This window comes from Bacillus sp. Root131 (genome assembly GCF_001429475.1).
Classification (GTDB): domain Bacteria; phylum Bacillota; class Bacilli; order Bacillales; family Bacillaceae_G; genus Bacillus_A; species Bacillus_A thuringiensis_S.
Window position 1 is genome coordinate 476,229 of the sequence record NZ_LMJQ01000001.1, and the last position, 57,671, is coordinate 533,899.

The following is a 57,671-nucleotide window of genomic DNA, read 5'->3' on the forward strand; positions in this document are numbered from 1 at the left end:
TTGGATGTGAATGGACATGATAATAGCGACAATGTGCCATTTTTTACTAAATTGGATACATAACATTTGAGTGAAAAGCAGAAAGGTGAACATATATGAATCATCTTGGACAAATAACGATAGAACTTTTTGTTGGTTTTTTTGTTTTATTAATTGCTACTAAAATATTAGGGAAAACACAAATATCGCAGCTAACACCTTTTGATTTTATTTCTGCCATTGTACTCGGAGAATTGGTTGGAAATACGATATATGACCCTGAAGTGAAAGTCTGGTCCATTTTATATGCGGTACTAGTATGGACAGTATTAATTTACGCAATAGAAGTGATAACGCAAAAATATAGGGGGACAAGAAGGTTTTTTGAAGGATATCCTTCTATTATTATTCGTAATGGATATATTGACAGAGATCAATTAAAATCGAATCATTTGGATATAAACCAATTACAACAAATGCTTAGGCAACAAAAAGATATATTTTCAATCCGAGAAGTTGAATATATGATATTGGAACCTAATGGAAACATAAGCGTTCTGAAAAAAAGTAAATACGAATCTCCTACTATAAATGATTTAAGTTTAAAACATAAGCCTGTCTACTTACCAATTTCATTAATTAGTGATGGGAAAGTAGTTAAGGATAATTTGAGGGAAGCAGGATTTGATGAAGGGTGGCTTTATAAACAAATAAAGCAAAAAGGAATTACTAAATTTGAAGACGTATTATATGCGGAATGGAAAACAGATGATGGCTTCTTTTGTCAGGAAATGCAGCGGTAGAGAATAAGTGATGTATGTAATGTTTGTTTCTAAGTTATCTTTTACATATCAAAAAACGTAATCATTGTATACAATAAAACTAGATCAACAATTTGTATGGAGTGATAAAGATGGAAGCGTTTATTAGAAGTGATCAATATAATTTTATAAAATCACAAGCTTATATTTTAGCAAACGGGCATGCAACGGCAAACGATAGAGGTGTAATTCAAGCGTTAAAATCACTTGCGATCGAAAAGATAATACATGTATTTGAGAATTTAACCGATGAACAGAAAGAGTTAATTGATACGGTATTAACAGTTCAAAATAGAGAAGATGCAGAATCATTTTTAATGAAAATAAATCCGTATGTAATTCCGTTTCAAGAAGTTACAGCACAAACATTAAAAAAATTATTTCCTAAAGCAAAAAAGCTAAAACTTCCCGATATGGAAGAACTGGATATGAAAGAATTATCTTATTTAAGCTGGATTGACAAAGGATCAAGCAGGAAATTTATTATAGCGAAAAATGATAAAAATAAGTTTGTTGGTCTGCAAGGAACGTTCCAAAGTTTAAATAAAAAAAGTATTTGTTCATTATGTCATGGGCATGAAGAAGTAGGGATGTTTTTAGTTGAAATTAAAGGTGATGTACCAGGAACTTTCGTTAAAAAGGGAAACTACATTTGCAAAGATGGTGTAGCTTGCAATCAGAATATGAAATCGCTAGATAAATTGAACGATTTTATTGAACGCTTGAAGAAATAACTAGAAAACCTCTAGTATTTAAACTGGAGGTTTTTATTTTTGGAAGAAGTAAAATAAGCTTTCTTTGTAAATGTAGATTTATAATGAAATTTGATAAAAATATCTATTATGATACAGTTGCTTATATGCAAGGAGGTAAAACATGGATTACCTTTTATCGAGAGAAAAAGTGAAGCGATGGCCCAAAGATATGATAGCGGCGGGGCGTTGTCATACAGTTGGCCTGAAATCGGATGGCACGGTAGTAGCGGTGGGCCGGAATAAAGAAGGGGAATGTAATGTAAGTGGCTGGCGAGATATTGAAGCAGTCGCAGTGGGCAATGTTCATATGGCAACGAACACGGGTAATGCTCATACAATCGGTCTTACATGTGACAGTACTGCGGTAGCAGTGGGTTGGAATAAGCATGAACAATGTGATGTAAACGATTGGCATAAAATTGTAGCGGTTGCGGCAGGGTGGCGTCGTACTATTGGCCTGAAATCGGATGGCACGGTAGTAGCGGTGGGCCGAAATAAAGAAGGAGAATGCAATGTAAGCAGTTGGCAAGGTATTGTGGCAGTCACAGCGGGTGACTGGCATACAGTCGGTCTTAAATTGGACGGCACATTGACGACTGTGGGGAATAATCGATATGGTCAATGCAATGTAAGTAGCTGGCGAGGTATTGTAGCGGTCAAGGCTGGGTATCTTCATACTGTTGGTCTTAAACGAGACGGTACGGTGACGGCAGTGGGGAATGATAAACATAACCAGTGTGATGTAAGTGGCTGGATAGATATTGTAGCAATAGCGGCTGGTACGAATCATACAATCGGACTAAAATCAGACGGTACCGTGGTGGCAGTGGGCTGGAATGAGTATGGTCAATGTAACGTAAGCGATTGGCGCGATATTGTAGCGATAGCGGCTGGTTGTGCACATACAGTCGGACTAAAATCAGACGGCACGGTGGTAGCGGTAGGTAATAATGAATTTGGCCAATGCGATGTAGGTAGCTGGCGCGACATTCGGTCGCCTGGCAAATAGTCAATTTACAATAAATGATTAGTAATATTATTCTATTTTAGGAGTAATTATGGAATAGGATATGTAGAAAATAATTAAACTTAAATCTACTGAATAAGAATCTCTTTTGAAAAGGGATTCTTATTATTTATCATAAAATGAGGGTCTAAATGGAATTTTTGAACAAACTATATTTCAAAATTACAGTAGAAGATATAAATAAAGTATAGAGGAGATAAAGGAATGCTTAAAAGGTTTTTACTTTCTTTACCGGATGTTTTACTTATATGTATCGTTCTCTACATAACGTACACAAATTCTTTTAGTTTTGGACAGATGTTAGTAATTTCAATTGCAATCGGAATTATTGGTGGTCTTGCTATTAGAATTTGTAAGGATGTATTCACGTATATAAGGTGGACAATTAAACAAAGAAAAACTTGAATATGTTTAATTGTTATTAGGAGGGAATGAAATGACTAAGAAAAAGAATAGCGTAAAAAACGAGATAGTACTTTGGTCACTAACAGCAATTGTTCTATTAATTGTATGGTACTTTTATCAAAAATAAAAATGCATCGTACTAAAAAAGCACGATGCGTTTTTATTATTTTTTTTGCCAATTTTCTTTAATAAAGTCTTCACGACCAGATTCCTTTTGCTCAGTAGCATATTTCTCTGGATTCTTTTTATAGAAATGTTGGTGGTATTCCTCTGCTGCGTAAAAAGGTGCAGCAGGACGAATTTCAGTCACGATTGGATCTTTAAACATACCGCTTTCTGTAAGAGCTTGTTTTGATTTTTCAGCAAGCCCTTTTTGTGTTTCGTTATGATAAAAAATAGCGGTACGATAAGATGGACCACGGTCAAAAAATTGTCCGCCATCATCAGTGGGATCGATTTGTGGCCAATATAAGTCTAGTAATTTCTGATAAGGAAAAATAGAAGGATCGAATGTAATTTGAACAACTTCTAAATGTCCAGATGTTCCAACTTTTACTTGTTCATATGTTGGGTTTTCTACATGACCTCCTGCATAGCCAGAAAGTACTTTATGAATACCAGGAAGTTCATCAAATGGTTTTACCATGCACCAAAAGCAACCGCCTGCGAAGGTTGCGAGTTCGTATGTTTTTTCGGACATTGCTGTAATCCTCCTAAATGTATATGTTTTATATAGTATTATATAAATTGTTTTATTGCGCAATAAAAAAGATTTGAAAATATATGTTTTTTATAAACAAGATCCTCCGCTCACATCAATTAATTGTCCAGTTACCCAGCGGCTGTCTGGAGAAGCAAGGAATGCAGCAGTATCGGCAATGTCTTCTACTTCACCTAAGCGATTGAAAGCGGAAATAGTAGTAGCGTACTGCTTCATCATCGGGTCGCTCAAGAGTTCTGCATTCATATCTGTTTTAATAAATCCTGGAAGTATTGCATTCACCGTTATTCCTCGTGCTCCAAGCTGTTTTGCTAGTGTAAAAGTCATTGTATTAATAGCGCCTTTCGTCATACTATATGCAACAAAATCAGGTAAAGAAATGCGGGTCGCAGCGGATGAAATATTAATAATTCGGCTATTGTCACGTAAACGTGGCAGTGCTTGTTGAATGATAAAGAATGGTGCTTTTGCATTTACTGAAAACATTCTATCAAAAAATTGTTCAGTCGTTTCTTCAATAAAAGCACCAGGACCAATGCCAGCATTGTTTATTAAAATATCAAATTGTGTTTCACCAGTGCGCTTTTGTAATTCAGTATCTAAAGCTTTATAAAGGTTTTCTACACCATGTAAGGATTCTAAATTTGCGCCGATAGAAAAAGCTTGGCCACCATTTGATTGAATTTCATGAACAGTTTCTTCAGCGTCATCTTTTCGATTACCGTAATGAACAGCAACCAATGCACCGTCATTTGCTAAACGTTTAGCGATCGCTCGTCCAATTCCTCGGCTTGCTCCTGTAACTAACGCTACTTTCCCTTTTAACATAGTTTTCTCATCTCCTCATAAATTTTTCTTTATGTAGTAGTGCAAACATACTTAAGCAATATATGAGTGTATGTAAGTAATTCATTCCAATTTTGATTTGAGAAAAAATAAATAGAATGAATTTAGATTTTTTTTGAAAAAACATGTTGACAAAGAAAAGAACAACGTCCTATAATACGTGTAACAAATAAAAGTTAATTAAAAATTTTCTAACTTTATATGTTGTATATGCAAAGAAGAGGAAAGTAGATGATTATGATCGTTTCAGAGAGCTACTCCAAGGCTGCGAGAGTAGTAACAATCAAATCATTGAAGATCACCTCGGAGCATCGCTTGCGAAAGGGAAACTGAGTAGAGGGCGGCGGCATCGTCTCCGGTAAAAGGACGGGGGTCTAATTGGACCTACGAAGCTTATATTTCGCGAGAAGTATAAGGAAGCTGAGTGGTAACGCGAAACTCTCGCCTCAGCAATCAAAGCTACTAAATTGTAGTAGTTGATTGCTGAGGCGAGAGTTTTTATTTTAGAAAATAGAATAAGAGAATGCGTGGAAGAGGAGAGTAAATGATAAAGATTGTTTCAGAGAGCTGCCCCGAGGCTGTGAGGGTGGTAACAATGCACTCATTGAAAATCACCTCGGAGCACTACTTTTGAAAATTAGTAAAAAGTAGCGGGTTTGTTCCCGATAGAAAAACAAAAGTCTAATTGGACTTGCAGAGCTTATATTTCGTGAGAAGTGTAAGGAAGCTGAGTGGTACCACGATTCCCTCGTCTCAGCAATGGATTGCTACAAGTATGTAAGTAATCGATTGTTGAGACGAGTATATTTTTAATATTTATATACTGAATATTCCGTTAAAAATACTCATCTCAGCAATCGATGTAGAAATAGATTGCAAAAAATAGAGAAAAAAAGAGGAGCGATGTGAGATGGGAAACCAGTACATTTACATGAATGGGGAATTTGTAGAAAAAGAAAAGGCAGTTGTTTCAGTATATGATCACGGCTTTTTATACGGAGACGGTGTATTTGAAGGGATTCGTAGTTACGGAGGAAATGTATTTTGTTTAAAAGAACATGTAAAACGATTATATGAATCGGCAAAATCTATTTTACTTACAGTCCCACTGACAGTTGACGAAATGGAAGAAGCAGTTTTACAAACGTTGCAAAAAAATGAGTATGCGGATGCTTACATTCGTTTAATTGTTTCACGAGGAAAAGGTGACTTAGGGCTCGACCCTAGAAGTTGTGTGAAACCGAGCGTTATTATCATTGCAGAACAATTAAAGTTATTCCCTCAGGAATTTTACGATAATGGATTAAGCGTTGTATCTGTTGCATCAAGACGTAATACGCCAGATGCATTAGATCCACGCATTAAGTCAATGAACTACTTAAATAACGTACTTGTAAAAATTGAAGCGGCACAAGCAGGAGTGTTAGAGGCTCTTATGTTAAATCAACAAGGATATGTTTGTGAAGGTTCTGGCGATAATGTTTTCGTTGTGAAAGATGGAAAAGTATTAACCCCACCATCCTATTTAGGAGCATTAGAAGGTATTACGAGAAATAGTGTTATCGAGCTATGTGAACGACTGAGTATTCCATGTGAGGAAAGACCATTCACTCGCCATGATGTATATGTAGCGGATGAAGTATTTTTAACAGGAACAGCAGCGGAGTTAATTCCAGTTGTAAAAGTTGATTCGAGAGAAATTGGAGATGGGAAACCAGGAAGTGTAACGAAACAATTGACCGAAGAATTTAAAAAATTAACGAGAGAAAGAGGAGTACGTGTTCCCGGGCTGACGGAAAGCTTAGCATAAATAAGGAGAGGAGTTAATTGAAATGAAGCAGCAGTATACAGCGTATGAGAAGTTACAGTGTGAAGAAATGACAGGCGCTGGGCACGTGATTCAATGTTTGAAGAAATTGGGTGTAACGACCGTTTTCGGCTATCCAGGCGGAGCGATCTTACCAGTATACGATGCGTTATACGAAAGTGGTTTGAAACATGTTTTAACTCGTCATGAACAAGCTGCCATTCATGCGGCTGAAGGATATGCGAGAGCTTCTGGAAAGGTCGGGGTAGTCTTTGCTACCTCTGGCCCAGGGGCGACAAATTTAGTTACCGGCTTAGCAGACGCTTATATGGATTCGATTCCTTTAGTTGTCATTACCGGCCAAGTTGCAACGCCTTTAATTGGTAAAGATGGATTTCAAGAAGCGGATGTTGTCGGAATTACAGTACCTGTTACGAAGCATAATTACCAAGTTCGTGATGTAAATCATGTATCACGAATTGTGCAAGAAGCTTTTTACATCGCCGAAAGCGGACGCCCGGGACCAGTATTAATCGATATTCCAAAAGATGTTCAAAATGCAAAAGTCACCAGTTTCTTTAATGAAGAAGTTGATATTCCGGGGTACAAACCAGAACTTGTACCAGACAGCATGAAACTTAGAGAGGTAGCTAAAGCAATTTCAAAATCAAAGCGTCCGCTTCTTTATATTGGGGGAGGTGTCATTCATTCAGGTGGATCCGATGAACTTTTTGAATTCGCAAGGGAGAACCGTATTCCAGTCGTTTCAACTTTAATGGGACTTGGTGCATATCCACCGGGAGATCCATTGTTTTTAGGGATGCTTGGTATGCATGGGACATACGCTGCTAATATGGCGGTAACAGAATGTGATTTACTACTTGCATTAGGTGTTCGCTTCGATGATCGTGTAACAGGAAAATTAGAACTTTTTTCTCCGCACTCGAAAAAAGTACATATTGATATTGATCCTTCTGAGTTTCATAAAAATGTAACTGTAGAGCATCCCATTGTTGGTGATGTGAAAAAAGCGTTACACATGTTGTTACATATGTCTATTTATACACAAACAGACGAATGGCTTCAGAAAGTAAAGGCATGGAAAGAAGAATATCCACTTTCTTATAAGCAAAAAGAATCTGAGTTAAAACCACAGCATGTGATCAACTTAGTAAGTGAATTAACGAATGGTGAAGCGATTGTCACAACAGAAGTAGGACAGCATCAAATGTGGGCTGCTCACTTCTATAAAGCAAGAAAACCTCGGACGTTCCTTACCTCTGGAGGATTAGGAACGATGGGGTTTGGTTTTCCAGCAGCAATTGGTGCTCAGCTAGCTAAAAAAGAAGAACTTGTCATTTGTATTGCAGGTGATGCTTCTTTTCAAATGAACATTCAAGAACTACAAACAATTGCTGAAAATAACATCCCTGTAAAAGTATTTATCATAAATAACAAATTTTTAGGGATGGTAAGGCAATGGCAAGAAATGTTTTATGAAAATCGTTTATCAGAATCAAAAATTGGATCGCCAGATTTTGTGAAAGTGGCAGAAGCTTATGGAGTGAAGGGATTAAGAGCGACAAATTCAACAGAGGCGAAACAAGTGATGTTAGAAGCATTTGCTCATGAAGGTCCTGCCGTAGTTGATTTTTGTGTAGAAGAAGGTGAAAACGTATTTCCGATGGTTCCGCCAAACAAAGGGAATAACGAAATGATTATGAAGAGGTGGGAAGAATGAATCATACTTTTTCACTCGTTATTCATAACGAGCCAAGCGTCTTATTACGTATAAGTGGGATTTTTGCTCGGCGTGGTTATTATATTTCTTCTTTACATTTAAATGAAAGAGATACAAGTGGTGTTTCTGAAATGAAACTCACAGCAGTTTGTACTGAAAATGAAGCGACATTACTTGTTAGTCAGTTGAAAAAATTAATTGATGTACTGCAAGTAAATAAATTATAAGGAGTGTATGGAATATGAAAACATATTATGAGAAAGATGCAAATGTAGAGTTATTACAAGGAAAAACTGTTGCAGTAGTTGGTTATGGATCACAAGGTCATGCGCAAGCACAAAATTTACGTGATTCTGGTGTAGAAGTTGTAGTTGGTGTTCGTCCTGGTAAGTCGTATGAAGTAGCGAAAGCAGATGGATTTGAAGTAATGTCTGTTTCAGAAGCGGTTCGAACCGCACAAGTTGTACAAATGTTATTGCCAGATGAACAGCAAGCTTATGTGTATAAAGCAGAGGTAGAAGAGAATCTTCGTGAAGGACAAATGTTACTTTTCTCACATGGATTTAATATTCACTTCGGACAAATTACCCCGCCAAGTTACGTAGATGTAGCGATGGTCGCGCCAAAAAGTCCAGGTCACCTCGTTCGTCGTGTATTTCAAGAAGGAAATGGTGTTCCGGCATTAGTGGCAGTACATCAAGATGCAACAGGAACAGCATTAAGTTTAGCTCTTGCGTATGCAAAAGGTGTAGGCTGTACACGTGCAGGCGTAATTGAAACGACATTCCAAGAAGAAACAGAGACGGATTTATTCGGAGAGCAAGCAGTGCTTTGCGGCGGGGTAACTGCGCTTGTGAAAGCTGGTTTTGAAACATTAACAGAAGGTGGATATCGACCTGAAATTGCATACTTTGAATGTTTGCATGAATTAAAGTTAATTGTTGATTTAATGTACGAAGGCGGTTTAACGAATATGCGCCATTCTATTTCAGATACGGCAGAGTTCGGAGATTATGTAACAGGATCGAGAATTGTTACAGATGAAACGAAGAAGGAAATGAAGCGTGTTTTGACAGAAATTCAGCAAGGTGAATTTGCGAAGAAATGGATTTTAGAAAATCAAGCAGGGCGTCCAACGTATAATGCGATGAAAAAAGCAGAGCGAAATCATCAGTTAGAAAAAGTAGGGGCAGAGCTTCGTGAAATGATGAGCTGGATTCATGCACCGAAAGAATTAGTGAAAAAATAGAGTAAGTGATTGTAAGTGAAAAATACGTAAGAGGGGATTTGACAAGATGAGAAGTGACATGATTAAAAAAGGTTTTGATAAAGCGCCGCACCGTAGTTTATTAAAAGCAACTGGTTTGAAAGATGAAGATTTTGATAAACCTTTCATAGCGATTTGTAATTCTTTTATTGAAATTATTCCAGGGCATAAGCACTTGAACGAGTTTGGGAAACTTGTAAAAGAGGCAGTTCGCGCGGCAGGTATGGTACCATTCGAATTCAATACGATTGGAGTTGACGATGGTATTGCGATGGGACATATCGGTATGCGTTATTCTCTTCCGAGTCGTGAAATTATTGCAGATTCAGTAGAAACGGTTGTAAATGCACACTGGTTTGACGGCATGATTTGTATCCCAAATTGTGACAAAATTACACCTGGTATGATGATGGCTGCACTACGTATTAACATTCCGACTGTGTTTGTTTCAGGCGGCCCGATGGCAGCAGGAAAAACATCTAAAGGAGAAGTTGTCGATTTAAGTTCTGTTTTTGAAGGAGTAGGAGCTTATCAATCTGGGAAAATTTCAGAAGAAGAATTAAAGGATATTGAAGATCATGGCTGTCCATCTTGTGGTTCTTGTTCCGGAATGTTTACGGCGAACTCTATGAACTGTTTATGTGAAGTGTTAGGTTTAGCTCTTCCTGGTAACGGGAGTATTTTAGCAATTGATCCAAGACGTGAAGAGTTAATTAAACAAGCAGCAGAGAAATTAAAAATTTTAATTGAAAGAGATATTAAACCAAGAGACATCGTAACGGAAGAAGCGATTGATGATGCGTTCGCGCTTGATATGGCAATGGGTGGATCAACGAATACAGTATTGCACACATTAGCTCTCGCACAAGAAGCGGGTTTAGATTACGATATGAATCGCATTGATGCCGTTTCAAGACGTGTACCACATTTATGTAAAGTAAGCCCTGCTTCCAATTGGCACATGGAAGATATTGATCGAGCGGGCGGGATTAGTGCAATTTTGAAAGAGATGAGCCGAAAAGAAGGGGTGCTTCATCTAGACCGAATAACGGCTACCGGGCAGACGTTAAGAGAAAACATTGCTCATGCAGAGATTAAAGATAAGGAAGTTATTCATTCTCTCGAAAACCCTCATAGTGAAGAAGGGGGATTACGTATATTAAAAGGAAACCTTGCGAAAGATGGAGCGGTTATTAAAAGCGGTGCAACAGAGGTAAAGCGTTTTGAAGGACCTTGCGTTATTTTTAATTCACAAGATGAGGCGCTTGCGGGCATTATGCTTGGAAAAGTGAAGAAAGGCGATGTAGTTGTTATTCGCTATGAAGGACCAAGAGGTGGCCCTGGTATGCCAGAGATGTTAGCGCCAACTTCAGCGATTGCTGGAATGGGATTAGGTGCAGATGTTGCGCTATTAACGGATGGTCGTTTCTCGGGTGCTTCACGTGGTATTTCAGTAGGACATATTTCACCAGAAGCAGCTGCGGGTGGAACGATTGCACTTCTTGAACAAGGGGATATTGTATGTATTGATGTTGAAGAACGCTTGCTAGAAGTAAGAGTTAGTGATGAAGAATTAGATAAGCGTAAAAAAGAATGGAAACGACCAGAAGCGAAAGTGAAAACTGGCTGGCTTGGACGTTATGCACAGATGGTAACATCGGCGAATACAGGTGCAGTTCTAAAAATCCCGGATTTTGATTGAGCCAATTTAAAAGAGATAAGGATGATATATAATGGTGCAGAAGGTAAAGGAGAGAGTGAAAATTGAAGATATCTTAATGGCTCATAATTGCATGAAAGATATCGTTATTAAAACACCGTTACAACGTGATACAGTTTTATCTGAGAAATATGATTGTGACGTTTATGTAAAACGAGAAGACTTACAATTGATTCGCTCTTTCAAAATTCGTGGTGCGTACAATTTAATTCAAAGTTTATCAAAAGAACAATTACAAAACGGTGTTGTATGCGCGAGCGCTGGTAATCATGCGCAAGGAGTTGCTTATACGTGTAATTTATTGAAGATTGCGTCAAAAATCTTCATGCCGACGACAACACCTAAACAAAAAGTATCACAAGTACAATTTTTCGGTGGTGATTTTGCGGAAATCGTATTAGTTGGTGATACATTTGATAGCTCTTTCCAAGAAGCGCAGCGCTATTGTGAAGAAAATAGAATGACGTTCGTTCATCCGTTTGATGATCCGTATGTAGTTGCTGGTCAAGGGACAGTTGCAGTTGAAATTATGCATGATATGGAGAAATCGGTTGACTATATCTTTACGGCAATCGGCGGTGGTGGGTTAGCATCAGGTGTTGGTACATATGTGAAAGGTGTTAGTCCTGCTACAAAGGTTATTGGTGTAGAGCCGATGGGAGCTGCATCTATGAAAGAGGCTTTTCTTCAAAATGAAAATGTCGCATTAGAGAAAATAGATAGTTTTGTTGATGGGGCAGCTGTTAAAAAAGTAGGAAAGTTAACATTTGAAACTTGTAAAGATGTAATTGATGACATTGTTTTAGTACCAGAGGGAAAAGTTTGTACGACGATTTTAGAACTGTATAAGAAAAATGCAATTGTAGCTGAACCGGCTGGTGCACTATCTATTGCAGCGCTTGATTTATATAGAGATGAAATAAAGGGTAAAACAGTTGTATGCACGCTAAGTGGTGGAAATAACGATATTGATAGAATGCAAGAAATGAAAGAACGTTCGCTCATTTACGAAGGATTAAAACATTACTTCATTATTGAATTCCCGCAACGTTCAGGTGCGCTAAGAGAATTTCTTGATAAAGGATTAGGACCAGAAGATGATATTACGCGCTTTGAATACATTAAGAAACATAATAAAGAAAATGGTCCAGCGTTAGTCGGCGTAGAGTTGAAACATAAAGAAGATTATGAGCAATTAATTACTCGCTTTAAAGAAAATAATATTCAATTTATGGAGCTTAATAAAAATCCCATCTTGTTTGATTTACTTACTTAATAGAAGGAAAGGGATAACATACGGTTTTACTAGAAATAAAAAAGATAGATATAAGCAGTAGAAACGCTACTTGTATCTATCTTTTTATAGTTAAACTAAATATTTTCCATATTCAAGAAGGATAAAGCTAGTTAACCAAAAGAGTATCGCAATACGAATGATTACATACATAGTAAATTCAAAGGTAGTAAGTTTTCGTTCGCGTTTTATTTTTTTTAGAAGTCTAACAGAGAAAATTGAACATAAAAGTAGAACGGCTATAGATATTTTATAAATATTCTCTAACAAACTTACATTTTCTATTAAGTCTTTCAGCATGTTCATTACCTATTCTGTAATGTATGTTACAGAGAAATAGATCTTGAGCTGTCTAGTTTCGTTTGTTTTTTATTTTCCCTGTAGCATCAATTTCTACATCAGTTGAAATTGTTTGTAAATATTGAAGAGCTTTTTTCTTTTCTTCCTCATTTACAGGGGAAACTTGGTTGTTACGAATGATGTAAGGATTGAATGACATTTGTACATCCTTTCCTTTAAAAGTTAAAGTTAATACGCCAGTTTCGGCGCTTTTCCCACTCACATAACTTGGGAATAAAAAGTTACCTAATGAATAAGCGATAGGAACTTTATTATAATACTCAAATCCTTGTAACCAATGCGGGTGACTCCCGACAATCGCGTCAGCTCCTGCTTCAACCATTTTAGGTACATATTGTTTTTGGTATTCTACCGGACGATTTGATTTTTCAACGCCCCAATGCATATAGACGATTAAATAGTCTGCATCTTGTTTTTGCTCTTTAATTGTTTTTGTTACGAGATTTAAATCATATCCGTTTGCAACACCAGGTTTATTGTTACCAGCTACCCAGTTCGTATCAGGCATAAATCGAACGAAGGAAAGAAATTTGAACTTTTTCCCTTTTACAGTCATTTCTCGTGCTGTATATGCATCTTTTGCATTTTTTCCGGCTCCGATATAAGGGAATTTTAATTTTTCTACGTGAGAAATCGTGTCTAATAATCCATCTTGCCCATAATCAAGTGTATGGTTATTTCCGATATTTACGATGTCATATCCAGTGTTTTTTATAGCTTGTAGCGTGGATGGATCACTTTTAATCCAAAACAGTTGTCCAGGAGCTTTCTTTTCTCTCGTTGTAAATGCTGACTCTAAATTAACGAAAGAAATATCAGCTTTTGTTATTTCTTCTTTTACATGTTGGAATGGATAATCAGCCCCATTTTTTTCGATTACAGGACGTAATTGCCAATCGAACATTGTATCACCAGAGAAAGTGAGTGTAATTTCCGGGTCTTCTATTTTCTTTTCACTTGTTGAAGCGGTTTTACTAGATTTGTTTTGCAAATCGGGTTTGTCTTTCGCTTTTGAAGTAAAAGAGTAGTTAATTAATAAAACAATTGGTGTAATGCAAAAGGCTATTAACAGAAATCGTTTTAGTAAAGTTTTCATAAATACCGTCCCTTTTGAATTTATACCGCAATTTGTGGGCAATAAAACTCACGTTAATTAAAGTTTCACATTATGTATTACTACAAAAAAAATTGCGGTTTATGTAGTGGAAAACATTTGTTAATATTCTTAATATTAAGTTAACATATAGATAACCTGTAAATCAATGTATAAACCAAAATATAGAAATAAAGAATTCGAAGGGTGAAGAATAAGAAATGGTTATATTAGGAGCAGTTGTAAATGGGATTTGTATTATATTTGGTACTTTACTAGGTAAATTATTTAGTAGGATTCCAGAAAGTATGAAGGGAACAATTATGCATGCAATCGGTTTAGCGGTTACTGTGCTTGGGCTTCAAATGGCATTGAAAAGTGAAAATTTTCTTGTTGTCATACTAAGTTTAGTGATTGGTACCGTCATCGGGGAATGGCTACAATTAGAGAGAAAGTTAAAACATTTAGGGGATTGGCTAGAAAATAAAGTTGGATCAAAAGGGAAAGGGAGCATATCAGAAGGCTTTGTAACTGCTACTTTAATTTTTGCAATAGGTGCGATGGGCATACTTGGTGCACTCGACAGCGGGATTCGTGGCAATCATGATATTTTATTTACAAAGGCGATTATCGATGGATTTATTTCTATTATATTAACGACAACTTTAGGAATTGGTGTAGTATTTTCGGCGATTCCAGTTATTTTATACGAAGGAGGGATTGCGGTTTTTGCAACACAAATTAATAGTTTGGTCCCGAAAGAATTAATGAATCAATTTATAGTGGAAATGACAGCTACAGGTGGTATTATGATAGCCGCTATTGGATTGAACTTACTTGGTGTTATTAAAATTAAGGTGGCAAATTTATTGCCAGGTATATTGGTAGTTGGAATAATCGTTTCACTTATTTATGGTTACGGTTTACTAGTAAAGTAATAGGGGATGGAGATACATATGGAGGAGTATAAATTTACAAAACGTGTTCATAACATATTGAAGATTGCAGCAGAAGAGGCAGAAAGTAATATCATTCAACCAGCTCATCTGTTTATCGGTATGTGTAAAGAAGGTACTGGAGTTTGTAGCGAGTTGTATATGTATTTGTTCCGTAAAGTGGGGATAGAGTTTTCAGAAAAACTTTCAATACGAAAACAATACGACTCACCGTATCAAGAGTATGAAAAAATAGGACAATATAAGGTATCTTATAAGGTGCTAGAAATTTTACAAATAGCGAAGAAACGTATGGAACGTTTCCAGCAAGTAATAATGAATGAAGGACATGTTATATATGCACTATTTCATGTAGATACGTTTATTGGAAATGTACAAATAAAAAAAGATATATTACGTATTATAGCTGAGCCAAGAGATTTAGCGGTCGATCTAAAATGTTTTGTTCCTACTTATAATCATTTAATTTGTACTGTTAGAAAGGCTAGCCCTTCTGATTTTGAAAAATTAGCAAGTTTTGTTAAAGAGGAATTTGGTGAACGTTGGTTACATTCAATAGAGTATGGATTTCGTACATATAAAGATAATTTATCTATTTATATAGCAGAACAAGAAGAAGTGATAGTAGGTTTCGCTTGTTATGATGTAGTGAGAGGAAAGAAGGGATTGTTTGGTCCAATGGGCACAGCGAAAAAAAATCGTGTGAATGGTGTAGGGAAGCAATTGTTATATCGTTGTTTACATAGTATGAAGAAAGAAGGATATGAATACGCAATTATTGGACAAGCAGGTCCGGTTGAGTTTTATGAGCGATGTTGTAATGCACGTTTAATACCGGTAGAGAGTAATTAACCAACTCCATATATGGGAGTTGGTTTTTTTATGAAAATAATGTAGAGATGTAGTGATTTTCACTAGAAAATAGCGGGTTTTGTAGTGGATTTTACAAATAAAGCAAATTACTAAACTTTTTACAAGAAAGGGTGTAGAATGGGTATCTAAAGAAAGAAGGTGTGAAAATGGCCAGCTGGAAACGAAATTTGATGATTTGTTGGCTAGGTTGTTTTACCACTGCAGCCGGTATGAGTTTAGTAATTCCTTTTTTATCTTTTTATATTGAGGAATTAGGAGTAACTGGCACTTCTAGTATTGCACAGTGGTCAGGACTTGCATTTGGTATAACATTTTTAATGGGTGCGATCGTATCACCAATATGGGGAAAGCTTGGTGATATACATGGACGGAAATTGATGCTTATTCGTGCGAGCCTTGGTATGGCGATTATTATGACGCTTATGGGGTTTGTAACGGATGTGTATCAACTAGTCGCACTAAGATTTTTGATGGGAGCGGTATCTGGTTTCCTTTCAACGGCGATGACATTTATTGCAGCAGAAACTCCGAAAGAGCATTCAGGTTGGGCAATTTCTACAATTTCAACTGGGGGCGTGAGCGGTTCTTTACTTGGCCCATTACTTGGTGGTTATTTGTCGGAGTTAATTGGAATGCGCCATGTTTTTCTTGTTACAGGAGCTTTTTTATTCCTTTCTTTTCTCATCGTTTTTTTCTTCCTACATGAAGAGAATCACTCCGCTCAAGCAAAAAAAGTACAACAGAAAAAAGTATGGACGATGGTTCCAGCAAAGCATTTAATTATTAGTTTATTTGTAACAACATTTATTATTCAACTTGCGAACATGTCAATTCAACCTATTATTACATTGTATGTAAAGAATTTAGAAGGCCCAGGAACAGCTCATATTGAAATGATTGCAGGTGCAGTCATGTCTGCGACAGGTTTAGCTATTATTATGGCAGCTCCTAAGCTAGGTAGATTATCAGATCAAATTGGTCCTCAAAAAACGTTAGTTGTAGCGTTGTTTGCTGCAGGAATTATTTTTATCCCGCAAGCATTTGTAACCTCAGCTTGGCAACTATTAATTCTTCGATTTTTATTAGGTATCGCACAAGCAGGATTATTACCTTCCGTACAAACTCTACTAAAACAACATACACCAACCCATGTAACGGGACGAATATTTGGATATAATCAATCGTTTCAATTTTTAGGAAATATGATTGGACCAGTACTTGGTGGACAAATTGCAGCACATGCGGGCTTCCAATATGTTTTCTTCTCTACATCATCACTATTATTTATTGCGTGCATTTGGGTTTATTTTCATAATAAGAACGAAGAGGTATCAGAGAAACGACATTTGGAAGTTAGTTAACTAAGTGAATGAAAAAGAAGAGGATGAAGCAACGATTGCTTCATCCTTTTCTTTAAAATTGAAGACAAAGATAACTTAATGTACCCATCTCATAACTGCGGTGAATGACTTCACCGTTATTTTCACCGCTTCCCATAGCGATAAATAAAGGAACAAAATGCTCTGCTCTTGGTACTGCTAATTGTGCATGAGGGGCATTGTTCTCCCAATTAAATAATGCATCTTTATCAGTAGTCTGCATATGTTTAATAATCCAATCATCAAATTCAATTGCCCATTGTTCGGGTGTCGTTTGATTCCATTTCAAAGCTCGTAAGTTATGAACAGTAACACCGCTACCGATTATTAAAATATCTTCTTGTCCAAGCCCTTTAAGTGCTTCTCCAATCTTAAATTGCTCTTTTGCAGGAAGGAATGGATTGACTGAAATTTGGACGACAGGAATATTTGCTTCTGGATACATGCGGTGCAGAAGAGTCCATGAGCCATGATCTAAACCTCTCGTCATATTATGATGGACTGGAATACCTTTGTTTTTAAATTTTGTTTCTAACATAGATGCAATGTTAGAAGAACCTTTCGCACGATATTTGATTTCGTATAACTCAGGAGGAAAACCTCCAAAATCATAAATTGTTTCATATTCGTTATCTGATGAAGAAATCGTTAATGCTTCACTTTCCCAATGAGCAGTGAAAATAATAATCGCTTTCGGTTTATATGTTGCTCCAAGTGTTTTTAAAAACCTTGTATAGTCTGTATCTTGAATAGCAAGCATCGGTGATCCGTGTGCTAAAAATAATGATGGCATCATAATAGAAACCTCCCAAAAAATATAATAATTACTTTATGTAAGTAACTATATAATTTTATTTCAAATTCGTCAACATAATAGTTATTGAGCTAATTGGAAAAGTGCGGCATTTGTCATAATGAAAGCAATTGCATATAATACATAATAAGAATAATGAATGGATATTCATTTTTTGATATACATAATAGAGTTGGGGGCTGACGAAATGAACGTACAGGAAAGTTTCGTTACGGCATTGGATGGATCGGAAATTTATTTACGTAAGTGGCTACCAGAAAGAGATCCGCGAGGGATTATTCAAATTGCACATGGTATGACAGAACATGCAGGTGTTTATACAGACTTTATTGCTGCGTTATTAAAAGCAGGGTATGGTGTTTATGCACATGATCATAAAGGTCATGGGAAAACAGTGAAAAGAGAAGAAGATTATGGTCATTTTAAACCAAATGTAGGTTGGAATGAGGCTGTTTCTGATGTTATTTTTGTATCAGAAACGATAAGAAAAGAGCAGACATGCCCGTTATTTTTACTTGGACATAGTATGGGTTCTTTTTTATCAAGACGTGCTGTACAACTGAAAGGTGAATTATATGATGGATTCCTTATTTCAGGAACTGGTGGAAATCCAGGGATTTTAGGAAGTATCGGTCATAAAGTAGCGACAATTGAGATGAAATTACGCGGGGAAAAAACGAAAAGTCCAATGTTAAATTTTTTATCTTTCGGAAACTTCAATTCACACTTTAAACCAAATCGTACAAAATTTGATTGGTTATCTTCAGATAACAGTCAAGTAGATAAATATATTGCGGACCCATTATGTGGATTCATTTGTACAACGAGTTTTTATCGAGAATTATTTTCTGGTGTATTAGAAGTAAATAAACTAGAAGAGTTCAAAAAAACACCGAAAAACCTTCCGATACATATTTTTTCAGGAGATCGTGATCCTGTTGGGGATATGGGGAAAGGTGTAAAAGAAGTATATGAAAATTATAAAAAATGCGGCGTGACAGATGTAACGCTGCATTTATATGAAAATGGCAGACATGAAATGTTCCATGAAGTAAATAAAGATGAAGTATTTCAAGATTTGATTTCTTGGTTAGATAAGCATATTGTATGAGAAGAAACCTCACTTTTTGAAGTGAGGTTTCTTTAAGGAGCTGGAGGAATAGTTATGAGTGAATTTGTTAATAAAGAATATGTAGAAATAGATTTTCAAGATGTTTTGATTAAGGAAGAGGAATTGAAGAATAGTACATTCATAAAATGCCGTTTTAGAGGGATAGATGCATCGGAAGTTTCTACTGAAAATTGTAACTTCATAGAATGTGATTTTACCGGTGCTCTTTTTAACGCTTCTATTCATCAAGGAACTACATTTGCGAATTGTAAGTTTGTTGGTGCGAATTTATTCGTATCGAAGTTTGAAGAATGTAAAATGACTGGCTCTGATTTTGAAGAAGCGAATTTAGACGGAATAACTATCATATCGGGTGATTGGTCATATACGAATTTAAGGTTTGCGAACTTAAGTAAACAAATGTTAAAGGGTATACGTTTCATGGAAGCGGACCTATATGAATGTAATTTAGAAAAAGCAGATTTACGTGAAGCGGATTTAACCGGTGCACAATTAGGTAAGGCGAAACTTAGCGGTGCAAATTTAAAGGGAGCGATAGTTGATAGAATTGACTTTACAAGCTTTAATTTGAAAAATGTAAAATTAGATATAGCACAGGCAGTTGCGGTAGCTAGATGTTATGGGGCTAAGGTAAACTAAATTGTTTAAAAAACCGTTCAAATTGCTGAACGGTTTTTTAAATCATAATAGTAGTATAATAGTGAATGAGGTGCTCATACTATGGAAGATAAAACATTAGGTATACTACTAGATGTAGTTGGGGAATTATTTTCAGATGAAATATCAATTGCCGTTTCGAATACGAAAGAATATATTTACTATCGGCCAAGTAAACGAATTGATTTAAAGATTAGCGCTGGGGACCCTATTAAGGAAGGGACGATTGCTCATAAAGCAATGGTAACGAAGCAAAAAGCCTCTGAGTTTATTAACCGAGATATTTTCGGTATTCCTTATCATGGAATGGCGGTACCATTTTCAAATAATGGCAAGATTGAAGGTTGCGTGACGGCAATTTATCCAGCTTTAACGGATGGTAAGTCAGTCGTTACTTTAAAAACAACAGACGGATGGGTTCCGGTTCCTTTTTCAAAGGTCATGTATTTAGAAGCTAAAGATAAAAAGACGTATGTGAATTCAGAAGAGTTAACAGGAACACATAAGTACTCGCTACAAGAATTCGAATACTTGTTGCCGAAAGATTCCTTTATTAGATGCCACCGTTCCTTTATTGTAAATGTTAATCATATTAAAGCGATTTATCCTGATACGCATTCTACTTTTGTACTTTCTATGGATAACGGAGAGAGGGTACCAGTGAGTCAGTCATACGCTAGCTATTTTCGTAAGCTTCTAGGATTCTAAAATTTTCTGCTTTAGAACCTAGATCCGCTGTTTTATCTGAATTTTCGGCATTGTGTAAGAAAACCCCTATTTTGATGGTGTTAATGTGTAAAATAATTATGAATATTCATTAAGAGAGGGATTACATATGGAAAATAATTTAGATAGAATTAGGGATCAACGATTAAAAGATCGCGTAGTTACACCCGAAGAAGCAGCTTCATGGATTGAAAGTGGAATGACTTTAGGTTTAAGTGGATTTACACGTGCTGGTGATGTAAAAGCAGTTCCATTTGCACTTGTAAATCGAGTTAAGAATGATAAATCTTTTAAAGTAAATGTTTATACAGGGGCTTCCTTAGGTTCGGATGTAGATAAATTATTTGCTGAGGCAGGGATTTTAGGGAAAAGATTGCCTTTCCAAGCCGATGCAACTATGCGAAAAGGAATTAATAACGGAGACTTTTTATTTGTGGATCAGCACTTATCTCATACAGCAGAGTTACTCCGTGCTGACGTTATGGATATAGATGTTGCTATTTTGGAAGCGGTTGCGATTACTGAAGATGGTATGATTATTCCAACCACTTCAATTGGAAATTCCTTAGCATTTTCCTTACATGCTAAGTCTATTATCATTGAAATGAATATGGCTCAATCTACGCAATTAGAGGGACTGCATGATTTATATGAACCAGGTAAACAAGGGGTAAGACTTCCAATTCCGCTCGTAAAAACGGATGATCGAATTGGAACAATTGGTATCCCGATAAATCCTGAAAAAGTGAAGGGGATTGTGTTTACGAATCAACTGGATTCACCATCGACAATTGTTCCTCCAGATGAAGAAACTGTCATTATGGCACAACATTTAATAGAGTTCCTTCGAGAAGAAGTTAAAGTAGGCCGATTAACAAAGAGTTTAGCACCGTTACAATCGGGAATTGGTTCAGTTGCCAATGCAGTATTGCACGGCATGCTAGATTCGGAGTTTGAAGATTTAGAAGTGTATTCTGAAGTTTTACAAGATGCGGTCTTTGATCTAATGGACGCTGGGAAAGTTAATTTCGCTTCCTGCTGCTCGATCACGCTTTCTGAAGAGAAAATGCAACAAGTATTTTCTAACTTTGAAAAATACCGAGACAAATTAATGATGCGCCCACAAGAGATTTCTAATCACCCTGAAATCATTCGCCGCCTAGGATTAATCTCGATTAATACTGCTTTAGAATTAGATATATACGGAAATGTTAACTCTACTCACGTTTTAGGTACAAAGATGATGAATGGTATTGGTGGTTCTGGTGATTTTGCGAGAAATGCACGTCTAGCTATATTTGTTACGAAATCAATTGCAAAAGGTGGTAACATTTCAAGTATCGTTCCTTTCGTTTCTCATGTAGATCATACGGAACATGATGTAGATGTTATCGTCACTGAACAAGGGTATGCTGACCTAAGAGGATTAGCGCCAAGAGAAAGAGTGGAACTAATTATTGAGAATTGTGTACATCCAATGTATCGTGACCAGCTAAGAGCTTATTACGAAGAAGCACAAACAAGAGGTGGACAAACTCCTCATGTTTTAGAAAAAGCTTTTTCTTGGCATACGAACTATGCTAAAAATGGAACAATGCTTGAAGCGGTAGTAGAAACTGTATAGGTGTGTATCGTACGAAATAGTAAAACGAATGAGTGAGCTTGAAGATTAAATTTTAGAAAAAGAGAACGCCGACTTTTAGGGATGGCGTTCTTTTTCTTTAAATAAATTGTTAAAAATCGTACTGATTATAATAAAGATTTATAAAAGTAATTTCTAATTTATGGAAATAAAAGGTTTTTTGAAGTGCTTTCCGAATCAATTTAGTAGTTTACATATTGAAAGTGAGGAAAAAGAATCATGAAGATAAGAGAAGCGTTATTAAGTGAAGCAAATGAATTAAGTGAATTCGCACTACATTCAAAAGCAACGTGGAATTATAGTGAAGAATTCATACTTGCCTGTAAGGAAGATTTAACAATTACGGAAGAGTACATAAAAAATAATTTTGTATATGTTTTAGAAAACGATAATACGAAGATTGGGTTTTTCTCATTTTTACATAACGATAAAGCTCTCGATTTCTTATACATTCATCCTCGTTACATAGGAAAGGGGTATGGAAAAATAATGTGGAAGTTTGTAATAGAGTAAGCAAAGGAACTAGGAATAAAAAGCTTTACAATTGATAGTGATCCGAATGCAAAAGGATATTACTTAAAAATGGGAGCACAGTTAATAGGAGAGACACCATCAACTGTCTTTAAGGGTCGTTTACTGCCTCTTTTGAAATATGATGTGTAAAACTATTAATAGTAGGGGAAGATTAGAATGGATGATGTAAAGGAAAAAAGAATATATGAAGCACTAATAAAATCGTGGTCGATTGAAACAAGTTCAAAGTGGACAATTGAAAATCCAGCAAAGGGACAATGTGGTGTTACAGCTCTTGTCGTTCAAGACATATACGGAGGAGAAATTAAAAAGACAAAAGTAAGAGAGGTATGGCACTTTTATAACTTTATAGATGGGCAGAGATTTGATTTTACAGAGACTCAATTCAATGGGAAATTGAATTATATGGATGAAAAGTCAAATCGGGAAGAAGCATTTGCAGATACAAATGAAAAGCAATATAGCATTTTGAAGGAAAAAATAACAAAAGAATTAAAATTATCTTTTGACTCTTAATCTTTAATAAGTTACTATAATGGTGGTAACTTATTAAAGGGAACTTCATAGAGTTGAAAGGGGAAATACTTTTGAAAACAACTTATGTAAACGCTACAATTGTAACGATGAATGAACAAAACGAAGTGATAGAAAATGGATATATCATTGTAGAAAATGATCAAATTATAGATGTAAAGAGCGGAGAATTCGCTAATGATTTTGCAGTAGATGAAGTAATTGACATGAAAGGAAAGTGGGTTTTACCAGGGCTTGTAAATACACATACACACGTTGTAATGAGTCTCTTAAGAGGTATTGGCGATGATATGTTATTACAACCATGGCTGGAGACGAGAATTTGGCCACTTGAAAGTCAGTTTACTCCAGAGCTTGCGGTTGCTAGTACGGAATTAGGATTACTTGAAATGGTGAAAAGTGGTACAACATCATTCTCTGACATGTTTAATCCAATTGGAGTAGATCAAGATGCAATTATGGAAACGGTATCAAAGAGTGGGATGCGAGCTGCTGTTTCAAGAACTTTATTTAGCTTCGGAACGAAAGACGATGAAAAGAAAGCAATCGAAGAAGCTGAGAAATATGTGAAGCGTTACTATAACGAAAGTGGCATGTTAACTACGATGGTTGCACCGCATAGTCCATATACATGTAGTGCAGAACTGTTAGAAGAGTGCGCTCGTATTGCAGTAGAAAATCAAACGATGGTTCATATTCATCTTTCGGAAACAGAGCGTGAAGTACGTGATATTGAAGCGCAGTACGGGAAACGTCCAGTAGAATATGCAGCAAGTTGCGGGTTGTTTAAACGCCCAACAGTTATTGCACACGGTGTAGTATTAAATGAAAATGAGCGTGCATTTTTAGGAGAACATGATGTTCGAGTAGCACATAACCCAAATAGTAATTTAAAACTAGGTTCTGGTATAGCAAATGTAAAAGCGATGCTAGAGGCAGGAATGAAAGTAGGAATTGCAACAGATAGTGTGGCATCTAACAACAATTTAGATATGTTTGAAGAAATGCGCATAGCGACTTTACTACAAAAAGGTATTCACCAAGATGCAACAGCGTTACCAGTTGAAACAGCTCTTACACTTGCGACTAAAGGAGCTGCTGAAGTAATCGGGATGAAACAAACAGGATCACTTGAGGTTGGAAAGTGTGCTGATTTTATTACGATTGACCCATCTAATAAGCCGCATTTACAACCAGCAGATGAAGTGTTATCGCACCTGGTATATGCAGCTAGTGGAAAAGATATAAGCGATGTAATTATTAACGGAAAGCGTGTCGTTTGGAATGGCGAATGTAAAACGTTAGATGAAGAGCGTATTATATTTGAAGCGAGTCGTTATAAACGAGGTTTACAAAGATAGATAATTATGTGGCAGTTGAAAAAGCTATCCTTTTTTAAAAGGATAGCTTTTTTCTCGAACGAATAAATATTCAAAAGAATGTCGCATCTTTCTGTTCATATTTCTGCTATAATATATTACGCTTTATAATATTTTATATTTAAGGAGAACAACTCATGAAGCGAAAAAAGAGCCATTTAATGGTAATGGCACTTGTTACATCTTTATTATTAACAGCTTGTAATAATAAAGCGGATAAAAGTGACATAGAGGTTAAAAAACAAGTGTTAAATGTAACAGTATCAGAAGAAATTCCTTCTCTGGACACTGTGAAAACAACAGATGGTACATCAGCGCACGTTATGCAGAATATATTTGAAGGGTTATATGTATTAAATGATCAAGATCAGCCTACTCCAGCCATAGCAAAATCGTTTAAAAGAAGTGAAGATGGTAAGAAATATACATTTGACTTGCGTAAAGATGCAAAATGGTCAAATGGGGATAATGTAACAGCAAATGATTTTATGTTTGCGTGGAAACGTGCAATTAACCCTGAAACAGCATCTCAATATGCGTCCATGCTCTTTTATGTAAAAAATGCCAAAGAGATTAATAAGGGAGCAATGTCTCTAGATGAACTTGGAGTTACGGTTATAAATGATTATAAGTTAGAAGTTGAACTAGAACAGCCAATTCCGTATTTTTTACAGTTGTTAGCATTACCTATATATTTACCACAGCATGAATCATTTTTGAAAGAACAAGGAAACAATTATGCATTGGAACCTAGTAATCTCATATATAACGGTCCATTTGTATTAGAAAAATGGAAGCATGAACAAGAGTTTCAATTAAAGAAAAATGCTACATATTGGGATCAAAAGAAAGTGAAACTAGACGAAATAAACTTTCATATCGTGAAGGATACAATGACAGCTGTAAATTTATATGAAGCCGGAGATTTGGACCGGGTACCTATTAATTCGCAAGTTGTAGACAAGTATAAGGGGAATAAGGAATTACATATGTCGAGTGATCCTGGAATTGCTATGCTTCGTTTTAATGAAAAAAATACCGCGTTAGCAAATAAAAAGGTGCGTCAATCTATTTCATTAGCGTTAAATAAAGATGATTTCGTTGCTCACTTTATTAATAACGGAGCAAAACCTGCAAGTGGACTTGTACCAGTTGGTCATGTAAATGAAGAGACTGGCAAAGATTTTAGAAAAGAAAACGGAGATCTTTCTCTATATGACTTACAAAAGGCGAAAAAGATTTGGGAAGAAGCGAAAAAAGAACTTGGAGTAGGCGAAGTAAACCTTGAGTTTCTAACATTTGAACAAGATAACGCAAAACGTATGGCAGAATATATAAAAGGTGACTTAGAAAAGTATTTGCATGGATTAACGATACAAATTAAACAACAGCCATTTAAGCAAAAATTACAGTTAGAACAAACAGGTGATTACGATATAACTATGGCAAATTGGGGACCTGACTATAAAGACCCAATTAGTTATTTAGAGTTATTTACGACAGGGAATCCGAATAATAAAATGAATTATTCTAATGTTCGTTACGATGAATTAATAAAGAAAGCGAAAACGGATTTTGTACTAGATAGGGAAAAACGATGGGAAGCGTTGCGAGAAGCCGAGCAGGTATTATTAGAAGATGCTGCGGTGGCGCCGCTTTATCATATTGGCTCAGCGTATGTACAAAAGGAGTATGTAAAAGGGATTGAAAAACATCAATTTGGTGGTGTTTATACTTATAAGAATGCTTATATTGCTAATGAATAAATACAAAAAACCTTACTTTTTAAAAGTAAGGTTTTTTACACATGAATTCTATTAAACCGATTTTAATAAAGCGTAAAAATTCGTATCATATGGGATATCATCTTGATACATATAATTTTTTAGAACGCCTTCTTTTTCAAAGCCTAATTTTAATAGTACTTTATTGGAAGCTTCATTTTCAAGAAATACAATTGCCCCGATCCGCTTTAAATGAATCGTATGGAAACCGTATGATATAACCTCAGAAACAGCTTCAGTCGCATATCCTTTTCCCCAGTGTTCAGGTAAAAAGGCATAACTTATATTGGCTCGTTTATGCTCAGAAGACCAATCGTGAAAACCAATGGTACCGATGAGTTCTTTCTTGTCTTTTAATTCGATTCCCCATTTTATACCGTTTCTTGCATTGTAACTGAGCTTAAAGTTATGAATGATTTGTTTCACTTGATCAACATCTTGTAACGGTTTTTGGCCATAATAGCGCAGTACATTAGTATTAGAAAAGCATTGTAGTATACGCGGTGCATCTTCTTCGGTAAGTTCTCTTAAAATGAGTCGGTCTGTTTTCAATATAGGAAACATGCTTTCACTCCATTTCTTTTGAAACTAGAATGTGTTGTTATTATATAATCTAGTCTGAAAATAAAGATTATTCAAGAGGGGAGTAAGGTTTTAATTTATGATAAAATTGATTGTGGAATATATTTCAAAAAGAGGTTTGTATATGGAGAAAAATTCAATTTTAATTGTAGATGATGATCAAGATATTGTTCAATTTATAAAAGTGAATCTAATGCAAGAAGGTTTTAAAGTTTTTAGTGCTCATAACGGAGAAGAGGCTTTAGAAATAATAAATAATAACAGTATTCAACTTGCTATTTTGGATATTATGATGCCTCAAATGGATGGTATAGAACTTTGTAGAAGGGTTAGAGAGAAACATAGTTTACCAATTATGTTTTTAAGCGCGAAATCATCGGATGTAGATAAGGTAATTGGATTTAGTACTGGGGCAGATGATTATATTGTGAAGCCGTTCAGTACAATTGAATTTATCGCAAGAGTGAAAGCTCAATTAAGAAGGTATACATATTTCAACCAAAATGCTGTTCAAGTAATGGAAAAGAAAATAAATATTAGAGGTTTAGAAATAGATGAAGTGTCGAGAACAGTAATGTTATATGGAGAAACAATGAATCTTACGAAAACTGAATATGATATTTTGTACTTAATGGCCGCTGCAAAGAATCGTGTGTTCACTATTGAAGAAATATATGAGAGCGTTTGGAAAGAAAGAGCCTATGAAAGTAATAATACAGTAATGGTTCATATTGCAAGATTAAGAAATAAAATTGAAGAGAATCCAAAAGAGCCGAAGTTTATTCAAAATGTTTGGGGAGTCGGATATAAAATTGAAGATTAAATCATTACAAGGCATTAGAGCTAAGTTTTTTATTGCATTCATATGTAGCATTTTGTTAGCAACTGTAAGTATAATAGCGTTTCAAATTGTAATTGGAAATATATATAGTCATGTTACTGCGTTAGAGGAAAAATATTCATTTTTATATTTTATAGTTTTTTTGATTTTTACTACAACATACTTTGCATTCATGACAAAAACGATGATGAAAAGATTATCTCAAATTAATAAGAACGTGAAGAAAATAAGTGATGGTAATTTTGAAATACATATACCTATTTCGAAAAGCGATGAGATTGGTGAACTAGCGGCAAATGTTAATAGAATGGCGAAAAGTTTAAAAGAGTCTATTGAGAATGAAAAAAAATCACAGGAAATGAAAAATGAAATGATTAGTAATATTTCTCATGACTTACGAACGCCAGTAACATCTTTAATAGGTTATGCGGACCTGTTAGGAAATAAACTTCATTCAAATGGAGAAGAATGTGAAGAGTATGTAAGTATATTAAAGCGAAAAAGTTATGAATTAAAAAATCAAGTAGATGATTTATTAGAATACTGTCAAATAAATTATAGAGAGATTGAATTACATAAAGATGAAATAGATATGAAAGCATTAATTGAACAAATCATGATTGACTTTGTACCACAATTAGATGATGCCAATATGAGCTTTTATATTAAAAGTGATGAAGTGCTACATGTAGAAGTTGATGTGGCACTTATAGTGAGACTATTTGAAAATGTAATAGGTAATAGTATTATGTATGGAAAAGATGGAAAGGAAATTGCAATTGGAATTTCCAATAAAACAATGAATGTTGAAGTAGAAATTAAAAATTTTGGACAATGCATTCCGAAAGAGGACCTTCCTTACGTTTTTGAGAAATTTTATCGTAGTGAAAAATCACGTAGCTCTCATACGGGTGGGAAAGGAATAGGACTTGCAATTTCGAAAAGTATAGCACAGCTCCATCAAGGGGATATAACTGTACGTAGTAACGATAAAGAAACAGTTTTTACTGTAAAATTACCGCAGTATAAAAAAGTAAGAAAGTCGTAAGTATTTCTTTCATATGTCGTAATTTTTACTTTGTATCATTGAGAAAAAGGATATGAGAGTAGGGATACGACATGTGGAAGAAATTTTTATTAGTAATTATAGTTCCTTTTTTAATTATAAGTTGGAGTTTAATTTATGTAGCTAATGGTGTTACATCAGTCTTTGTTTGGTGGTGTATACAGGCTTTTAGTGTAATTTCAGTTTTTCTCTTAATAGGATCAGTAATAATGTTTTTTTTGAACGGCATTTTTAGAAAGCGGATAGATAGAACGCTACTTTTAATTATTCTGTTTTCTATCATTGGAGCTTGGCCTGTCGGTTGGTTTGCTAATATAGGTAGAATTGCTTATCCAGCAGATATACAATCGATGAGTCCTAAAGCAGTAGTTCGTGTTCCTTTGAATGAACGAGCATTGATAGGTTGGGGCGGTGATCGGTTAGAAACGAACTATCACGTTATAAAACCAAATGAAAGGTGGGCATATGATATCCTTATGCCGCCTGCTGAAGTGAAAAGTAGTATGTTAGAGGATTATGGAATATATGGAGCAGAAGTAATGGCACCAGCTTCTGGAACAGTTGTATCTATTAATAATGATGAAAAAGATGTAGTTCCAGGAGAGGATGATTTTCAGTCGATGGCGGGGAATCATATTTATTTACGACTAGATGAATCAGGGACATTTTTGATTCTTGCCCATTTAAAGAAAGGCTCAATTAAAGTGAGGGAAGACCAACATGTAAATGAAGGAGAGGTTCTTGCTCAAGTCGGTAACTCCGGAAGTTCAAGTGAGCCGCATTTACATATTCATCATCAAAGGCAGGATCCGTCCAAAGTAAATATGTTTTTTGCGGAAGGATTGCCACTTTACTTTCGAACTGAAAATGGTGTCATGATGCCGGAAAGAGGGACATACATAAGTGGTAAGTAGAAGAAAATCATTTCATCCAAAAAGGGTATTCCAAATTAAAATTGGAATACCCTTTTTTCATTACCCTACAAACGTTTGATACAGTAAGAAAATATTTAAAATGATAACGAGTGCTGCAATTATCCATGCGATAAATGTTGTTATACGGTGGTTAACGAGTGCACCCATAATCTTTTTATTACTTGTAAACATAATAAGTGGCACTAGTGCAAATGCAATACCAAATGATAAGACAACTTGACTCATAACGAGAGCGTAAGTTGGATTTACACCTAAAGCGATAATAACTAGTGGTGGAATCATTGTAATAAATCGACGTAAATATAACGGAATATGCATGCGAATGAATCCTTGCATAATAATATCACCTGACATTGTACCGACAGAAGAGCTTGATAAACCTGCTGATAAAAGTCCAATCCCAAATAATGCAGCCGATACAGGACCTACTAAGTTGGTAAATTGAGTGTAAGCAACATCTAAATCTTCAACGTGCATACCGTTTTTAAAGAATAGTGCAGCTGCTACAATTAACATACTTGCATTAATTGCTCCAGCGATAACCATTGCAATAATAATATCGATAAATTCGAAACGAAAAATCTTTTTCTTTTGTTCGTCAGTTGTTCCAACCACGCGGCGTTGTGTTAATGCAGAATGCAAGTATATTGCATGCGGCATAACTGTCGCACCTAAAATCCCTGCTGCAAGTAATATACTGTCTACACCTTGGAATTTCGGAATAAATAGTCCTGAAAGAAGGGGACTTAATTCTGGTTTTGCATAAAAAACTTGGATCCCAAATGCTATTACTACAATAAAGATCATCCCTGTAATAATAGCTTCTAGTGAGCGAAATCCTCTGCGTTGAAACTCAAGAATAATAAATGATCCGACTGCTGTAATTAAAGCAGCTGGTAACATAGGTATTCCAAATAATAAATACAATCCGAGTGCTGCCCCGATAAATTCAGCTAAATCTGTAGCCATAATAACGAGTTCACCTTGTATCCATAAGCCGATAGACACAGGCTTTGGAAAGTTTTCACGAGCTATTTCGGGTAAATTGTTTCCTGTAGCAATTCCTAATTTAGCCGATAAAGTTTGGATTAATACAGCCATTAAGTTAGAAGCGAATATAACCCATAATAGTAAATATCCATATTGTGAACCAGCTGCGATATTTGTAGCAAAGTTGCCAGGATCAATATAAGCAACGGAAGCGATAAAAGCGGGCCCTAAAAATGGTAACAGTCTTTTCCAGCCTTTTGTTTCTCCACTTAAAGCTAAGTGAGCTGATTGTACAGTTGTACTTTCAGAAGGGAGATGTTCATCTTTTGTTATATCTTTATTCATAGTAGTTTTCCCCTTTAAAATGTTAACTTGATGAAATTATTGTATTTATTCTTACTCATTATTTCAATACATTTAAATATGTTATGTGATAATTTCATTTGAACACGAAAGTTTCCTTAATGCAAATTATATGCCTTTATGCAATGGATGGTGTGATAATGTAAAATGAATTGGGAGTTTATGGTGTGATGACATGGGGAAACATAGTGAATTAAAGGGCTGTTTTTGAAATTTATGTGAACATAAAGCCGATAATACAGCATATTAATTGATGGAATTGCATTTGTATGATATATAATATATTGGGATTACAACATAACCATAGTGTTTTGATGTGTAATCTTGTTTTTTTATTTTTGTTAACTGATAGAAAATAGTATAAAGAAAAGAAAATGGGATTCATTTTCTTATTATATATGTTTTGATATGAACGTTAACTTATACATGATTTTAAAAATTAGATAGGTGGTAGAAATACATTGGCAACTACAAAACCATACAGAGTATTACTATATTACATGTACACAACAATTGAAAATCCAGAAGAATTCGCGGCAGAGCATTTAGAATTTTGTAATTCACTTGAATTAAAAGGAAGAATTCTTGTAGCAAAAGAAGGTATTAACGGAACTTGTTCTGGAACTGTAGAGCAAACAGAAAAATACATGGAAGCAATGAACAATGATCCACGTTTTGATGGTATCGTATTTAAAATAGATGAAGAAGAAGGGCATGCATTCAAGAAAATGCACGTACGTCCTCGTCCAGAATTAGTTACACTTCGTCTAGAAGATGACATTAACCCACACGAAATAACTGGGAAGTATTTAGAGCCAAAAGATTTTTATGAGGCAATGAAACAAGAAGATACAGTTATCATTGATGCACGAAATGATTATGAATTTGATTTAGGACACTTCAAAGGTGCGATTAAACCTGATATTGAATCATTCCGTGAATTACCAGATTGGATTAGAGAAAACAAAGAAACACTTGAAGGTAAAAAGATTTTAACTTATTGTACAGGCGGAATTCGTTGTGAGAAATTCTCAGGTTGGTTAGTTCGTGAAGGTTATGAAGATGTAAGTCAGCTTCACGGCGGAATTGTAACGTACGGAAAAGACCCAGAAGTACAAGGTGAGCTTTGGGATGGACAATGTTACGTGTTTGATGAGCGTATCGCTGTACCAGTAAATCAAAAAGAACATGTTATCGTTGGTAAAGACCACTTTACAGGTGAACCATGTGAGCGCTATGTAAACTGTTCAAATCCAGAATGTAATAAGAAAATTTTATGTTCTGAAGAAAACGAAGCGAAATATTTACGTGCATGTTCTCATAAATGTCGTGTAAGTCCACGTAACCGCTACGTAATACAACATGAATTAACGGAAGAGCAAGTAGCTGCTGCATTAGAGAAAATCGAAGCAGGGAAGTAAGCTGAATTCGTATAGTAAAAAGGTACTCCAAGCTTTATTTTGGAGTACCTTTTTTGTTATACGGTTCTGTCATTTGTCGGTAATTCGATATATTTGAAAAATCGCTGATAAAAATTTCATTTACTGCAGCATACCACATATTTGGAAATAACCTTCTTTAATTTTTATCCTCTTTTTCTTTTACAGCAGACAGTACAGTTTGTTTTACCCATGCTTTTCTTCTTTTGTGCTGCACAGCCCATTGGTATAACCCTTGAGCCCCTAAAATAAGTGAAATGACAATGCCGCTAATCGCAATTAATAGAGCGAAAAATTCAAGAGGTGACGATATTTTGTTTGAATCGGTGTTTCTTAGAAGATCGATCATAGTAAACCCTAACATTTGGCCTACTACAGAGTAGAGCGTTAAAATTAATAATAAGAGACTATCTTTTTTTGAGGCGACATTTTCTTGATATTTAAACAAACTATCAAGATTTTGTTTCGCGTTCGAGTATAAAACCTCAATATTAAAAAGTTTTCTTAAGCGGAAGAAAATATCTTCACTTTGTGATTGAGATACTAATTCTAAAGAAAAATAATTAGCAGTGAACGAATTAATCGAATAAATTAATTTCTCTATTTCATTAGTATCTTGTTCAATATTTAGCTCAGCATAGGCGTTTGCCATTTTTAATAAAACAATTTTATGGAATAGGTTTAATAATAAAGCGTAATAAAATTCTCCGTACATTTGACTAGCAAGTTTATCGATTTCGCGTTCTCCTTCATTTGTTACACATGTAAAAATATGTTCTTCCATAATGAAGTAACGATTTGGAGCCCATCTCTGGTAAGCGTGTTTTTTTAAATAGTTATGAATGTAAGGAAGGTTACTTGCACTCACATATGGCTTACCATCACTTGTTAATCCGGAAAGACTGGAAGTACGATAAACATCCACTTCATTAAGTTCCATACCTTCTTTTAGTGACAATAAAGTTTGGACGTACATTCTCTGGTCTTCAAAGAAAGGGAAGGTTTGAAAGTATGAACTTCTTAATCTCTTCTTTTCAAAGAAATCAGTTACGCCATGAAATAAATAACCAAAAATGAATTTTTCAACTTGGGAATACTTTTTTCCGTTACATTCAATACAAATAGACTCATTTGTATCAGTTTTAGTTTCAAGTACACGGAAGCGATCTGCGAATTCGATTGCTTCAGATAAAGTCATGTTTGGAGCAGTGTTTACTTCTGTTCGAATTGTTAAGAAGCCAAGTTCATAAGGACAAAGTGTTACATCAATAGAGTGTATCTTGAATGGAATTGAAATAAGGTTTGTTGTTAAATGTCCAGTTAAGTTAAGATCTTTTGAATAACGTTGCAAGCCCTTTTGATGCTCTGAGTGAGGAAAGAGAATTTTATTTGTAAATGAAAGATAGTATGCTTCCATATTTTGATGTGAAACTTTAAACTCCCCATAATATGTATTTTCATCATCGAGATGATCGAGCCGAAAAGGACGAAAATCGTTTTTTTGTAAGAAAGGGAACATATTTTGTTCATATCCAGTTTTAAACGAAAACGGGAATATAAATTGGAATATAGCTGTTGCTACACCTTTTTCCTCAATTGTTTGTATTGCCTCCATCTACATTGTTTCCTTTCCATATATGCTATAGAAACAACATGCCCAAATTTATTTGAAAATAACCACTGTTTTATACTCAATTGAGAGTGAAAATTCAGCTTATTTAGCAGAGGACATGTATAATGTTATGTATACTAAAAGTTGTAAAATTGTATTTTGAAAAGGGGGATGCTGTATGCGGATTTTAGTATTAGGCGCTGGTGGAGTCGGAGGGTTTTTTGGTGGCAGATTAGTCGAAAAGGGAGAAGATGTTACATTTCTTGTTCGTAGTAAACGGAAAAAACAATTAGAGGAAAGAGGACTTGTAATCCGAAGTGTTAACGGGGATTTTTCCTTCCAACCGAAATTAATAACGAAAGAAGAGAGAACTTCTCCATTTGATGTCATTTTATTTTCAACAAAAGCGTATCACTTAAACGAGGCTATTCAAGATTTGAAGCCGTTTGTTGGCGAAAATACTGTAATCATTCCATTGTTAAATGGTATCGCTCATTTATCACTACTACAAAAAGAATTCGGCGAAGAAAAAGTAATTGGCGGTTTATGCTTTATCGAGACGACGTTAAACGATCAAGGAGAAATTGTACAAACTAGTGCTGCCAACAGACTTGTGTTTGGAGAAATTAAGTCTCAAAATTCAGAGAGAGTAAAGCATATTTCTAAAGCATTTGCAGGTACGAAGTCTAGTTTTGTTTTAAGTGAAAATATTACGCAAGATATGTGGCATAAATATTTATTTATTACTGTAATGTCAGGTATGACAACGTTAATGCGTGCACCAATTGGACCAATTCGTGAAAGTGAAGGCGGCCGTGATTTTATCCGTAATGTGTTTGAGGAATCTGTACAAATCATGAGAGTATTAGGAGCTCCAGTAAAGGAAAATATTGCCCAGGAACATATGAAAACGATTGATAAAATTTCGTATGATATGAAGTCATCGATGCAGCGTGATATGGAAAAGGGTTCATTTATTGAAGGGAAGCACTTGCAAGGATATTTACTGGATGTAGCAGAGAAATTTTCTATAGCGGCACCATTATTAGGAACTATATATCAAAATTTAAAGGTGTATGAAGAGATGACCTTTAACAAATCTGTAATAGAATTAGATGTATGAAAAAATAAAAAAGATAGCAATATATAAGTGTATTGCTATCTTTTTTATTTTTTTGTATGACAAATCATTTATTTCTTTTCGTTCTATCTGTCAAATTTATTTCCTGTTCACGTTTACCATATAACTGATTAATTTCATTTGCTACTGCATCTAAATATGAATCGGAAAAAATAGGCTTCTTTTCTTTAGACATATGGGTCTCCTTTGTGGATTTTTTAGTATTCATTATGTATATTTCTCAGCGGATTATGCGCAATCATTTTAATTTTTTTCTTATTAAAAATTTTTGTTTACTTTTTGAAAATAAAGGAGTATTATAATCCACAGTTTCAATTTTCTAAATCGCTGAAACCGCATGGTACGGGGGACCCGTTTTTACGGATTAGTACATAATCCGATGGGGTGAATCCTTGAAAAAGGTAGGGCTACTCATAGGCCCGAATCCGACAGCTAACCTCGTAAGCGTTATATTGAGAAGGAAGGTGGAGCTTGTGCGACAAAAAAAATAATGTCTACAAGTCTATTTCGCTATGGCTTGTAGACATTTTTTGTTTTCTGAAGAAATAGTTTACTGGCTGTAACAAGCAGAAAAGTTCGTACAAAATTATTGGAGAGTGGACAGCATTGGTTTCATCTATTAAAAGATTTTTAATTGGAAGACCGTTAAAATCAACGGAGCTTGGAGAACAAAAGCTTAATAAAACGAAAGCTTTAGCTATTTTATCTTCTGACGCATTGTCATCAGTTGCTTACGGTCCAGAGCAAATTTTAATTGCTTTAGCAGGTGTTGGAGCGATCGCCTATTGGTATTCCATTCCGATCGCTGTTGGGGTATTAGTATTATTGACAGCCCTTATTTTATCTTATCGTCAAATTATTTTTGCTTATCCGCATGGCGGGGGAGCGTATGTTGTATCAAAAGAAAATTTAGGGATGAATCCAGGCTTAATTGCTGGAGGATCTTTATTAGTTGACTATATTTTAACTGTTGCGGTAAGTGTGTCCGCGGGTACAGATGCAATTACTTCTGCGTTTCCTAGCTTACATGCACATAACGTAATTATTGCGGTTATATTTGTTATATTAATTACGATATTAAATTTAAGAGGAGTAACGGAATCAGCTTCCGTGCTAGCATATCCTGTTTATTTATTCGTTTTAGCACTATTTATATTAATTGGTGTGGGCATATATAATATTTTAACTGGTCATGTTTCACCTACTTTACATGCGCCGATTGGAACACCAGTTGCAGGAATTAGTTTATTTTTATTACTAAGAGCATTTGCATCAGGTAGTTCTGCTTTAACAGGTGTTGAAGCAATTTCAAATGCAATTCCGAACTTTAAAGATCCTGCGCCAAACAATGCTGCAAAAACATTGCTTGCAATGGGTGCATTACTTGCTGTGTTATTTTCAGGAATTGTATTTTTAGCTTATTATTACGGAGTGACTCCGAGTAAAGAAGTAACAGTTGTTTCTCAAATTGCTGAACAAACATTTGGACGTAATTTCATGTACTATTTCATACAAGGTACAACAGCTTTAATATTAATTCTCGCTGCTAATACAGGCTATTCTGCATTTCCTTTATTAGCGGTTAACCTTGCAAAAGATAAATTCATACCGAGAATGTTTACGATTAGAGGAGACCGTTTAGGTTACTCAAACGGTATTATTATACTTGGAGTTGCTTCGATTATTTTAATTGTAGCTTTCCAAGGACAAACAGAACATTTAATTCCACTATATGCAGTAGGTGTATTTATTCCATTTACACTTTCTCAAACAGGGATGGTATTAAAATGGCTTCGGGAAAAACCTGAAGGATGGGCTTTAAGATTAACGGTTAATTTAATTGGTGCAGTTATTAGTTTTATCGTAATGAGCATGTTCTTTTTAACTAAATTTGCACAAGTTTGGTCGATACTTATTTTCTTACCTGCAATCATATTCTTATTCCACAGAATTAAGAAGCACTATGATGCGGTAGGTGATCAGTTAAGTTTAAAAACTTGTGAACCACTTGTTCCGATTAAGGGAAATGTAATCGTCGTTCCGGTAGCTGGTATGACTCACGTAGTAGAAAATTCATTGAACTATGCTAAGGCTCTTTCGGCAGATCAAGTTATTGCTGTATATGTTGCTTTTGACAGGGAAGAGGAAAAGAAATTTGAAGAGAAATGGAAAAAGTGGCAACCTGAAGTTAGGCTTGTTACATTACATTCTCATTATAGAAGTATTATCCAGCCGCTAACGAAGTTCATCGATACAGTGCAATATAAGGCAAGTGAATCGAATTACCGCGTTACGGTCGTTATACCACAGTTCATTCCGAAAAAAGGTTGGCATAACATTCTTCATAATCAATCCAGTTTACTCATACGTGCGTATTTACTGTATAAAAGAAATGTTGTTATTACGACAGTTCCATATCATTTGAAAAAATAAGAAGATTTTTTAAGGATAGCTTCGTGAAAATGAAGCTATCCTTTTTGTGTATATGCTATGCATAATTGCATATGGGCTCGAAAATTATATTTATATAATTTTATCAGTTATTTTCAAGTAGTGTTTTCTGTTGTGATATGTAGATATTTCAATCTATAAAGTGAATCGGATTATATTTTGAAATAAGGACACGAAAGCTTGAAAATAAAGGGAATGAAAATACTTCTTTACGTTATATAAACAGCTGTGTTTAAATGACCTTACAGTACAAAACATATATGAAAACAAAACGAAATTTCATATTTACGTATGTTGTTTAGTTTAAAATGAATAATATTTTTATGTAATATATTCACTGTGTGAATGTGGGGATTTCGATGAAATAGAAAATTTATACAATATTATTCATACTAAACACATATGAAAAATAATAAAATGTTTTGTGACGATAAGTAAGTACTGTAGCAATACGAGAGAGGTGGTTCGTACATGGATCGCGGTGAGAACGTTCTCTATTTTAACCATCTCAAATTATAGGTAAGAAAATAGAATAATAAAATGCGATAGTAATAGTTGCTAATACATAGGAGGAGTTAAAGTGAAAAAGACTTTAATTACAGGGTTATTGGTTACAGCAGTATCTACGAGTTGCTTCATTCCTGTAAGCGCTTACGCTAAGGAGGGGCAAACGGAAGTGAAAACAGTATATGCACAAAATGTAATTGCTCCAAATACATTATCCAATTCAATTAGAATGTTAGGATCACAATCACCGCTTATTCAAGCATATGGATTAATTATTTTACAACAGCCAGATATTAAGGTAAATGCGATGAGTAGCTTAACGAATCATCAAAAGTTTGCAAAGGCGAATGTACGAGAATGGATTGATGAATATAATCCGAAGCTAATTGACTTAAATCAAGAGATGATGAGATACAGCACTAGATTTAATAGCTATTATAGTAAGCTCTATGAATTAGCAGGAAACGTAAATGAAGATCAGCAAGCAAAAGCAGATTTTATGAGTGCATATGGAAAATTACAATTGCAAGTACAAAGCATCCAAGAGAGTATGGAGCAAGATTTATTAGAGTTAAATCGATTTAAAACAGTATTAGACAAAGATAGTAACAACTTATCAATTAAAGCCGATGAAGCAATAAAAACACTGCAAGGATCAAGTGGAGATATTGTGAAATTAAGAGAAGATATTAAAAGAATTCAAGGTGAAATTCAAGCTGAATTAACTACTATTTTGAATAGACCTCAAGAAATCATTAAAGGTTCTATTAATATTGGTAAACAAGTATTTACAATCACAAATCAAACTGCACAAACGAAAACAATCGATTTTGTTTCTATCGGTACTTTAAGTAATGAAATTGTAAATGCTGCAGATAGTCAAACGAGGGAAGCAGCTCTTCGCATTCAACAAAAGCAAAAGGAGTTATTGCCACTTATTCAAAAGTTATCACAAACTGAAGCAGAGGCGACTCAAATTACATTCGTTGAAGATCAAGTAAATAGCTTTACAGAATTAATTGATCGTCAAATTACAACTTTAGAAACGTTATTAACGGATTGGAAAGTTTTAAATAATAATATGATTCAAATTCAAACAAATGTCGAAGAAGGCACGTATACAGACAGTAGTTTACTTCAAAAACATTTCAATCAAATTAAAAAAGTAAGTGATGAAATGAATAAGCAAACAAATCAATTTGAAGATTACGTTACAAACGTTGAAGTACATTAAACAGAAAAATAATTAGCGATATAGGGAGAGAAGAAAAATGACAAAAAAACCTTATAAAGTAATGGCTCTATCAGCACTTATGGCAGTATTTGCAGCAGGAAATATTATGCCGGCTCATACGTATGCAGCTGAAAGTACAGTGAAACAAGCTCCAGTTCATGCGGTAGCAAAAGCTTATAATGACTATGAAGAATATTCATTAGGACCAGAAGGCCTAAAAGATGCAATGGAAAGAACAGGTTCAAATGCTTTAGTAATGGATCTGTACGCTTTAACAATTATTAAACAAGGTAATGTTAACTTTGGAAATGTATCGTCTGTTGATGCGGCTTTAAAAGGGAAAGTAATTCAGCACCAAGATACAGCTAGAGGAAATGCGAAGCAATGGTTAGATGTATTAAAACCACAGCTTATTTCAACGAATCAAAATATCATTAACTACAATACGAAATTCCAAAACTATTATGATACTTTAGTTGCTGCAGTTGATGCAAAGGATAAAGCGACTCTTACGAAAGGCTTAACTAGATTATCAAGTAGTATTAATGAAAATAAAGCACAAGTGGATCAGTTAGTAGAAGACTTGAAGAAATTCCGAAATAAAATGACTTCGGATACGCAAAACTTCAAGGGTGATGCAAATCAAATTACATCTATATTAGCTAGTCAAGATGCAGGAATTCCGCTATTACAAAATCAAATTACAACGTACAATGAAGCAATTAGTAAATATAATGCAATTATTATCGGTTCATCTGTTGCGACAGCTCTAGGACCAATTGCAATTATCGGTGGTGCAGTAGTTATTGCTACGGGCGCAGGAACACCGCTAGGAGTAGCATTAATTGCAGGTGGTGCAGCAGCTGTAGGCGGTGGTACAGCTGGAATCGTATTAGCGAAGAAAGAGCTTGATAATGCACAAGCAGAAATTCAAAAGATAACAGGACAAGTTACAACTGCGCAATTAGAAGTAGCTGGATTAACGAACATTAAAACACAAACAGAGTATTTAACAAATACAATTGATACTGCAATTACAGCGTTACAAAATATTTCAAACCAATGGTACACAATGGGATCAAAATATAATTCTTTACTTCAAAATGTGGATTCAATTAGTCCAAACGACCTTGTTTTCATTAAAGAAGATTTAAACATTGCGAAAGATAGCTGGAAAAATATTAAAGACTATGCAGAAAAGATTTATGCTGAAGATATTAAAGTAGTAGATACGAAAAAAGCATAATTGAATACGAATCGTTAGAGCGTTAAGTGTTGATGAATGATTTGAAGCTCCTGTTCAGTTGTGAGCAGGAGCTTTTTATACTCTTATAAAGAAAATAGGTGAAAAGTATGCAGAAAAGATTTTATAAAAAATGTCTTTTAGCGGTAATGATTGCTGGGGTGGCAACGAGTAACGTATCTCCTTTACATCCTTTTGCAGCAGAACAAAATGTAAAGGTACTACAAGAAAATGTGAAAAACTATTCTCTTGGACCAGCTGGATTCCAAGATGTAATGGCACAAACGACATCGAGTATATTTGCAATGGATTCATATGCAAAATTAATTCAAAATCAACAAGAGACGGATTTAAGTAAAATAAGTTCGATTAATAGTGAATTTAAAGGGAATATGATTCAGCATCAAAGAGATGCAAAAATTAATGCAGCATATTGGTTAAATAATATGAAGCCTCAAATTATGAAAACGGATCAAAATATTATAAATTACAATAATACTTTTCAATCGTATTATAACGACATGTTAATAGCGATTGATCAAAAGGATAGCGGAAAATTAAAAGCGGATTTAGAAAAGTTGTATGCGGATATTGTAAAGAATCAAAATGAGGTAGATGGATTATTAGGAAATTTGAAAAGTTTTCGCGATAGAATGGCGAAAGATACAAATAGTTTCAAAGAGGATACAAATCAGTTAACAGCGATATTGGCAAGTACGAATGCTGGTATTCCAGCTCTAGAGCAACAAATAAATACATATAACGATTCGATTAAAAAGAGTAATGATATGGTCATTGCTGGTGGCGTACTTTGCGTAGCGCTAATAACATGTCTTGCTGGCGGGCCGATGATTGCGGTTGCAAAAAAAGATATCGCAAATGCAGAAAGAGAGATAGCTAATTTAAAAGATAGAATTTCAGGAGCACAAGCAGAAATCGTAATTTTGACTGATGTAAAAAATAAAACAACAAACATGACGGAAACAATTGATGCAGCAATTACAGCACTACAAAACATATCAAACCAATGGTATACAGTAGGTGCAAAATATAATAATTTACTACAAAACGTAAAAGGAATTAGTCCGGAAGAGTTTACGTTTATAAAAGAAGATTTACATACAGCGAAAGATAGCTGGAAAGATGTAAAGGATTATACAGAAAAATTACATGAAGGTGTGGCAAAGTAAACAGTGGGCTAGTTCCGCTGTTTATTTTTATTCCGTTTTTTGTGAGAGGTGAACTTGTAATTTTATATATAAGTTTTCATGTGTTTTATCCATGTGTGTATAAAAAATCTTTTTGTTATCGCTCCCTTTGATAGAATCCATTTTCACATAGGTTTTTTACCGAATTTTTTAAAAATTAAATTTTACGGCTTGATAATTCGTTTAAAATGATTTAATCTTATGTCAAATGATATATTTATCTATCAAAAATGCTTTTTGTAAAGATAAAGGAGTGAATGAGAATGTTAAACGCCCCATTGATGGTAAGCTTTTAGGTGCAACCACATTGAAAAGATTGGGAAGAAATGAGTGAGCTTTCACAATAAAGAACTCTATAACTTTATGTAGTGTTTGATGCCCTTTGATTAGATTTTTTTTAAAAACAAACCAATATTAATTGAATCAAAGTTTAGAAATTAAATATATGAGTAGTAGAAAAAAGCCATTAGTTGTTATCATGTCTTGATGAAAAACATAAAAAATAGGCAAGAAAAATTCTGAGAAAACCTGTTCAGAAAGTATGTTATGAAAGCAAGTTAGTGATGGGAATTCAAAACCAATTTGATAAAAGTGAGGTAAATAATATGACTTTTGAAGAAAAATTACAAGCATATGCAGAACTTACGGTGAAAATCGGTGTGAATATTCAACCAGGGCAATACTTATTAGTCAATACATCAGTGGATGCATTGGATTTCGCCCGTATAGTTGTGAAAGAGGCTTATAAGGCTGGGGCAGGGCGTGTTCATGTTAATTTCTCGGATGAAGAAATGGAACGTGCTTACTTTGATTATGCCTCAGATGAAGAATTTAATCGCTTCCCAGAGTGGATAGTCAAAATGAATGATGAGCTGATCGAATGTAAAGGAGCATTATTAATGATAGATGCTACAGATCCTGATAAATTTACAGGTATTTCATCTAATCGTCTAGCTACCTATCAAAAGGTAGCAGGAGCTGCTCTGAGCAACAATCGCAACGCCGTAATGAAGGATTCAGTAGCTTGGTCTATGGTAGCAGTTCCTTCACCAAAGTGGGCATCGAAGGTGTTCCCGGATTTAGCAGCTGAGGATCAAGTACCAGCATTATGGGAGGCTATTTTTAAAGCTGTTCGTATTGGTGAAGGCAGTGCTATTGAAAAATGGCGTGAACATGTAAAAAATTTAGAATCTCGTGCGGTCCTACTGAACAATAAAAAATATATAAAGCTTCACTATACAGCGCCAGGTACTGATTTAACAATTGCATTAGCACCACAGCATAAATGGATTACTGGAGGTGGCAAAACTCCTGATGATACTATCTTTATGGCTAATATGCCGACCGAAGAGGTTTATACGTTACCGATGAAACAAGGTGTAAATGGCTATGTAAGCAATACAAAACCATTAGTTTATCAAGGGAATATTATCGACGGCTTTAAACTGACATTTGAAGAAGGAAAAATTGTTAAAGCTGAAGCACAGGTAGGACATGATTTATTACAGGAGCTTATTAATGTGGATGAAGGCTCGTGCTATTTAGGTGAGATAGCACTTGTACCAAATGAATCACCAATTTCAGCATCGGGAATTTTATATTTTAATACATTGTTTGATGAAAATGCATCGAACCATTTAGCGATTGGTAAAGCTTATCCAACTTGCTTAGAGGATGGAAGAGATTTAGAAAACGATCAGCTTGAAACGTTAGGTGCAAATATTTCAGTAACACATGAGGATTTTATGATTGGCAGCAGTGAGATGGACATCGACGGTATTCTACCAGATGGAACTGTAGAACCAATTTTCCGTAAAGGTAGCTGGGCATTTTAAGTTTTTAATTTGAAGAAAGGAGTAGAGTGGATGAAACGGTTACTAAGCATAATTGGTGCAACTATATAGGGGGTTCATCTGCTTTTGCTTAGGCTGAAAACTACCTCTTTAATTAGAAGTAAAATACATTCAAAGGAGATAGGCCAATGAATTTCTGGGAAGTTGTTTTGATAGTAGTGAATTTTAGTCTATTGAGTTGGATACTGTTAATAGGCAGAGAAACGAAAAAGTGGTCTAAATTAGCTACTTTGATTGCCGTTGTAATGGTTACAGTTCAGTTATTGGCAGAAGGTTTTAGGTGGCAGATGATTCCGGCATATGTATCCCCAGTTATCTTAATTTTATGCTATTTATTAACTGGGCGGAAAAAGGGCTGTAGAAGTTGGGGTATATTCATAGTTAAGACCTCGTTGCTATGTATCTATTTGTCTGTAGCAGTGGCGCTACCTTTACTTATGCCAGTATTTTCATTTGAAGAACCAACCGGCCCACATAGGATCGGTACGAAGGTATATCATTGGATTGATCATCAGAGAAATGAAGCATATTCGAAAAATCCAACCGATCGGCGCGAACTGATGGTGCAAATTTGGTATCCTACAGCTGAAAAAAGTAAGGGGGATCCAGAACCTTATATTCGTAACAGAAATGAGCTTTCCAAGGGATTGGAAAAAACATTGTCCATTCCTGCATTTGCATTCAGCCACATGGAATTGGTAAAATCTCATTCGTTTATGGATTTACAACTCTCAGATTCAGAGAATCATTATCCCATATTACTTTTCTCTCATGGTTTTAATGGTTTTCGTAATCAAAACACGTTTCAAGTTGAGGAGTTGGCTAGTCAAGGATATATTGTTCTAAGTATCGATCATACCTTTGATGCTGCAGCTACCGTCTTTCCAGATGGTCGAACTGCTTACGTACAGCCCATCAATTTAACTGATGAAGGGGATAGCCACATAAAATTATGGGAGGAAGATGTCAGCTTTGTCCTTAATCAGATAGAGAAACTTAATCAAAACGATGAGACCGGCTTCTTTACAGGAAGAATGGATACTTCGCGAATTGGAATGTTTGGTCACTCTTACGGTGGAGCTACCGCAGCACAAATACTTGCAAAAGATTCTCGTGTCAAAGCAGCTATCAATATGGATGGTACATTGTATGGAGAAATCTTTCCTGAAAGTGGAATTGGAAAACCATTTCTACTCATGAGTGCAGAAGAGCCTGATGAAGCAGATCCCTATGAAGTGAGGGAGCGATATGGACGTGGGTTAGCTGGTGGTGGTATGTCAATGGTCATACCTCATACGGATCATACAAGCCTCACTGATTTACATTTGTTCTCCCCTCTGTTGCAGAGTCCAGGTGAAAATCCAAAGGAAGTTCATCGTATTATCAACGAATTCAGCCTGGCATTTTTTGACCAGTATGTAAAACAGAAGGATGACGGCTCAACCCTTAAAAGGCTGATGACCAAATACCCGGAAGTGAATTTTAAAGTAAACCGATAACTTTATGCAGAAAGAAGCTTCATTATAAAACATTCAGTAATTAAATGAAGTGCAACCGGATTTAATAAAAGTAGAAAAATTACTATAAGTATTAATGCGTCATGAAAAATAGTTTAAAAAACCTAGATAAGGTAATCAATTTCTCTACTAAGAAAGCGATTCGAACCATTTCCTTTGGTTCTTGTATTTATTACATTAAATAATTTAATTTCTTCATCGTTATCTAAATAATGAAATGCTAAAAATGAAACATTCAAAGTACTATCAGTTTCAGTAATATAATTCTTTTTGAAAAGCTACATTCAGCATCTGGACACTTTATTTGAGATTGTTTATTATAATATCAAATGATATATTTTTCTATCAAAAATGACGAATTTATACAGAAAAAGGGAGAGATTGACGATGAAGAAAGACTTGTCAGCGTTGAAGGAAGCGAGATTTAATGCAATTCTTGATTCGGCTACTATATTGCTTGTTGAAAATCCTACTGCTTCGATGAATGAAATTGCGGAATATGCGGGAATTGGAATTGCTACACTCCATCGCTACGTCGAAAGCAGGGAGAAATTGATGCTGTTCTTAGGCCATCGGGCTATACAACTGGTAAGTGATACTGTAAACCAGATTCCACTGGATGAGGAAAGAAGCGAAAACTATATCCCGGAACTCATTGAAGCGTTAATCCCTTTAGGTGACAAAATCTATTTTCTAGGTCATGATGCATCTGTATTTAACAACAAAGAATTAGGTAAAGCAGAAGAGAAGCTGAGGGAACCCTTACGACGCGTTATTGAGCTGTTACAACAAAGAGGTTATTTTCAGCAAACGGTTAGCAGCGAATGGATTTTGAATACGCTTTATGCTCTGCTTTTCCATACTTGGGAACAGGTACATGAAGGAAATGTGGCTAAAAAATCTGCTGCAGAGCTTGTTTTAAATACATTTTATTATGGTTTTAAAGCTAAGGATGATTTGAGAGGTAAGTGAACTGATTCAAATCCATGATAATTAATATCAATAATACAGAAAGCGAAAAGGAGGACTGGGAAATGAATCAAATCTCTATTGTAAAGGCTGTTCATCAATCCATGGTCGGCGCCCAGTTAAATGTAATGGCATTGGAATACATGGCGTTTCCACTTGCAGGATCTGAGGAGAAGAACACAGTCGAAGGGACATTTTGTAAGCTCTGGCGGCAGGAGAACAACCGTTTTAGTCATCAATACGCTTATGAAGCTCAAATGGACGGGAAAACTTTAGGGATGATTACTTGCTATCCCATACCCGTTTTAAACCGTCTTGCCTGGTCCACTTTTAAACAGCTGCTTTCATTCCGAAAGCTGGGTTTTGTTATTTATAACATTTTGAATATCAAAATGCTTTATTCCATGTTTACCTTGAAGGAGGGAGAAGATGACGAGTTTCACATCGGAACAATTGCCTTATTGCCCGAAAGTCGAGGACTAGGGATAGGTACCAGACTACTTAAGTTTGCCGAGGAACAAGCTTCCCTGCAAGGCTTTGCCAAATGCTCTCTGACGGTAAAGAAAGAGAATCAACTTGCCATTAAATTGTATCAGAGGATAGGCTACCAGATTACAGGCGAAATTAATAAACCAAAGTTATCGTTGTACAGAATGGTCAAAAACGTAGAATCTTACAACCGTTTATAAAAAATTTGTACCGTATCAGGATACTGCCACATACCTATCAACCGGAATATTCTGAATTATCAACAAAATAAAAATGGACTTTTTGTTACAAGTTAATACAAAATTTCGTTCTGGAGGCACTAAAAAATTTTAGCTTGATAGTGATGGGATGGGGCCTCTATATAAAAAAACACAGTTTACACTCAAACTGTGTTTTTCGACGTACAATGATTTATCAACATCTCTTATTATTCTTTAAAATCTGCAACAGAACCAGGATTTCCCCTCAAAGTATAAATTCCAAGGGGAACCGTTTTTTTTATTTACTTATATACGTACAGCTGTACCACTGACAGCAACCATTAACATTCCATCACGAACAACTTCGTAATCTACGTCAATACCAACGATAGCGTTCGCACCTTTTTCTTTTGCAAGTTCTTTCATTTCGCCCATTGCAATATCACGAGCGTCTTTTAGCTTACTTTCATAAGCACCAACACGGCCACCGACAACATAATAGCTTCACCATTTACAATATCAATATACTCAATAATCTCTTTACCTTGAATTCCAGAAGTTGTTGTTACAATCATGACTGACACTCTCCTAATATCTTATAATTTTTGATTAGCTTTCTTATGCCATAGAAAAAGTATTTTTGGCACCAGAAACAAGTCTAGTTTCTTACAGAATGAAACCAAGGCAATTGTTTAACATGTGTATCGCTATAACATATGCAATGGATCTTTTAGAAATAAGATAAGCCGCAGTAAGTATCAACGATCCAGGTAAATAAATAGCAATATCCGAAAGTTGGTTCGTATGAAGAAGTGTAAAAATCATAATCGAAATGATAGATGCAATAGCAGTACCAATATGGTAAGAAAAACGATTTATTAATATGTGACGAAACACAATTTCTTCAAGTATTGGACCCAGAATACCAAATACAAGCAATGTAAATACAAGAGGTACCTCCGCACCCGTTTCAAGGAGCTGCTCTTGGTTCTCTGGTTGACCAGTTGCTAGAAAACGCATAACACACTGTTCCACAATTACCGTAAATAAAACTACCATAGGAATACTTACTATTTTCAAAATTGTCTTCTCTTTAAAATAAGTAAAACTTTCAATAATTTCTTTCCTAAAGAAAATGATTCCTACAATAGCAGGTACAGTAAAACCGATGGCACTAAGAACAAATTCTGATTCAACTAAATTGACATTAGCTAAAAGTGATATGCCAAATAATATGTACAAGCCAATTTGAAATGGTACAAACATTGTAAAGATTATGAGCATAATGATTTCTTTTTTATTCATTTTTATAAAGTTCACTGTATTGCCCCCATAATTAAATTACCTATAATTTTTGATTTTTCTCTCTGCATAACGTTCTCCTTCTAAATATATTTATATAAGATTATAAACCGGACGGTTCGGTCCGGAACCTAATGATACTATAAGTTTCTAGTTTTTTAAACCCTTTTTATAAAGTATTAACAAAATCCAAATGGAAAAAAAGCAAATATATTTATATCTCAGTTTCTTTGGTACAATTTAATTCCAGTAATCATTAATGATTACCCTTTTATAGAATGAAGTGAAAGTGGGGATAGTTCAAACACTTTAGCTAAACATATTAATCAAAATTATATATAATAATCATATGTCTATACGTTAAATTTAACTATATATTTTTACACCTACTACGAAGTTAGGTGAAATTAGTTGTATAACATGACTGAATTAAATAATTGGTCATGTTAATTTTGACAGAAAATTCATTTGAATGATATAGATAATACAATTTGATTAATCTCTTTTCAAACTGTATTGTTTGAGGTTCACATAATATAGGGGTTGATAAGATATTTTCGCTCCAAACTTCTTTATACTTACAAAAAAATTCAAGAAAATAGATGGTAAATATCACCTGGAATATTAAGCTCGTTTTTATTAGGAGGATTACAAAGCATGACTAAAGTTGATAAGGTTAAAGAAAAAATTATTGAAACATCTTTATATTTATTTAATACTAATGGGATAACTCGCACATCCATCCAGGATATAATGACAGCTACTGAACTACCTAAAGGATCTATTTATCGTAGATTCAAAAGTAAAGAAGAAATTGTCCTTGCTGCCTACGACAAAAGTGGTGAGATTATGTGGAGTCATTTTCATAAAGCAATGGAAAATAAAAAGACAGCAATCGATAAAATCCTTGCAATTTTCCTTGTATATCAAGATGCAGCTAATAATCCTCCTATTGCTGGAGGCTGTCCATTACTTAATAGCGCAATTGAAAGTACTGGAGTATTTCCAGAATTACAAAAAGCAGCAGCAAAAGGTTATGATGATACAGTAATGTTAATGGCTTCTCTCATAAAAGAAGGAATAGAGAAACAAGAACTTAAAGAAGATATAGAGGTTATATCACTTGCTTCCTTTCTTGCATCTTCAATGGAGGGGGCTATTATGGCAAGTCGAGTATCTAACGATAATATACACCATCATTATTTTATTGAACAAATAAAACATCATCTTTTCACTTATTCTAAATAAGTGGGAACTTGCATTGTTTTCATCCAATTTTTATAAAATTAAATTGAATACATACCCCTTATAACCAGTATCTTCTGTTTATAAGGGGTATTTGAATAGTTTTTAGACGATGGTTTATGTTTCTTATTGAACGGTTTCATTGTATATAATAAGTGGAATATAAGTTCAGTTAGATAAAATTCGGTAGTCGAATTTTTTTGCATAAAGCTGTATAATGCTTGTAACGAAAGGGAAATACAGGAAGGGATTTGTAATGAGTTACTATGGAAAAAGATAAACAACAATTAAGTGTTGAAGTTGCAAGATTATATTATCAATCAGATTATAGCCAGCAAGAAATTGCTAACAAATTAAATATTTCAAGACCGACGATTTCTAGATTGTTAAAGTACGCCAAAGAGAAAGGGTTTGTTCAAATTAGCATCGCTGATCCATTTGCGGATTTAGATAACGTTGGGAATTTACTAAAAGAAAAGTACAACTTGTTAGAAGCGCATGTTGTATTTTCTCCAGTGCCAGAATATGCAACGATTACAGAGTATATTAGTAAATATGCAGCTGAGTATATGGGAAAGACGGTTAAAAATGGTGATATCGTTGGTGTAAGCTGGGGAATGACGATGTATGAAATCGCTAGAAAAATTGTACCACAACATGTAAAAGGTGTAGAAGTTGTTCAGTTAAAAGGTGGTATTAGTCATTCAAGTGTAAATACATATGCGAATGAGACCATTGCTTTATTTGCAGATGCTTTTCAAACGACGCCAAGAAATCTACCTCTTCCAGTTATATTTGATAATGCAGTGACAAAAGAATTAGTAGAGCAGGATCGACATATTCATCACATTATCGAAATGGGGAAACAAGCGAATATTGCAATTTTTACTGTAGGAACAGTGCGAGATGAAGCGCTATTATTCCGATTAGGTTATTTCGATAAGGAGGAAACAAGTTTACTCAAAAAACAATCGGTCGGTGACATTTGTTCACGTTTCTTTGATGGAGACGGAAATATTAGTAGTGAAGAAATTAATAAGCGGACCATTGGAATTGAGTTAGAGGAACTGAAATTAAAAAAACGCTCTATTTTAGTTGCAGGTGGTAATAGAAAAATAAAAGCAATTGATGGTGCGTTACGTGGCGGGTATGCAAATGTATTAATTATCGATCAGCATACAGCAAAAGAATTGTTACATTATCAAAAAGATTAGAAATAAAAGGCGTTCTCAAAATGTTAATTTTGAGAACGCCTTTTATTTTGTTATGTATGAATGATAGGTGTTTTTTTGAATACAAATTGCCTTTTTAAAAATAATTATGGATATTGAGATACATACTACCATTGTTAATATAAAAGTTCTCATTTTATATATGAAGTGTTTCTTAGTTAGAATGCGCTTTATTTACTACAAGAGATTCCTTCTAAAAAAGAATGAACAAAATTTCAAAAGTATATTTACATTTGTTCAACTAAGAGTTAGAATGAAGTTGTTAAAAGATATGAGGAGTGAAGATAATGAATATTGCAAAGTTAATTGACCATACAATTTTAAAAGCTAATACTACAAAAGAAGATGTTATGAAAGTAATCGAAGAAGCAAAGGAATATAAATTCGCTTCTGTTTGTATTAATCCTACATGGGTAAAGCTAGCTGCTGAAGAATTAGCTGGACATGGTGTAGATGTTTGTACTGTAATCGGTTTCCCATTAGGAGCAAGCACTACTGAAACAAAAGCTTTCGAAACAAAAGATGCTATCGAAAAAGGTGCAACTGAAGTTGATATGGTAATCAACGTAGGCGCTTTAAAAGATGGCGATAACGAGTTCGTTGAAAAAGATATTTATGAAGTAGTACAAGCAGCAAAAGGAAAAGCTCTTGTAAAAGTAATCATTGAAACTTGCCTATTAACAGATGAAGAGAAAGTACGAGCTTGTGAATTATCAGTAAAAGCTGGTGCTGATTTCGTAAAAACTTCAACTGGATTCTCAACTGGCGGAGCAACTGCTGAAGATATCGCATTAATGCGTAAAACAGTAGGACCAAACGTTGGTGTAAAAGCATCTGGTGGCGTTCGTACACGTGAAGATGCAGACAAAATGGTAGCTGCTGGAGCTTCTCGCGTTGGAGCAAGTGCTAGTGTTGCAATCGTATTAAATGATGCAAAAGGTGCTACAGATAACTACTAATCATTAATGAAGTCAAAAGCAATAGATACACAAAGTAAAGTGTATCTATTGCTCTAATAATTGAAAAGAATGTAAGCGGATACGAATGGGAGGAGACGGCTTATGAAATACTTAATTGGTATTTTTGGCCTCGTATTGATTTTAGGTATCGCTTGGCTTGCTAGTAATAATAGAAAGAAAGTCAAATATCGCCCAATCATAACGATGGTTATATTACAATTCATTTTGGGGTTTTTATTATTAAATACAAGTGTAGGGAATATATTAATTAGCGGAATAGCAGATGGTTTTGGAGAGCTATTAAAATATGCCGCTGACGGTGTGAATTTCGTATTTGGTGGATTAGTAAATCAAAAAGAGTTTTCGTTCTTTTTAAGTGTATTAATGCCAATCGTATTTATATCAGCTTTAATAGGTATTTTGCAACACATTAAAGTATTACCTATTATTGTGAAATCTATCGGTCTAGCATTAAGTAAAGTAAATGGAATGGGGAAACTAGAATCATATAATGCTGTTGCTTCTGCGATTTTAGGACAATCTGAAGTGTTTATTTCAGTTAAGAAACAACTAGGGTTATTGCCAGAGAAAAGAATGTATACATTATGTGCATCTGCAATGTCTACCGTTTCAATGTCTATCGTTGGATCGTATATGGTGTTATTAAAACCACAATATGTTGTAACCGCTTTAGTGCTTAACTTATTCGGTGGTTTTATTATCGCTTCTATCATTAACCCGTATGAAGTTACTGAAGAAGAAGATATGTTAGAAGTGCAAGAAGAAGAGAAAAAGACTTTCTTTGAAGTATTAGGGGAATACATTATAGATGGATTTAAAGTTGCGATTACAGTAGCAGCTATGTTAGTCGGTTTCGTTGCTCTTATCGCATTCATTAATGCAGTATTTAAAGGTGTAATCGGTATCTCATTCCAAGAAATTCTTGGTTATGTATTTGCGCCATTTGCATTTATTATGGGTATACCTTGGCATGAAGCAGTTAATGCCGGAAATATTATGGCAACAAAATTAGTATCAAATGAATTTGTCGCTATGACAGATTTAGCGCAAGGAAACTTTAATTTCTCAGATAGAACGACAGCGATTATATCTGTATTCTTAGTTTCATTTGCAAACTTCTCTTCAATTGGAATTATTGCAGGGGCAGTTAAGAGCTTAAATGAAAAGCAAGGGAATGTAGTCGCAAGATTCGGTTTGAAATTACTTTTCGGTGCAACATTAGTAAGTTTCTTATCCGCAACAATCGTTGGCTTATTATTTTAATAGATTCATATCATATCAAAAGGAATGGTGATTGTAATGAGAATGGTAGATATTATTGCAAAAAAACGTGATGGCAAAGAATTAACGACTGAAGAAATCAAATTCTTTATTAATGGATATACAGACGGAAGTATTCCTGATTATCAAGTGAGTGCACTTGCAATGGCAATCTTCTTTAAAGATATGACAGATCGTGAACGTGCAGATTTAACGATGGCGATGGTGGAGTCTGGAGAAACAATCGACTTATCAGCAATTGAAGGAATTAAAGTAGACAAACATTCAACTGGCGGTGTTGGTGATACAACAACATTAGTATTAGGACCATTAGTAGCTGCTTTAGATGTACCAGTAGCAAAAATGTCTGGTCGTGGTTTAGGACATACTGGCGGAACAATTGATAAATTAGAAGCAGTAGAAGGATTCCACGTTGAAATTACGAAAGAGCAGTTCATTGATATTGTAAACCGTGACAAAGTAGCTGTTATTGGACAAACAGGAAACTTAACACCTGCAGATAAAAAAATTTATGCATTACGTGATGTAACAGGAACTGTTAACTCAATTCCTCTAATTGCAAGTTCAATTATGAGTAAAAAAATTGCAGCTGGTGCTGACGCAATCGTACTTGATGTAAAAACAGGTGCTGGCGCATTTATGAAAACAGAGGAAGATGCAAAAGAATTAGCACATGCAATGGTACGTATCGGAAATAATGTAGGACGTCAAACGATGGCTGTTATTTCAGATATGTCACAACCTCTTGGCTATGCGATTGGTAACGCTCTAGAAGTGAAAGAAGCAATTGATACTTTAAAAGGTGAAGGGCCAGAAGATTTAACAGAATTAGTACTCGTATTAGGTAGCCAAATGGTCGTACTTGCGAAAAAAGCAAGTACATTAGAAGAAGCTCGTGAAATGTTAATTGAAGTTATGAAAAATGGAAAAGCAACTGAGAAATTTAAAGAGTTCTTAAGCAACCAAGGCGGAGACAGCTCGATTGTAGACAATCCAGAAAAAATGCCACAAGCTAAGTATGTAATTGATGTACCTGCAAAAACTTCAGGTGTTATTTCTAACATTGTTGCAGATGAAATCGGTATCGCAGCTATGTTACTAGGTGCTGGCCGCGCGACAAAAGAAGATGAAATCGATTTAGCGGTAGGATTAATGTTACGTAAAAAAGTTGGCGATGCAGTAAAAGAAGGCGAGCCATTCGTAACAATCTATGCAAACCGTGAAAATGTAGAAGATGTAAAAGCAAAAATCTATGAGAACATTTCTATCGCTGAAACAGCAGTGGCTCCTAAATTAGTTCATACAGTTATTACTGACTAATCATCATTACATTATTTTAAGGGGGAAATAATATGGATAAGAAAAAATATATTGAAGAAGCAAATAAGATGTTAGCAAAAGCATATATTCCGTATTCAAAATTTCCTGTTGGTGCAGCATTAGTTACGAAAGAAGGTAAAATCTATACTGGTTGTAATATAGAAAATGCTTCTTACGGTCTATGTAACTGCGCAGAAAGAACAGCGATCTTTAAAGCAGTATCAGAAGGGGAGCGTGACTTTAGTTACTTAGTTATTACAGGCGAAACAGACGCACCGATTTCACCATGTGGTGCTTGTAGACAAGTAATTGCTGAATTCTGTGAACCGAAAATGCAAGTTTTACTAACGAATGTAAAAGGTGATGAAAAGGAAGTGACTGTTGAGCAATTACTTCCAGGTGCTTTCTCAATAGAAGATTTAAAATAAGTTGAAAAGTGAACTGCACCTCCAGTTGTTAGACACGAATAACAATTGGAGGTGCAGTTTTTTACTTTATATTGCGGTGAATTATTTACTGATATTTCGTCCCCTTTTTCATCAATTTATTATTTTACCACATGTGAAATTTTAAAAAATAAATATTAAATATTAATGTAGTGTAAGTACAATATAAATTCCCAATTAATATTAAAAGATGATAGGCTATTTTTATAATTGAATTACCTTTCGTACTCTAAAAAACGCCCTACCAACAAAGGTTCTCTATCAATATAAAAATCTATACTAATATGGTATAATTTTCATGCTCTATTAAGTATAGAAGGGGTTTATACGATGGGACAATTTCAAAGTAATTTTCAAAGCGCTACACAAATCGCAACGCAAATGAGGGCAGCTTCAGATACAATCCAAAGCGCAACAAATCGTTCTATAAAAAAGGCGACACGTACTACGCTTTCAGTTAATTCAAAAGCACAAGAAGCGAACCAACAAGTTTTAGATTTGACGAAACAATTTTCCACCGCCTTTCAACAAGCGGTCGATAATATTCATTCGGTAGCCAAAGAGTTTGAGAGAATGGATCACGAGCTTCACAATACTTTCCGCTAATATGACCACCTTCGTAAAGATAAAACTTTAGGAGGAAAAAAATGGATCGAGATATCAAAAAACAAATTAAACAGTTAAATCAAAAATTACGAAGTGTATTTGAAGAACAGGACCGAAATCAATCCGCGCTTCGAACTCAGGAACAAGCGGAAGCTGATTTTCACGAATTGAAAAATCGAAGCAACCGCTTATTTAACCGTATTTTAGAAACTTGGCACAACGATAAAGAGTTATCTCATTTCTTTATAAATATCCGTCAAGAAGCACAACACATTGAGCGAAAACTTACATTTGAATTAGAAAATCAAAAAGAAACATTACTTAAAGAAAGACGAGACCTTAGTGATTCAGAAAACGACCTATCCTACCAGCAACAACAATTAGCAAGGGAGGTCAATGCATGAGTTTAAATATGTATTTGGGAGAAGTACAAAGCCAAACTCAAAGCATGAATGCTGTATGTACAGCTACCATTCAAGGTATGGAACAAGCCATTCAATCGATTGATGCTTTTACAAGTGATACCGTTCTATAAGGGCAAACTTACGATAGTGCAAAAGCATTTTTCGCAGAAACCTTTCGCCCTTTAGCACAAGGAATCATATACTTATGTGAAGAATTAATCCGTCAGAACGATGCATTTCCAAGTCAATTTCAATCACAAGTAGCTCAGGCAGATGTAATTGAACAAGAAATATTAGAACAAATTCGAGAGATTGACCGAATGAAAGCAAGTATGGAAGCCATCACTCAAACTATGCCAATACCAGGTATAGACGCTATGGCAAATCTTTTTACTGTCATGAGGAAAAAACTTCAAGAAAAGTTAGACCATCTACATGAATTTAATCAAACGTCTAGCAATAACTATGCTACAGCAATTCAATTAGCTAATAGTATTGCTACAGGTCTTGCAGAAGTACAAAGTGGAAAAGGTTTTAGTCCTGCAAGTGGTACATTTAGTAAACAAGTATTGAATATGGAGTGGACGACTTCTATCCAGGCGATTACAGAAGATAGGAATCGTCAGGCTGATAATTCAATTGAAGAAGGTGCAATGTGCGGTAAAATTTCGCCTAAATCTGACTTCGAGAAGGCTTGGGAAAGAGAGAAAAAGGATCTAAGTGATGCATGGACTGGTATTTCTACAGGTTTTGTAGATGGTGCTGTAGATGCATGGGAAGGATTCGTAGCTTTAGGCGATAAAGAAACGTGGTTAAACATGCGAGATGCAATTATTAATTATAAAGAAACACTTCCTGCTGCATGGAATACTTTATCAGATTCATTCATTAATGATTTCTGGAACGGAGATATGGAAAGTAGAGAGCACTATGCTGCCTATGGTGTAGCATCATTATTAACAGGTTTTATTGGTGATAAAGGTCTTAGTAAAGCAGGACAAGCAGGGAAGTTAGCAATCGCTGGCAACCTAGCAAAAGGAAAGTCGTTTATGACTAATTCTGCTGCATATAGAAATGTATTAACTGATTTTAAGTTGAACACTGGAAACCGTTTGGCTTATGCTGATGTTGGAGGAAGTTCTATAAAATATGAACTTGGTGGGGCATACCAAGAAGCGAAAGACTTATTAAATCAATTTGCGGTTTCAAAAGAGGAATATAAAGATTTAAGGAAGAGAACACCCAATAATAGGATAAGAAAAAGCGTAAATACAGACGTACCCAAAATTGATCCTGTATATGGTTATGAAGTGGAAAAACTTGAAGCTGACCACATTGTTTCAATGAAAGAAATAACGGACATGGAAGGTTTTGACCTATTACCGAGAGAACAACAAATAGAAGTGCTTAATATGGATGTAAACTTTGTTGGACTTGGAAAACCAACAAATGCTTCTAAGAATGCAAAAGATTGGAGTACATGGCCGGGGCACCCTAAATACGGCGGAAATTATAAGACTAGAAATGTTAGAACGTGAAGCAGTGGCTAGAGAAGCTTTGAAAAAATCAATAAAAGAGAGGTTACAATCCATTGAAAACAATAGTTAAAAATATAGGTGGTAAAAAGATAATAGCTACAGCAGAAGAACATTTAGGCCCCCAGATAGAAAAGTTATTGTATTTGCTAACTAAAGTAGAAGATAACAAATTAGTTGATAGATTTTCTATGCAAGTTGGTTGGTCTATTTTTGTTCTATCCAAACGTGAAGATGGGTATCATATTATTGCCCCAGATTATACAAAAAATCCATTTAAGGATACTACAGATGATCTAACAATTGCTTTATGGGTGCAATTAGAACAAGTGCATTGTTTACGTCAGTTAAATATTGACGGTGAAACAATAAAGTTTAGCGATAAAATAGTGACTTCAAAAAATGTGTTACAACTAGATGAGGTTTATTTACAA

52 protein-coding genes, 3 pseudogenes, 1 riboswitch and 2 other annotated features (1 of these 58 only partly in view) are annotated in these 57,671 nt (G+C 35.0%); of the genes and pseudogenes, 44 read left to right on the plus strand and 11 right to left on the minus strand.

Annotation, left to right across the window (positions count from 1 at the left end):
• Window positions 1-95: 95 nt before the first annotated feature.
• The 4 genes from ASE54_RS02455 (at window position 96) to ASE54_RS02470 (ending at window position 2,987) form a co-directional block, all read left to right on the plus strand.
• On the plus strand, window positions 96-782 hold the full coding sequence (locus ASE54_RS02455; RefSeq protein ID WP_001015971.1) for a DUF421 domain-containing protein: 687 nt from the start codon (window positions 96-98) through the stop codon (window positions 780-782).
• Between the two features lie 110 nt (window positions 783-892).
• On the plus strand, window positions 893-1,534 hold the full coding sequence (locus tag ASE54_RS02460) for an elongation factor G-binding protein (RefSeq protein WP_000387067.1): 642 nt from the start codon (window positions 893-895) through the stop codon (window positions 1,532-1,534).
• A 142-nt stretch (window positions 1,535-1,676) separates the two neighbouring features.
• Window positions 1,677-2,564 (plus strand): chromosome condensation regulator, encoded by an 888-nt coding sequence (locus ASE54_RS02465; RefSeq protein ID WP_000385098.1) that lies wholly within the window; start codon window positions 1,677-1,679, stop codon window positions 2,562-2,564.
• Window positions 2,565-2,786: 222 nt separating this feature from the next.
• On the plus strand, window positions 2,787-2,987 hold the full coding sequence (locus ASE54_RS02470) for a hypothetical protein (RefSeq protein WP_000919319.1): 201 nt from the start codon (window positions 2,787-2,789) through the stop codon (window positions 2,985-2,987).
• A gap of 163 nt (window positions 2,988-3,150) precedes the next feature.
• On the opposite strand, the gene msrA is transcribed toward ASE54_RS02470, so the two are convergent.
• Window positions 3,151-3,687, minus strand: a complete 537-nt coding sequence (gene msrA / locus ASE54_RS02475) for a peptide-methionine (S)-S-oxide reductase MsrA (protein ID WP_001291896.1) — start codon at window positions 3,685-3,687, stop codon at window positions 3,151-3,153.
• Between the two features lie 90 nt (window positions 3,688-3,777).
• The gene (locus tag ASE54_RS02480) at window positions 3,778-4,536 is read right to left on the minus strand and encodes an SDR family oxidoreductase (RefSeq protein ID WP_000911802.1); all 759 of its coding nucleotides are present in this window, start codon (window positions 4,534-4,536) and stop codon (window positions 3,778-3,780) included.
• Between the two features lie 224 nt (window positions 4,537-4,760).
• Window positions 4,761-5,006: a binding site (T-box leader), on the plus strand.
• Between the two features lie 67 nt (window positions 5,007-5,073).
• Window positions 5,074-5,313 (plus strand) — a binding site (T-box leader).
• Between the two features lie 151 nt (window positions 5,314-5,464).
• On the opposite strand from ASE54_RS02480, the gene ilvE reads away from it, so the two are divergent.
• Genes ilvE through ilvA form a run of 6 tightly spaced genes read left to right on the plus strand, consistent with a single transcriptional unit; the run spans window position 5,465 to window position 12,365 of the window.
• Window positions 5,465-6,364: a branched-chain-amino-acid transaminase gene (gene ilvE / locus ASE54_RS02485; protein WP_000528163.1), complete on the plus strand. Its 900-nt coding sequence runs from the start codon at window positions 5,465-5,467 to the stop codon at window positions 6,362-6,364.
• 22 nt (window positions 6,365-6,386) lie between these two features.
• Window positions 6,387-8,102, plus strand: coding sequence for an acetolactate synthase large subunit (ilvB, locus tag ASE54_RS02490; RefSeq protein ID WP_000813467.1), 1,716 nt, complete (start codon window positions 6,387-6,389; stop codon window positions 8,100-8,102).
• Window positions 8,099-8,329 (plus strand): ACT domain-containing protein, encoded by a 231-nt coding sequence (locus ASE54_RS02495; RefSeq protein WP_014895215.1) that lies wholly within the window; start codon window positions 8,099-8,101, stop codon window positions 8,327-8,329. Before ilvB ends, ASE54_RS02495 begins: the two co-directional genes overlap by 4 nt.
• 14 nt (window positions 8,330-8,343) lie before the next feature.
• Complete coding sequence (gene ilvC / locus ASE54_RS02500) at window positions 8,344-9,351, plus strand: ketol-acid reductoisomerase (protein ID WP_003257992.1); 1,008 nt, start codon at window positions 8,344-8,346, stop codon at window positions 9,349-9,351.
• A 46-nt stretch (window positions 9,352-9,397) separates the two neighbouring features.
• Window positions 9,398-11,071 (plus strand): dihydroxy-acid dehydratase, encoded by a 1,674-nt coding sequence (gene ilvD / locus ASE54_RS02505; protein WP_001255822.1) that lies wholly within the window; start codon window positions 9,398-9,400, stop codon window positions 11,069-11,071.
• 31 nt (window positions 11,072-11,102) lie between these two features.
• Window positions 11,103-12,365, plus strand: a complete 1,263-nt coding sequence (ilvA, locus tag ASE54_RS02510; RefSeq protein ID WP_000250343.1) for a threonine ammonia-lyase IlvA — start codon at window positions 11,103-11,105, stop codon at window positions 12,363-12,365.
• A gap of 90 nt (window positions 12,366-12,455) precedes the next feature.
• Here ilvA and ASE54_RS33490 read toward each other — a convergent pair whose 3' ends face one another.
• Both ASE54_RS33490 and ASE54_RS02515 read right to left on the minus strand, forming a co-directional pair.
• On the minus strand, window positions 12,456-12,683 hold the full coding sequence (locus ASE54_RS33490) for a hypothetical protein (RefSeq protein WP_003260559.1): 228 nt from the start codon (window positions 12,681-12,683) through the stop codon (window positions 12,456-12,458).
• Between the two features lie 52 nt (window positions 12,684-12,735).
• Window positions 12,736-13,839, minus strand: coding sequence for a CapA family protein (locus tag ASE54_RS02515; RefSeq protein ID WP_000854495.1), 1,104 nt, complete (start codon window positions 13,837-13,839; stop codon window positions 12,736-12,738).
• Between the two features lie 218 nt (window positions 13,840-14,057).
• Between ASE54_RS02515 and ASE54_RS02520 the strand changes: the two genes are divergently transcribed.
• From ASE54_RS02520 to ASE54_RS02530, 3 genes are all read left to right on the plus strand, one after another.
• Window positions 14,058-14,774: a DUF554 domain-containing protein gene (locus tag ASE54_RS02520; protein WP_000236049.1), complete on the plus strand. Its 717-nt coding sequence runs from the start codon at window positions 14,058-14,060 to the stop codon at window positions 14,772-14,774.
• Between the two features lie 18 nt (window positions 14,775-14,792).
• Window positions 14,793-15,644 carry a GNAT family N-acetyltransferase gene (locus ASE54_RS02525; protein ID WP_000393445.1) on the plus strand — a complete coding sequence of 284 codons (852 nt, stop codon included), beginning with the start codon at window positions 14,793-14,795 and terminating at the stop codon, window positions 15,642-15,644.
• A gap of 167 nt (window positions 15,645-15,811) precedes the next feature.
• Window positions 15,812-17,026: a multidrug efflux MFS transporter gene (locus tag ASE54_RS02530; RefSeq protein ID WP_000179292.1), complete on the plus strand. Its 1,215-nt coding sequence runs from the start codon at window positions 15,812-15,814 to the stop codon at window positions 17,024-17,026.
• 52 nt (window positions 17,027-17,078) lie between these two features.
• On the opposite strand, the gene ASE54_RS02535 is transcribed toward ASE54_RS02530, so the two are convergent.
• The gene (locus ASE54_RS02535) at window positions 17,079-17,840 is read right to left on the minus strand and encodes a class III extradiol ring-cleavage dioxygenase (protein WP_000982885.1); all 762 of its coding nucleotides are present in this window, start codon (window positions 17,838-17,840) and stop codon (window positions 17,079-17,081) included.
• 205 nt (window positions 17,841-18,045) lie between these two features.
• On the opposite strand from ASE54_RS02535, the gene ASE54_RS02540 reads away from it, so the two are divergent.
• The 8 genes and pseudogenes from ASE54_RS02540 to ASE54_RS02575 all read left to right on the plus strand — a co-directional run bounded on the left by ASE54_RS02540 (window position 18,046) and on the right by ASE54_RS02575 (window position 26,228).
• Window positions 18,046-18,969, plus strand: a complete 924-nt coding sequence (locus ASE54_RS02540) for an alpha/beta hydrolase (protein ID WP_001102605.1) — start codon at window positions 18,046-18,048, stop codon at window positions 18,967-18,969.
• 54 nt (window positions 18,970-19,023) lie between these two features.
• Window positions 19,024-19,629, plus strand: a complete 606-nt coding sequence (locus ASE54_RS02545; RefSeq protein ID WP_001288924.1) for a pentapeptide repeat-containing protein — start codon at window positions 19,024-19,026, stop codon at window positions 19,627-19,629.
• An 81-nt stretch (window positions 19,630-19,710) separates the two neighbouring features.
• Window positions 19,711-20,355 carry a LytTR family DNA-binding domain-containing protein gene (locus tag ASE54_RS02550; RefSeq protein ID WP_000389698.1) on the plus strand — a complete coding sequence of 215 codons (645 nt, stop codon included), beginning with the start codon at window positions 19,711-19,713 and terminating at the stop codon, window positions 20,353-20,355.
• Between the two features lie 127 nt (window positions 20,356-20,482).
• Window positions 20,483-21,997, plus strand: coding sequence for an acetyl-CoA hydrolase/transferase family protein (locus ASE54_RS02555; RefSeq protein ID WP_000429791.1), 1,515 nt, complete (start codon window positions 20,483-20,485; stop codon window positions 21,995-21,997).
• Between the two features lie 237 nt (window positions 21,998-22,234).
• Window positions 22,235-22,678: pseudogene (locus tag ASE54_RS02560) on the plus strand (GNAT family N-acetyltransferase).
• 27 nt (window positions 22,679-22,705) lie between these two features.
• Window positions 22,706-23,065, plus strand: coding sequence for a hypothetical protein (locus ASE54_RS02565; protein ID WP_000342908.1), 360 nt, complete (start codon window positions 22,706-22,708; stop codon window positions 23,063-23,065).
• A 53-nt stretch (window positions 23,066-23,118) separates the two neighbouring features.
• The gene (locus ASE54_RS02570; protein WP_003309343.1) at window positions 23,119-24,444 is read left to right on the plus strand and encodes a bifunctional S-methyl-5'-thioadenosine deaminase/S-adenosylhomocysteine deaminase; all 1,326 of its coding nucleotides are present in this window, start codon (window positions 23,119-23,121) and stop codon (window positions 24,442-24,444) included.
• A 155-nt stretch (window positions 24,445-24,599) separates the two neighbouring features.
• A complete protein-coding gene (locus ASE54_RS02575; protein ID WP_000823502.1) occupies window positions 24,600-26,228 on the plus strand; it encodes a peptide ABC transporter substrate-binding protein in 1,629 nt (542 codons plus the stop codon).
• A 51-nt stretch (window positions 26,229-26,279) separates the two neighbouring features.
• On the opposite strand, the gene ASE54_RS02580 is transcribed toward ASE54_RS02575, so the two are convergent.
• Complete coding sequence (locus ASE54_RS02580) at window positions 26,280-26,810, minus strand: GNAT family N-acetyltransferase (RefSeq protein ID WP_000483974.1); 531 nt, start codon at window positions 26,808-26,810, stop codon at window positions 26,280-26,282.
• Window positions 26,811-26,952: 142 nt separating this feature from the next.
• Between ASE54_RS02580 and ASE54_RS02585 the strand changes: the two genes are divergently transcribed.
• The 3 genes from ASE54_RS02585 (at window position 26,953) to ASE54_RS02595 (ending at window position 29,649) form a co-directional block, all read left to right on the plus strand.
• A complete protein-coding gene (locus ASE54_RS02585; RefSeq protein WP_000414529.1) occupies window positions 26,953-27,651 on the plus strand; it encodes a response regulator transcription factor in 699 nt (232 codons plus the stop codon).
• The gene (locus tag ASE54_RS02590) at window positions 27,617-28,717 is read left to right on the plus strand and encodes a HAMP domain-containing sensor histidine kinase (RefSeq protein ID WP_114365417.1); all 1,101 of its coding nucleotides are present in this window, start codon (window positions 27,617-27,619) and stop codon (window positions 28,715-28,717) included. The genes ASE54_RS02585 and ASE54_RS02590 overlap by 35 nt, the downstream gene beginning before the upstream one ends.
• A gap of 71 nt (window positions 28,718-28,788) precedes the next feature.
• Window positions 28,789-29,649 (plus strand): M23 family metallopeptidase, encoded by an 861-nt coding sequence (locus ASE54_RS02595; protein ID WP_000265527.1) that lies wholly within the window; start codon window positions 28,789-28,791, stop codon window positions 29,647-29,649.
• A gap of 60 nt (window positions 29,650-29,709) precedes the next feature.
• On the opposite strand, the gene ASE54_RS02600 is transcribed toward ASE54_RS02595, so the two are convergent.
• Window positions 29,710-31,005, minus strand: a complete 1,296-nt coding sequence (locus ASE54_RS02600; protein WP_001030674.1) for an Nramp family divalent metal transporter — start codon at window positions 31,003-31,005, stop codon at window positions 29,710-29,712.
• 479 nt (window positions 31,006-31,484) lie between these two features.
• Between ASE54_RS02600 and ASE54_RS02605 the strand changes: the two genes are divergently transcribed.
• A complete protein-coding gene (locus ASE54_RS02605) occupies window positions 31,485-32,444 on the plus strand; it encodes a rhodanese-related sulfurtransferase (protein WP_000246235.1) in 960 nt (319 codons plus the stop codon).
• A 157-nt stretch (window positions 32,445-32,601) separates the two neighbouring features.
• Here ASE54_RS02605 and ASE54_RS02610 read toward each other — a convergent pair whose 3' ends face one another.
• Window positions 32,602-34,077 (minus strand): hypothetical protein, encoded by a 1,476-nt coding sequence (locus ASE54_RS02610; protein ID WP_000387459.1) that lies wholly within the window; start codon window positions 34,075-34,077, stop codon window positions 32,602-32,604.
• A 175-nt stretch (window positions 34,078-34,252) separates the two neighbouring features.
• Between ASE54_RS02610 and panE the strand changes: the two genes are divergently transcribed.
• The gene (gene panE, locus ASE54_RS02615; protein ID WP_001221901.1) at window positions 34,253-35,197 is read left to right on the plus strand and encodes a 2-dehydropantoate 2-reductase; all 945 of its coding nucleotides are present in this window, start codon (window positions 34,253-34,255) and stop codon (window positions 35,195-35,197) included.
• Between the two features lie 64 nt (window positions 35,198-35,261).
• Here the strand turns inward: panE and ASE54_RS37345 are convergent, their stop codons facing one another.
• Complete coding sequence (locus ASE54_RS37345) at window positions 35,262-35,390, minus strand: hypothetical protein (RefSeq protein WP_000031873.1); 129 nt, start codon at window positions 35,388-35,390, stop codon at window positions 35,262-35,264.
• Window positions 35,391-35,530: 140 nt separating this feature from the next.
• Window positions 35,531-35,677, plus strand: a riboswitch (cyclic di-AMP (ydaO/yuaA leader).
• A 144-nt stretch (window positions 35,678-35,821) separates the two neighbouring features.
• On the opposite strand from ASE54_RS37345, the gene ASE54_RS02625 reads away from it, so the two are divergent.
• The 8 genes from ASE54_RS02625 to ASE54_RS02660 all read left to right on the plus strand — a co-directional run bounded on the left by ASE54_RS02625 (window position 35,822) and on the right by ASE54_RS02660 (window position 46,886).
• Window positions 35,822-37,648 (plus strand): APC family permease, encoded by a 1,827-nt coding sequence (locus tag ASE54_RS02625; RefSeq protein WP_000254886.1) that lies wholly within the window; start codon window positions 35,822-35,824, stop codon window positions 37,646-37,648.
• A 598-nt stretch (window positions 37,649-38,246) separates the two neighbouring features.
• Complete coding sequence (gene nheA, locus ASE54_RS02630) at window positions 38,247-39,407, plus strand: non-hemolytic enterotoxin NHE subunit A (protein ID WP_000751828.1); 1,161 nt, start codon at window positions 38,247-38,249, stop codon at window positions 39,405-39,407.
• Between the two features lie 37 nt (window positions 39,408-39,444).
• Window positions 39,445-40,653, plus strand: coding sequence for a non-hemolytic enterotoxin NHE subunit B (gene nheB / locus ASE54_RS02635; RefSeq protein WP_000162968.1), 1,209 nt, complete (start codon window positions 39,445-39,447; stop codon window positions 40,651-40,653).
• Window positions 40,654-40,760: 107 nt separating this feature from the next.
• Window positions 40,761-41,840 (plus strand): non-hemolytic enterotoxin NHE subunit C, encoded by a 1,080-nt coding sequence (gene nheC, locus ASE54_RS02640; RefSeq protein ID WP_001172000.1) that lies wholly within the window; start codon window positions 40,761-40,763, stop codon window positions 41,838-41,840.
• 623 nt (window positions 41,841-42,463) lie between these two features.
• A complete protein-coding gene (locus ASE54_RS02645; RefSeq protein ID WP_000141970.1) occupies window positions 42,464-43,693 on the plus strand; it encodes an aminopeptidase in 1,230 nt (409 codons plus the stop codon).
• Between the two features lie 146 nt (window positions 43,694-43,839).
• Window positions 43,840-45,210, plus strand: a complete 1,371-nt coding sequence (locus tag ASE54_RS02650) for a carboxylic ester hydrolase (RefSeq protein WP_001012298.1) — start codon at window positions 43,840-43,842, stop codon at window positions 45,208-45,210.
• A 405-nt stretch (window positions 45,211-45,615) separates the two neighbouring features.
• Window positions 45,616-46,200: a TetR/AcrR family transcriptional regulator gene (locus tag ASE54_RS02655; protein WP_000710982.1), complete on the plus strand. Its 585-nt coding sequence runs from the start codon at window positions 45,616-45,618 to the stop codon at window positions 46,198-46,200.
• A gap of 62 nt (window positions 46,201-46,262) precedes the next feature.
• Window positions 46,263-46,886, plus strand: coding sequence for an N-acetyltransferase (locus tag ASE54_RS02660; RefSeq protein ID WP_001071938.1), 624 nt, complete (start codon window positions 46,263-46,265; stop codon window positions 46,884-46,886).
• Window positions 46,887-47,192: 306 nt separating this feature from the next.
• Here ASE54_RS02660 and ASE54_RS02665 read toward each other — a convergent pair.
• Both ASE54_RS02665 and ASE54_RS02670 read right to left on the minus strand, forming a co-directional pair.
• A pseudogene (locus tag ASE54_RS02665) lies at window positions 47,193-47,461 on the minus strand (heavy metal-binding domain-containing protein).
• 91 nt (window positions 47,462-47,552) lie between these two features.
• Window positions 47,553-48,206: a type II CAAX endopeptidase family protein gene (locus ASE54_RS02670; RefSeq protein WP_001009305.1), complete on the minus strand. Its 654-nt coding sequence runs from the start codon at window positions 48,204-48,206 to the stop codon at window positions 47,553-47,555.
• 639 nt (window positions 48,207-48,845) lie between these two features.
• Between ASE54_RS02670 and ASE54_RS02675 the strand changes: the two genes are divergently transcribed.
• From ASE54_RS02675 to ASE54_RS02720, 10 genes and pseudogenes are all read left to right on the plus strand, one after another.
• The gene (locus ASE54_RS02675; protein ID WP_000169651.1) at window positions 48,846-49,436 is read left to right on the plus strand and encodes a TetR/AcrR family transcriptional regulator; all 591 of its coding nucleotides are present in this window, start codon (window positions 48,846-48,848) and stop codon (window positions 49,434-49,436) included.
• A gap of 263 nt (window positions 49,437-49,699) precedes the next feature.
• The gene (locus ASE54_RS02680; protein ID WP_000409791.1) at window positions 49,700-50,647 is read left to right on the plus strand and encodes a sugar-binding transcriptional regulator; all 948 of its coding nucleotides are present in this window, start codon (window positions 49,700-49,702) and stop codon (window positions 50,645-50,647) included.
• A gap of 305 nt (window positions 50,648-50,952) precedes the next feature.
• Entirely contained in the window at window positions 50,953-51,624 is a 672-nt protein-coding gene (gene deoC / locus ASE54_RS02685) for a deoxyribose-phosphate aldolase (RefSeq protein ID WP_001017449.1), read from the plus strand.
• 102 nt (window positions 51,625-51,726) lie between these two features.
• Window positions 51,727-52,908 carry a NupC/NupG family nucleoside CNT transporter gene (locus tag ASE54_RS02690; protein ID WP_000876172.1) on the plus strand — a complete coding sequence of 394 codons (1,182 nt, stop codon included), beginning with the start codon at window positions 51,727-51,729 and terminating at the stop codon, window positions 52,906-52,908.
• A gap of 36 nt (window positions 52,909-52,944) precedes the next feature.
• Window positions 52,945-54,246: a pyrimidine-nucleoside phosphorylase gene (locus ASE54_RS02695; protein WP_014895216.1), complete on the plus strand. Its 1,302-nt coding sequence runs from the start codon at window positions 52,945-52,947 to the stop codon at window positions 54,244-54,246.
• A gap of 32 nt (window positions 54,247-54,278) precedes the next feature.
• Window positions 54,279-54,674 carry a cytidine deaminase gene (locus ASE54_RS02700; RefSeq protein WP_000358519.1) on the plus strand — a complete coding sequence of 132 codons (396 nt, stop codon included), beginning with the start codon at window positions 54,279-54,281 and terminating at the stop codon, window positions 54,672-54,674.
• Window positions 54,675-55,022: 348 nt separating this feature from the next.
• The gene (locus tag ASE54_RS02705) at window positions 55,023-55,298 is read left to right on the plus strand and encodes a TIGR04197 family type VII secretion effector (RefSeq protein ID WP_000529649.1); all 276 of its coding nucleotides are present in this window, start codon (window positions 55,023-55,025) and stop codon (window positions 55,296-55,298) included.
• Between the two features lie 41 nt (window positions 55,299-55,339).
• Window positions 55,340-55,702 (plus strand): DUF3958 family protein, encoded by a 363-nt coding sequence (locus tag ASE54_RS02710; protein WP_000373354.1) that lies wholly within the window; start codon window positions 55,340-55,342, stop codon window positions 55,700-55,702.
• Window positions 55,699-56,703, plus strand: a pseudogene (locus ASE54_RS02715) (T7SS effector LXG polymorphic toxin); the annotation flags it as partial. The gene ASE54_RS02710 and the pseudogene ASE54_RS02715, both read left to right, overlap by 4 nt.
• A gap of 590 nt (window positions 56,704-57,293) precedes the next feature.
• On the plus strand, window positions 57,294-57,671 hold the 5' portion of the coding sequence (locus tag ASE54_RS02720; protein ID WP_000849724.1) for a hypothetical protein. It continues 237 nt past the right edge of the window; only the first 378 of its 615 coding nucleotides appear in the window; it begins with the start codon at window positions 57,294-57,296; its stop codon lies beyond the right edge, outside the window.

What these genes read in the sequence shown, in the direction of transcription:
- ASE54_RS02455 (WP_001015971.1), top strand. Translation starts at nt 96, where the DNA reads ATGAATCATCTTGGACAAATAACGATAGAACTTTTTGTTGGTTTTTTT.
- ASE54_RS02580 (WP_000483974.1), bottom strand. Translation starts at nt 26,810, where the DNA reads ATGTTTCCTATATTGAAAACAGACCGACTCATTTTAAGAGAACTTACC.
- ASE54_RS02575 (WP_000823502.1), top strand. Translation starts at nt 24,600, where the DNA reads ATGAAGCGAAAAAAGAGCCATTTAATGGTAATGGCACTTGTTACATCT.
- ASE54_RS02645 (WP_000141970.1), top strand. Translation starts at nt 42,464, where the DNA reads ATGACTTTTGAAGAAAAATTACAAGCATATGCAGAACTTACGGTGAAA.
- ilvE (WP_000528163.1), top strand. Translation starts at nt 5,465, where the DNA reads ATGGGAAACCAGTACATTTACATGAATGGGGAATTTGTAGAAAAAGAA.
- ASE54_RS02675 (WP_000169651.1), top strand. Translation starts at nt 48,846, where the DNA reads ATGACTAAAGTTGATAAGGTTAAAGAAAAAATTATTGAAACATCTTTA.
- msrA (WP_001291896.1), bottom strand. Translation starts at nt 3,687, where the DNA reads ATGTCCGAAAAAACATACGAACTCGCAACCTTCGCAGGCGGTTGCTTT.
- nheB (WP_000162968.1), top strand. Translation starts at nt 39,445, where the DNA reads ATGACAAAAAAACCTTATAAAGTAATGGCTCTATCAGCACTTATGGCA.
- ASE54_RS02460 (WP_000387067.1), top strand. Translation starts at nt 893, where the DNA reads ATGGAAGCGTTTATTAGAAGTGATCAATATAATTTTATAAAATCACAA.
- ASE54_RS02705 (WP_000529649.1), top strand. Translation starts at nt 55,023, where the DNA reads ATGGGACAATTTCAAAGTAATTTTCAAAGCGCTACACAAATCGCAACG.
- ASE54_RS02590 (WP_114365417.1), top strand. Translation starts at nt 27,617, where the DNA reads ATGTTTGGGGAGTCGGATATAAAATTGAAGATTAAATCATTACAAGGC.
- ASE54_RS02660 (WP_001071938.1), top strand. Translation starts at nt 46,263, where the DNA reads ATGAATCAAATCTCTATTGTAAAGGCTGTTCATCAATCCATGGTCGGC.
- ASE54_RS02695 (WP_014895216.1), top strand. Translation starts at nt 52,945, where the DNA reads ATGAGAATGGTAGATATTATTGCAAAAAAACGTGATGGCAAAGAATTA.
- ASE54_RS02480 (WP_000911802.1), bottom strand. Translation starts at nt 4,536, where the DNA reads ATGTTAAAAGGGAAAGTAGCGTTAGTTACAGGAGCAAGCCGAGGAATT.
- ASE54_RS02650 (WP_001012298.1), top strand. Translation starts at nt 43,840, where the DNA reads ATGAATTTCTGGGAAGTTGTTTTGATAGTAGTGAATTTTAGTCTATTG.
- ilvA (WP_000250343.1), top strand. Translation starts at nt 11,103, where the DNA reads ATGGTGCAGAAGGTAAAGGAGAGAGTGAAAATTGAAGATATCTTAATG.
- ASE54_RS02470 (WP_000919319.1), top strand. Translation starts at nt 2,787, where the DNA reads ATGCTTAAAAGGTTTTTACTTTCTTTACCGGATGTTTTACTTATATGT.
- ASE54_RS02565 (WP_000342908.1), top strand. Translation starts at nt 22,706, where the DNA reads ATGGATGATGTAAAGGAAAAAAGAATATATGAAGCACTAATAAAATCG.
- ASE54_RS02610 (WP_000387459.1), bottom strand. Translation starts at nt 34,077, where the DNA reads ATGGAGGCAATACAAACAATTGAGGAAAAAGGTGTAGCAACAGCTATA.
- ASE54_RS02690 (WP_000876172.1), top strand. Translation starts at nt 51,727, where the DNA reads ATGAAATACTTAATTGGTATTTTTGGCCTCGTATTGATTTTAGGTATC.
- ASE54_RS02655 (WP_000710982.1), top strand. Translation starts at nt 45,616, where the DNA reads ATGAAGAAAGACTTGTCAGCGTTGAAGGAAGCGAGATTTAATGCAATT.
- ASE54_RS37345 (WP_000031873.1), bottom strand. Translation starts at nt 35,390, where the DNA reads ATGTCTAAAGAAAAGAAGCCTATTTTTTCCGATTCATATTTAGATGCA.
- ASE54_RS02595 (WP_000265527.1), top strand. Translation starts at nt 28,789, where the DNA reads ATGTGGAAGAAATTTTTATTAGTAATTATAGTTCCTTTTTTAATTATA.
- ASE54_RS02545 (WP_001288924.1), top strand. Translation starts at nt 19,024, where the DNA reads ATGAGTGAATTTGTTAATAAAGAATATGTAGAAATAGATTTTCAAGAT.
- ASE54_RS02680 (WP_000409791.1), top strand. Translation starts at nt 49,700, where the DNA reads ATGGAAAAAGATAAACAACAATTAAGTGTTGAAGTTGCAAGATTATAT.
- ASE54_RS02600 (WP_001030674.1), bottom strand. Translation starts at nt 31,005, where the DNA reads ATGAATAAAGATATAACAAAAGATGAACATCTCCCTTCTGAAAGTACA.
- ASE54_RS02535 (WP_000982885.1), bottom strand. Translation starts at nt 17,840, where the DNA reads ATGATGCCATCATTATTTTTAGCACACGGATCACCGATGCTTGCTATT.
- ASE54_RS02525 (WP_000393445.1), top strand. Translation starts at nt 14,793, where the DNA reads ATGGAGGAGTATAAATTTACAAAACGTGTTCATAACATATTGAAGATT.
- ASE54_RS02555 (WP_000429791.1), top strand. Translation starts at nt 20,483, where the DNA reads ATGGAAAATAATTTAGATAGAATTAGGGATCAACGATTAAAAGATCGC.
- panE (WP_001221901.1), top strand. Translation starts at nt 34,253, where the DNA reads ATGCGGATTTTAGTATTAGGCGCTGGTGGAGTCGGAGGGTTTTTTGGT.
- ASE54_RS02540 (WP_001102605.1), top strand. Translation starts at nt 18,046, where the DNA reads ATGAACGTACAGGAAAGTTTCGTTACGGCATTGGATGGATCGGAAATT.
- ASE54_RS02520 (WP_000236049.1), top strand. Translation starts at nt 14,058, where the DNA reads ATGGTTATATTAGGAGCAGTTGTAAATGGGATTTGTATTATATTTGGT.
- ilvD (WP_001255822.1), top strand. Translation starts at nt 9,398, where the DNA reads ATGAGAAGTGACATGATTAAAAAAGGTTTTGATAAAGCGCCGCACCGT.
- ASE54_RS33490 (WP_003260559.1), bottom strand. Translation starts at nt 12,683, where the DNA reads ATGCTGAAAGACTTAATAGAAAATGTAAGTTTGTTAGAGAATATTTAT.
- ASE54_RS02530 (WP_000179292.1), top strand. Translation starts at nt 15,812, where the DNA reads ATGGCCAGCTGGAAACGAAATTTGATGATTTGTTGGCTAGGTTGTTTT.
- nheC (WP_001172000.1), top strand. Translation starts at nt 40,761, where the DNA reads ATGCAGAAAAGATTTTATAAAAAATGTCTTTTAGCGGTAATGATTGCT.
- ASE54_RS02495 (WP_014895215.1), top strand. Translation starts at nt 8,099, where the DNA reads ATGAATCATACTTTTTCACTCGTTATTCATAACGAGCCAAGCGTCTTA.
- ASE54_RS02550 (WP_000389698.1), top strand. Translation starts at nt 19,711, where the DNA reads ATGGAAGATAAAACATTAGGTATACTACTAGATGTAGTTGGGGAATTA.
- ASE54_RS02465 (WP_000385098.1), top strand. Translation starts at nt 1,677, where the DNA reads ATGGATTACCTTTTATCGAGAGAAAAAGTGAAGCGATGGCCCAAAGAT.
- ASE54_RS02585 (WP_000414529.1), top strand. Translation starts at nt 26,953, where the DNA reads ATGGAGAAAAATTCAATTTTAATTGTAGATGATGATCAAGATATTGTT.
- ASE54_RS02515 (WP_000854495.1), bottom strand. Translation starts at nt 13,839, where the DNA reads ATGAAAACTTTACTAAAACGATTTCTGTTAATAGCCTTTTGCATTACA.
- ilvB (WP_000813467.1), top strand. Translation starts at nt 6,387, where the DNA reads ATGAAGCAGCAGTATACAGCGTATGAGAAGTTACAGTGTGAAGAAATG.
- deoC (WP_001017449.1), top strand. Translation starts at nt 50,953, where the DNA reads ATGAATATTGCAAAGTTAATTGACCATACAATTTTAAAAGCTAATACT.
- ASE54_RS02700 (WP_000358519.1), top strand. Translation starts at nt 54,279, where the DNA reads ATGGATAAGAAAAAATATATTGAAGAAGCAAATAAGATGTTAGCAAAA.
- ASE54_RS02710 (WP_000373354.1), top strand. Translation starts at nt 55,340, where the DNA reads ATGGATCGAGATATCAAAAAACAAATTAAACAGTTAAATCAAAAATTA.
- ilvC (WP_003257992.1), top strand. Translation starts at nt 8,344, where the DNA reads ATGAAAACATATTATGAGAAAGATGCAAATGTAGAGTTATTACAAGGA.